The sequence below is a fragment of the Azoarcus sp. Soil_N_20 genome (assembly GCF_057656155.1).
The window spans coordinates 569,723-624,779 of the sequence record NZ_JBDGKX010000002.1 but is presented as its reverse complement, the minus strand read 5'-3'; the positions used below and the strand labels follow the sequence as shown (position 1 = coordinate 624,779).

The following is a 55,057-nucleotide window of genomic DNA, read 5'->3' as shown; positions in this document are numbered from 1 at the left end:
TGCGACTGGCGACACAGGCAAAGTGCCTGCCGATCACTGCGACCACCTTCACCTGCAAATCCCGACCAAAGGCGCTCACCCATCCTGCGGCAGCGCATACGTCACCGCACTCCCACTCACCTTCACATATCCGCGCTTGACCAGCTCCGAGCACACCACGTCGATGGTCGATGCCGGCAGTTCCTTGCCCAGCTTCGCATGTATCGTGCTGTGCAAGGTACTGGTCTTTGTCGGCTTCGTTGCCTTGGTCGTCACCAGATGCGCGAGGGCGAGACGCCACAGCTCTTCGAAGCTGGGCGCCCCGGCCGGCGGTGCCGATGGCACGACATCCGCCGGCTTGATCAGGGCCGGAATCGGCTTCGCAGCGGCGAAACAGGGCATCTCCTCGATGCTGGCCGATCGTGCGGAGAACACCTTGCGCGATTTCAAGTGCTGGATCAACGGATCGAATCCGGTGTCCTTCGAGATGATGTGAAAGAACCCGTCCGGGTTCTCGGTTGCCAGCCGTCCGAGATGAAACGCCAGGTGAAAATCCAGCGCGTTGGTCCCGGTTGCCTCGAGAACGACATACTCCGCCCGTTCGCCAAAGTCCTGCATCGCCAGCACGAGATCGACCGGCAGTTTGGTGTTCTTCGGCCCGAGAAACACGATCACGCGGAAGTGCTCGCCCGTGAGCAGGTCGAGCGATTTCACATGGACGTTCTCGAAGTCGATCAGCACATGGTTCGTTCGCAAGTTTCACTCCGGTTCTGCGACCATCGGACCGCAGACGCCTATATTGACATCGTTCCGCAGCGTCCTTTGTCATTGAGCAGGGCAATCTGGATTGCCGGGATCAACAGTAACGGCTCTTGATGCCATTATCCTCGGGGCGGCCCGACGAGGTGCAGTCCAACTGCATGGCGATGAGGACCTATTTCTCATATCAGCTTTGAAAACCACATGAAAACCCACGGCACCCCCACCAAATGGAATGACGATCGCGGCTTCGGCTTCATCACGCCGGCGGAGGGCGGAACGGAGGTCTTCGTGCATGTATCGGCCTTCCCGCGCGACGGCCAGCGACCGTGCGTGGGTGAGACGCAGGGCTTCGAGATAGAGACCGGCCCGGACGGGCGCAAGCGGGCAAAGGCGCTGAGCCGGCCACAGCAGGCTTCGTCTCCGCGTCCAACACCCCGTGCGGTGCCCCGGATGGCGATGGAACGGCGCCCCAGACGCAGCCTGCTCGGACGCATCCTGCCGCTGGCGGTGGCAAAGAATCAAGAATCAATGGGGTCAGACACCATTGACTCCCTCGACATGCTTGCAAGCAACAGTGGAGAAATCGGGGCCATCCACTTTGGTGGCATCCGTCCGTACAGTGAGCAAAGCTCGCCGCCTGGCGACAAGCAGCCCGAGCCGTCCGACCACTCAGGGTTTGGGCTGCTTTAGAATGGGGCCCCAAGTTTCTTGTCCTGCGTTTGCATGCGTCCAAATTACGCCGCCATTCTCGAAACCATCCAAGCCGAAGTCCAGCCGCTGATCGGCCAGGGCGAGCTCGCCAGCTACATTCCGGAGCTGGCCAAGGTGCCGATCGAGCGCTTCGGCATGGCGGTCCACCTGCTCGACGGCACCATCTACAAGGTTGGCGATGCCGACACCCGGTTTTCGCTGCAGAGCGTCACCAAGCTGTTCGCGCTGGCGCTCGCCTTCTCCCGCGAGGGCGATGCGATCTGGAAGCGGGTTGGGCGCGAGCCGTCGGGTAATCCGTTCAATTCCCTGGTTCAGCTCGAGTATGAGCGCGGGATCCCGCGCAACCCCTTCATCAACGCCGGCGCGCTGGTGATCACCGACATCCTGACGTCGCGCTTCGTGCAGGCCGACATTGCGGTGTTGCAGTTCATGCGCATGCTCTCGAACGAGTCGGGCATCGATCTCGATCCGGCCGTTGCCCGCTCCGAGCGCGCCACTGGCCACCGTAACAGCGCGATGGCGCACTTCATGAAGGGCTTCGGTAACTTCGACAACGACGTCGACCACGTCATCGACAACTACTGCCGCCAGTGCTCGATCACGATGACCTGCGTGGAACTGGCCCGGGCCGGCGGTTTCCTGGCACAGCACGGTACGGTGCCGTGGAACGGCGTGAAGGTGCTCGAACGCAGCCCGGCCAAGCGCCTGAACGCGCTGATGCTCACCTGTGGCACCTATGATGCGGCAGGGGACTTCGCATATCGGGTCGGGTTGCCCGCCAAGAGCGGCGTCGGCGGCGGCATCCTCGCCGTGGTGCCTGGGGAGGCGACGGTCGTCGTCTGGTCGCCCGGGTTGGATCCGAATGGCAATTCGCTGGTGGGAACGTATGCGCTCGAGCGGTTCACCGATTTGACGGGGCAGTCGATATTCTGAGATCAACAGGATCAGACACCATTGATTCCCTGGCCATGCATGTGAGCAACAGCACGCGCTGCCCTGCCGCACTACCGATAGGCGGGAGGAGTTTCGCTTGATTCCGTCGGGCTTGGGAGGCTCACACCATGAAGGACGAGAACTGCGATCCCGCCCCCACCCTCGGGGTAACGGACGAGTCACCCGAGGTCGAGGTGGTGATCGAGGTGCCGCGAGGCTGTTTCCTGAAACGCGGCTCCACCGGGCACATCGATTTCATTTCGCCCCTCCCGTGTCCGTTCAACTACGGCTCGGTGCCGAATTACTTGGGGCTTGAAGGCGATTTGCTGGATGCGCTGGTGCTCGGGCCGCGTTTGCCCCTCGGTACTCGCCTTCGGATCAGGGCGCGGGGCGCGGTGACCATGACCGACCGCGGCATGAGCGACGACAAACTGATCTGCAGCGCCGCCCCGCTGACCGAGGCGGAGCGCGAAAAGGTGCTCCGTTTCTTCCGCCTCTACGCGCGCTGCAAGGCACTACTCAACCGCTGGCGCCGCAGCCCGGGCCGCAACGCCTGCGAGGGTTGGCGTACGGCCAGCGATGCGATCGCTCGTGCCGCACCCGTTGACGGCACCTGGAAAGGGCCTCCGGTCACGTTCTGAGATGTTCTGGCACGCCAGTTCAGCGAAACAAAAAATATGCATGCCCTGCGCATTTTTCAGTTCCCCCGAGGCTGCTCACTGCGCCGCGTCCTCTGTGCCGCCGGCCTCCGCGTCGCGCTCCCGGGCCATCTTTCGGGTCCACGCCTCGTAGCACTCGCGGGCGCAGAAGTTTTCCTCATAGTCCATGTCGTCAGGGTCGTAGGCCGCCGAGAGCGGCATCTTCTTCATGCACTCGGCGCAATTGACCTCCGGGTCGGACGAGATCTTGTCGGGATGTATGTCTGGCATCACGATTCTCCATTCTCCGTTTGCGGCTCACAGCCCGCGCTTCGCATCGCCGTCTGTACCCGTTCGAGCCCGACCAGGTTGGCCGCGTCGCGCGGGCTCAACCCTTCGTCGTCGGCCCGCACGCAGACCGTCTTCCAGACGCGCCCGAGCACCGCTTCGAGCCCGTCGAACACGCGCTCGCGCGGCCTGCGTTCCGGCAAACCGGACCCGCGTCCGCCTGCAGATGACGTGTGTAAGGGAAGACAGGCCCGGCGGAGCGGAGTTTCAGCACAAGCCTGCACCGGCGAAGATGAAAGTGGTGGAAAGTCTCGCTACGCGATCACTCAACTTGAAAAATGCCCGAGGGTGCGCCCTGCCCTACTCGAGCAGGAAGTCGCGGATGAGCCCGAGGCGGGCGCGGCGCGTCTCGTCGTCCCGGTCCATGAAGGGGTGGTCGTATTCGGGCCGTACTTCGGTGCGCGCGCCGAGGGTCTTTGCCTGGCCGAGCAGTTCCGCCGAATCGCGCACCGGCACCACGGTATCGCGCTCCCCTGCGATGAGCAGCAAGTCGGATGCATCGGCGGGGAGCTTGCCCACGGGGTCGTATCGGGCCGGGCAGCCGAGGCCGGAGATGCGGCTCGGGGTGGAATCGATCACGGCGCGGTCGTATTCGGCGCCCGCGCCGATGACGTTGAGCATCACCACGCCGCCGAAGGAGATGCCGTACAACAGGCGCCGGCCGTTCGCCGGGATGAGCAGCGCGTCGGCCATCTCGCGGTAATCGCCGACGATCGCCTGCAGGCGCCGCCGGCCCTCCGAGGCGCCGTAGCCGCGGTAGTCGAAGATGTAGACCTCGAGCCCAGCCTCGGCGAAGCCGCTCAGGCTCGTGAGGATCTGATCGGAAAGCATGGCATTGCCCTGGGCAACCAGCAGCGTGCCGGCCACCGCGCCGCCGGGGGCGGTGCTGCCGAGCTTGTAGCCGCGCAGCAGGCGGCCGTCACGGGTGCGGTAGGTGGTCGCCTCGGCGTTGGGGACGGCCTCAGCCCGGCCGGGGTCGGGCTTGCCGGCGAGCCGGCTCCACATCATGAAGACGAAGGGCTCCTTGAGCCAGCCGCAAACGCTCGTCTCGGGATTCGGCGGGTTTCCCGCCGAAGCACACCCGCCCAGCGTCAGCGCGAGGTACGTGGAAAAGAAACGGCAGATGGGTCTCAACTACGGGGCTCCCGGTCGCGAGGGCGGCGCTGTCGTGTTCCGATCTTCAGGATAGCCAGCCTTGATGGATACTCAAGCGAACTGGGGCCCATGGCCGATACCGCATTGGTCCATCCCTTCATGTTTGCGCAAACAGTGCTTGATCCACGCAGCAAACCAGGCTCCACTGTTACCCCCGAACGCCCAAGCGTAAGATGTACAGAATTCTGCACATCTTGTGCGATTCAGGAGGCCATCATGGGCATTTCCGCACGCGACATCATTCCCCTCTCGCACGCGAGAGCGAACTTCTCCGAGCTGGCCGAAGAGGTCAAAGGCGGTGCCGAGAAGATCATTACCAAGAACGGCGAGAGCTATGTCGCCCTGATCGACGCCAGCCGTCTGGATTACTACCATCAGCTGGAGCGCGAGCGCATTCATCTGCTGCTGATCGACGACGCCTCCAAGGGACTCGACGACCTTGCCGCTGGCAAGGTGAAGGACGCCCGCAGCGTGATCCAGTCCATCAAGCGCCGCCGTAGCGCCTGAGTTCGGGCGGGGTTACTTGTGGCGAGAAAACCGGTCGTCAAACTCAGCGCGAATTTCGAGCGCAACCTCGAAGACATCGAACGTTTCCTGACCGAAGCAGAAGTGCCGCAGGCCTTCGACGGCTTGCTCGATGAACTGCTCGACACGGTGATTCCCAACCTCGAGCGCTTCCCGGAAATGGGGCGGCCGTTCATGGCCCGCCAGCCGCGCTCCGTCGAAACAACGAATGCGCTGGCAGTACTGCGCGCAAAGTTGTCGGCACTGACACCGGATACGGACGCTTTGCGTGAATACTTCCTCAAGGATTACCTGCTGCTCTACGCGTTGATTGGTGGGGCGATTTATCTCCTCGCCATCCGACACCAGCGCCAGCTATCGCTTGATTTCGAGGGGCATTGGGGACACTAGGCTCATGCCATAGTGCGAGCGCGGTCGCCGCTGCAACAGGCGGTCGCGCACGCCGAACCGGCCACTCACCCTCGACAATAATTGGCCAAAAAGGGAAATTTGGGTATATTTCCCTCATTCCCTCGCGGAGCATCGAACATGGTTCAATCCCTCAAGCTGGATGCGCTCGGCAGCCTTTCCCATACCCCGGCCTCCGACGTCAAGCGGCTCGGCTGGCGTGGGGTGATGAAGGCGGTGGGCAGCAAGGGCAAGATCGTCGTCACCAACCATAACGAGCCCGAAGCGGTGATCCTGTCGATCGCCGAGTACACCGCGCTCTTCGACGCACTGGCCGCACCGGACGACAACCAGGCGCTGGAGGCACTGCGGCGCCGCTTCGACGAGCGCCTGGCCACCTTGCAGGCCGACGATGCCAGTGATCGGCTGCGCGCGCTGATTCGCTCTCCCGCCAAGTTGAACGGCAAGCTCAAGGCCGGTAGCCGTAGCTGATGCCGCGCCCGGTCGTCTTTGTGCTGGCGGGCGTCAATGGTGCCGGCAAGAGTTCGGTCGGCGGTTACCTGCTGGAACAGGCCGGGCTGTCCTGGTTCAACCCTGATCACTACGCCCGCGAGCTGCACGCCGCCACGGGCTGTTCGCAAACCGAGGCCAATGCCGACGCCTGGCAGGAAGGCATGCGCCGCCTGGACGCGGCTCTGACCAAGAGGCAGGCGTACGCCTTCGAAACCACCCTGGGGGGCAAGGCCGTACCCGCACGGCTGAAGGCAGCGGCTGCGACCCATGACCTGATCGTCTGGTTCTGCGGCCTGAACTCGCCCGAGCTGCACCTCGCCCGGGTCCGGGCCCGCGTTGCGGCCGGCGGTCACGACATTGCGGAAGCCAAAATCCGCGAACGCTGGGTGAACTCGCGCGCGAACCTGATCGCACTGATGCCCCACCTCGCCTGCCTGCGCGTGTTCGACAACAGCGCCGCAGCCGCACCCGACGGCACGATCCCCGACCCCTTGCCGGTGCTGGAGATGGTTGAAGGCCGCACCCTGTGGCCCACCGCGCCGGAAGACTTGCGCCATACGCCGGACTGGGCGAAGCCGCTGGTCGAGGCGGCCCTGTCGCTCGCGCCACCGTCCTGAGGGGGCAAGCCATCCGCGATCGCAAAAAGTGGCCCCGGATCGGCATGAACCCGTCTTGAACATGTCGGACGCATTGGCTATACCTCAACTACTGCAAATGCCAGGCGCGTGGATCCGTACCGGATCGACGCGAACGCGGCAGGTGCCACCGGCAATCCATCGCCGGCTGTCCGTAAGACCGCACTCGCCTGAAGAGGAGGTCGATATGGCGATTCGCGTCTTGATGGTGACGGATGGCGAGGGCAGTTACCACGAAGCCGGCGAGCGCTTCGGCCTGACCGAACTGGTCGGCGCCCTGGAGGCGGCGGGTACTTGCGTGGTGACCAAGGCCCACCGCTGGCCCGATACGGTGTCCCATACGGCGGGCGCCGACATCACCGGATTCCGCTTCAATGGCTCGTACTTCAATCCGGACGACTACGACGAGGTCTGGCTGATGGGCTTCGCCAGCAGCAATCCGGACGGCCCCTACGGCGATCCCGACGAACACGTGCTGAGCAACGCCGAGGCGGAGGTGCTGGGCGCATTCATGAACGGCGGCGGCGGCGTGTTCGCGACCGGCGACCATGACGACCTGGGGCGTGATCTGTGCGGCAAGGTGCCGCGGGTGCGCAATATGCGCTACTGGGAAGCCGACTATTCGGTGTGGGATGCCTATGTCGGCGGCCAGGATTTCAAAAGCATCGTGCCCGACCCAAGCCGGTCGCCGGTTCCGATCGGCCCCTACCGCCTCGATACGCTGCAGACCGGGCACAACGCGCACTTCGAGTTCCAGGACCAGTCCGACGACGTCCCACAGCAGATCCGGCCGGTCATGCACGTGGTGAGCGAGCACGTCAGCGGCGTGGCCGGCGGCGTGTTCGGCGTTCGCGAACTGGCGCCGCACCCGCTGTTGTGCGGCGCAAACGGCATCATCCGGGTGCTTCCGGATCACATGCACGAGGGCCGCTGTCGCATACCGGACGATCTGGCGAGCACTTTCACCATTTCCGGCACCGACCACGACGAGTTCCCGGAGGTGCCCGGCGGAGGCGCCCGCGTGTCACCGGAGGTCGTGGCCTGGGCGCGTGTGAAGGCGCGGACCAAGGACCCGTATTTCGACGACCCCACCGAGTCGGTGCGTGATCCGAACACCGATGTGCATGCCGACGAGTATCCGGTCATTGCGGCCTACAACGGCCGCCCGGCGAGCGTGGGACGCGTGGTGGTGGACGCGACCTTCCACCATTTCGTCAATATCAACGTCAGCGGGGTGAAGCCGGAGTTTGCCTACGAACCGGACCCGCAGACAGCGATCAAGTCGCAGGGATTCAACGCATCGGCGGCCGGCCAGGCGCACTACGCACAGATTCGCGAATACTGGCGCAACATCGCGCGCTGGATCGCGCGCCCCTCGGCCACGCGTGCCGCCGGCTGGGCAAGCATTGCCAGCGTGGCGAGCGATCCGCGGCTCAAGCAGACCACGCCACGCGGTCGTGCCGACACCGTGCCGGCCGGGGCGCTGGTGCGATATGGTGCATCCGCGTGGAAGTTGTTCGGCGAGCAGATGTCGGACTGCCACGTGATGGATTTTTTCATCGACATCGCGATACCGCACCCGATGTCCTATCTGATACCGAGCCTGTTCATCAAGCTGACCCTGCCCGACCCGCCGCCATACGAACGGATCCGTCGCGATCTCAAGCTCGACCGCCGCGAGTTGCTTTATTACGCCATGGGAGCGGCCATGCTCGAGTTGCGCCAACCCGAATTGCGCCAGGCCCTGCTGAGCCGCCGGCTGACCGCCGAGAAGGGGCTGGCCGTGTTCAGCGCGGCGGCGCAGACCGGACTGCAGCGCGGGCTGGAAGACCAGATGCACAATGCGGAACGCGCGCTGTCGGCGCTGCAACAGGCGGTGGCTGGGCAGGGAACAGAGCGCAGGCCGCCAGCCCGGCTGACCCGCCCGCAACTCGCGGGCTCGCGACCGAGCCTGCATTTGTTACTTCGGGCGTCTGTGCCGCGATAACGATCGACATCCCGATCGTCCGGGCAGCGCCATTTCGCATTGGCACAAGAGGAGAAATCAATGAGAGCGTTTCGTTCCCTTGCGGCAATTGCCGTATTGGCGATCAGTTCGTTTGCCAGCGCCGCCGATGGATTGGTGGTTGTCAAAAGCCCTTATGGCGCCAAGGAAACCATGGACCGGTTAGGCCAGTGAATTCAGACGTTTAACCAATAGTGGAGCAATACCTTGAGCATCACGTCACCCAAGCAGGTTGCAGCGTCACTTACCGAACACTGGTCCCCTCGCGTTATTGCCGAGGTTGACGATTCATACATCAAGGTAGCCAAAGTCGAGGGCTCGCTGGCGTGGCACAGCCATGAAAACGAAGACGAGCTTTTTCTCGTCCTCAAAGGCCGCTTGCGCATTGAAATGGAAGATCGTTCAGTTGAACTGTCTGAAGGCGAGATGTTCGTTGTTCCCAAGGGCGTCCGACACAACCCTGTAGCCGAGCACGAGTGCCATATCATGTTGATTGAGCGTAAATCGACGCTCCATACGGGAAATGTTGCTACCGAAAAGACCCGGTCGCTTGCCGAGCAATTACGCCCGATATGACACGCCCGTTCGCGCAGCTGCTTGACTCATCGCCCCACGCTGCCGGGTTGCGCCGGTCAGCTCAGCGCCGGGCGTCGGCAGTTCTCGGACCGGAGCGTTCATGAAGATCATTGGACTTATCGGCGGCATGAGCTGGGAGTCGACCATTCCCTATTACCGTCAAATCAACGAGACGATCAGAGAACGCCTGGGCGGCCTGCATTCGGCCAGGATCGTCCTCTTCAGCGTCGACTTCCACGAAATCGAGCGACTTCAGCATGCCGATGACTGGGAAGCCGCCGGAGCCATCCTGGCCGATGCCGCTCGCGCACTGGAAGCGGCGGGCGCATCCTTCCTGGTTCTGTGCACCAATACAATGCACAGGGTGGCCTCCAGCATTGAGGCGGCCGTTGCCATTCCCCTGTTTCACATTGCCGATCCAACGGCCACCGAAATCAAGCGCGCGGGTCATTCAACTGTTGGCCTGCTCGGTACGCGGTTCACCATGGAACAGGCCTTCTACCGCGACCGATTGAGTGCGCGTCACGGCCTTCAGGTCATCGTTCCGGATTCGAAAGACCGCGAGACTGTTCACCGCATCATCTACGGCGAGCTGTGCCTTGGTGTGGTCAAGCCGGAGTCGCGCGGTGAGTATCGACGAATCATGGAAAGCCTTGCGTCCCAAGGCGCAGAGGCCATCATTCTCGGGTGTACGGAGATATCCCTGCTGGTTGGCCAGCACGACGCTGCAGTCCCGCTGTTCGACACCACCACCATTCACGCGCGCATGGCCGCCGAGAAGGCGCTTTTCCCATGACGTCCGACTCGAATGGTGGGGGCCCCGGAGTGTCGAGTTGCCGCATCGACCACCTTACCGTCACCGCACCAACGCTTGAAGTCGGCGCTGAGTTTGTACGTCAGTCGCTCGGGATCGCGCCTCAGCCTGGCGGGGAACATCCCCGCATGGGAACGCACAATCTTCTTCTGCGGCTGGGCGATTCCTTGTTCCTGGAAGTCATCTCCCCTAACCCCGAGGCTCCCGCGCCAACGAGGCCCCGCTGGTTTGCGCTCGACACCCTGCGCCCGCATTCGGCGCCTGCGCTCTCCACCTGGGTAGCGCGAACCCCCGACATACACGCAACCGCTTCCGCTTGCTCGGAAGCACTTGGAAATATCGAGCCTATGAGCCGTGGCGCGCTCAATTGGCTCATCACCATTCCCACTGATGGCGCCCTTCCGTTGGACGGCATCGCCCCTTCACTCATCGAGTGGCAAACGGAAGCACACCCGGCGACCAAGCTCCAGGATCATGGGCTGTCTCTCGTCGAGCTCGAACTTTTTCATCCGGAGCCAGAGCGTATCTCTCGCTTGCTGCGGTCGATCGGCATCGAGGGGGCGCTTTCTGTTTCGCCATCGAGCGGTGAGCGCGGTGCATACCTGGTCGCGCACATCGATACTCCGCAGGGGCTTCGTTTGCTATGAACGCGGCGGCCGCTCCCCTGCTCCGCCAGTGTGCTGCAGCCTGATCGGCGAAATACTTCCGGTCGAGCAGCACCGTGATCTGCTTCTGATCATCAGGCTCGCATGTGGCGGCCAAGCGCCGACTGCCTGGCTTCGAGGAACTTCGTCAGAAGCTGGGGATAGTCGTCGCGTACGGCATCTCTTACCGAGGGACGCATCGCGAGCGCGTCGCGCCATGCGCCGACTTTTGGCTGCCCGGCAAAGAAACCAAAGTCCTTGATTTGGTCAAAGACGTCGAAATAGCGAAACACCGGACCAAATACGGCATCGACAATGCTGAAGGGCTCGCCGGTGAAATACGGGCCGTCGCCCAGAATGGCCTCGATCTGGTCGAATTTCCGGCGGATATCCAGCGCTGCGCGCTGGAGCGCATCCTCGTCTTTCGCCGAGTAGAACGCGCCGATCGCATTGAGGATGGACGACCCGAACTCCATCCAGCCACGGTGCCGGGCACGATCGACCGGGTTCGCGGGGTGCAGACGGGGCTCGATGGCATCCTCGAGATATTCACAGATCGCAGCGGATTCGAAGATCGGGGTGTCCTCGACCAGCAGCACGGGCGTTTTCCCGAGCGGCGAAATCGCCAGAAACCACGCTGGCTTGTTGGCCAGATCGATCTCCTTGCGAACACAAGCGATGCCCTTTTCGGTCAGCACGATGACGATGCGTTGCACGTAAGGGCACAGCGGATGACTGATCAGGGTCAGGTTCGACATGCTTCTCTCCAATTGAGCTGAGCTGAAGCGCAGTCTAGAATTGCACAGTCGCAACATCAATAGCGAGCCATGCAAACTGTGAATGCAGAAGCGCAATACCGCCTCACTCCTGCCGATCTGGAGATTCTTCTGGCGGTGGTGCGTGGCGGCTCGCTGGCCGCTGCCGGGGAGCGACTCCGTATCGACGGTTCGACGGTGTTTCGCGCTATTCAGCGCATCGAGCGTGGATTGGCGCAATCGTTGTTCGAACGCACGCGATCGGGCTACCTGCCGACGGAAACGATGCAGTCGCTTGCGGTACACGCGGAACGGCTCGAAGCAGAGCTCGAGGCTGCGCGATCAGTCGTTCAGACCGAGCCAGACAAGGTTTCCGGTTCGGTCCGGATCAGCACGACCGATACCATCCTGCACGGACTGGTTGCGCCTGCGCTTGCGGCATTGCACGAGACTCATTCGCTGCTGACATTCGACCTGCATACCGGCAACGAAGCGGCAAACCTGAGCAGACGGGATGCGGATATTGCAGTCCGGGCCACAAGGCGTCCTCCCGAGCATCTGGTGGGAAAGCACCTGGGGCCGATTCGTGTTGCGCTGTACGCGCCGGAGAGGAGCCCGCTCGGTTCGTTGGAGGATGCATTGGCTCCAGCGGTATCGTGGATTGCCCCCGATGACGACTTGCCGGAACATCCCTCGGTACTCTGGAGAAAACGCCATTTCCCCAAGGTTTCCCCGGTCTATCTGGTGTCGAGCATCCTCACCGCGGCCGAGTTGGTCGGCATGGGCCTGGGCGTAGCGGTCCTTCCTTTGTTCCTGGCCGAAGGTCGAAGTGAATTGAGGAAGGTCTCGGAGGTCATTGACGAATGCCAGACCGAGCTTTGGCTTCTGGCACACCCCGAGTCGCGACACCTGCGCCGCGTTTCAACGGTTTTCGGACACCTGGCGCAGACGGTTGTACTGAATTGACCGGGCATTGTTCGCAGACGGCTGTCTTACATCAGCCGTAGGGTCAGGACGCCAGGCACGGGGCGATACCCGACTTACAGCACGCGTTCGATCTGCGCGTAGTCGCCACTCGTCTGCAGCGTAACGGTGACCGCGGCGCCCGAACGGTTGCGCCAGAACCAGCCATGCTTGCCATCGAAGGCGGCCTGCAGTGTGCCGGCATCGGCGGTTTCATTCTTGCCCTTGCCATAGCCGTGGTAGAAACCCTTCGGTGCCTTGTGCGGATCTCCATGGGTGTCGTAATTGACCGGGCCGCCGACCGTGGACCACTTGTACTGGACGCTGGCGTCCTTTTGCATGGTCAGCTTGATCTCCGCGGCCTCGCCGGGCTTCAGCCTGATCGTCACCGTATGTTCGCGCGCCGGCGCCACCGCTGCGGCGGACTCCTCGGCGGGTGTCGTCGCTGCGGGCGGCGCCGCGGCCGATGCCGCTTGCTCGTGACCGGCTTGCTGCCCTTGCTCGAGACCCTGAGCTTGCGGCACGGCCGTGGTCGCGACTGCCGCGGGTAGCGCTGCGGCGGCCGGAGCAAGGTCTGCCGCGGCGCGCGCCTGTTCGGCGTTCGCCTCGGTCGCGAGCGAAACCTTGATCTCGCCCATCCGGGCAAGACCGAGGGCACGGCCGACACCGGTGGGATCGATGCCGTACTCGGCCGGCAGCACGGTGGTGACGAGCAGGCCGGCTGCGATCAACGCCGCGATGGCGGTGGAGCGCAGCAATTGACGGGTGCTCGGCAATTCGGCCCGGGTCGGAAGATCGGTGTTGTACATGAGTCAGGACTCCGCAGGAATCAGGAAATGAAGAGGCCGGTCAGCTGGTACCCGATCAGCATGAACCCGGCGCACATCATGGCGACGTTGGCGGTGTAGGCATGCTTCAGGAATGCGGCGGTACGCCGCCAGTAGCCCATCGCGATCAGGATCGCGCCCAGTGCGAGCAGCTGGCCGATTTCGACGCCGACGTTGAAAGCCAGCAAATTCGGCAGCAGGCCGTCCGGGGCGATCTCGAATTCCTGGATCTTCGCCGCCAGGCCGAAGCCATGGAACAGGCCGAAAACCAGGGTTGCGATCCTGGTGTCGGGCTGCACGCCGAACCAGCGTTGATAGGCGCCGAGGTTGTCCAGCGCCTTGTACACCACGGACAGACCGATGATCGCGTCGATCAGATACGGGTTCACATTCACCCCGGCATAAACGCCGTAAAGCATCGTCACCGAGTGGCCGATCGCAAACAGGCTGACGTAGAGCGCGATGTCCTTCAGTTTGTAGAGGAAGAAAATCACCCCGGCGAGAAACAGCAGATGGTCGTAGCCCGTGACCATGTGCTTCGCGCCGAGATAGGTGAAGGGCAACAACTGCGTGCCGCTTATCTCCTGGATATAGCCCTTGTCGCCGTCGGCCACGCCATGGGCGTGAGCGGCAGCGCTCACCAGCAAGTAGAGCAGCGCGGCAGTGGCGAGGTGCAGGAACGGGCCGGATGCCGACCGCCCCCGGACCGAGAACAGTAGAGTCATGGATCGCTTCCGATGAGTTTGAGTCACGGCCCCACCGTCGATGAAGACGCGGACCGTCAGTGTCCGGGTATGGTAACGGACATCAGTCTCGCCGGCAGCGTCCACGGCCCCACGGATCGCAGGGCATCGAGCTCTCAGGCTTGCGGAACGCCGGCCAGGCGCAAGCCCTCGAGGTAGCGCTCCACCTGGTCCTGCTCGCGCAGATAGAAGAGCTTCTCGCGGGCGAAGCGGCAGGAGAAGCGCGGCATTTCGCGCAGCAGCCGCTCGCCGGTGCGGCGTGCATCGTCGAGCCGGTCGAGATGGGCCAGCGCGACCGCGCGGTGGGCGCACGTCCAGTATTGGCAGTTGGGGATGCTCGCGGCGCGGTCGGTCCATTGCAGCGCGGTGGCGTACTCGCCCATGAAGATCATCGCCAGCGCACCGTAGGAGTAGAAGGCCCACAGTTGCGGATCGTTCGGGCTCAGCGCAATCGCCCGGTCGAAGCAGTGCATCGCTTCCTCATAGCGCTTCTCGTAGGTGAACGAATCGCCGAGGCCGCAGTGCGCAGCGGCGAACGAGGGGTTGAGCGCGATCGCCGCCTGGTTCTCGGCGATCGCCTGGTCGTACTCGCGCCGGGCCAGCAGCACGCGGGCGCGCAGCGCGTGGAAGGTGGCGTTCTGGCCGTCGATCTCCAGTGCCCGGTCGCAGGCGGCCAGGGCGTCGTCGAGCAGCTCGGCGGTGGGCGGCGTTTCCCAGTAGATCATGCCGAGGATCAGCGCGTAGGCCCACCAGGCGAAGGCTTCGCCCAGCAGCGGGTCGAGCTCCTGGCTGCGACGCAGCAAGCGCTGGGCCTCGACGTTGTCGGGCCCGGTGAACTTGTAGAAGTGATGGATGCCGAGGTGGTAGCAGTCCCAGGCCTGCAGGTCCGGGGGCCGCGACTGGACCAGCTTGTTGCGTTCGGCGAAGCCGATCTCGGGCTCGAGCCGCGCGGCGATCATCTCGGTGATCTCGTCCTGCACCACGAAGATGTCCGCCAGTTCGCGATCGTAGTGCTCCGCCCATTTGCTGTGTCCGCTGTGCGTATCGACCAGTTGCACGCCGACACGAACCCGGTTGCCGGCCCGCCGCACGCTGCCCTCGACCACGTAATCGACCCGCAGCGTGGCGCCGATCTCGCGCACGTCCACCGCCCTGCCCTTGTAGCCGAAACTGGTGTTGCGGGCGATGACGTCGATCCAGCGATGCTTGGACAGCCGCGCCATCAGGTCGGCGGTGACGCCGTCCGAGAAATACTCCTGATCGGGATCCGCCGACAGATTGCTGAACGGCAACACGGCGACCGCCGGCCGTGCCGCGTGGCCGGCGCCGGTTGACCCTGCGGCGACGGCCGATGCCGCCGGCGGCGTCCCGAACCCCCGCTCGACCGCTGCCGGTGGCGCCTCGCCGGGCCGCTCGGGAGCCGCGTCCTCGGCGGCGCTGCTGCTGGCGTCCGCGGCGCTGCTGCTGACCTCGGCGACAAAGCGGAACCCCTTCCGGTGGACCGTGCGGATGCAGCGCTGGGCCTGGCCGTCATCGTCGAGGGCCTGGCGGGCGGCCTTGATGCGACTGCTGACCGCGGCCTCGGAAACGACCCGGCCGTGCCAGATCTTGTCGATGATCTCGTCCTTGCTCACCATCCGGCCGCAGTTCTCGACCAGCAGCACCAGCAATTCGAGAACCTGCGGCTCGAGATGGATCGGTGTGCCCTCGCGACTCAACTCGAAGCGGTCCGTATCGAGGGAGAACGCGTCGAAGCTGTAGCGCATGACCGCACCTCACGGTGAGACCCCGCGGGCGCCACCGGACCGATCCACGTCCGAACGGGACGCGATTCCGGAGGTGGACCATGGCGACTGGGTCGATGTTATCGATGGTAGGCCAAGCTCCATGAATTCTCCACAACAAGACCACTTGCCCTGCAAGTGTCGCGGCAGCGTCGTCCATAAGATGGAATCGCTGCCGGCACCCAGCCCAAGCAACCCCAACGGAGGATTCAACCATGAGCACGAACCAGCAAACCGAACAGAAGTACCTCGTCAATTGCAACCACGGCGCCGACGACGTCGAGCGCGCCACAATCGCCTTCGTCCTGGCGGTGACGGCCTCGAAAACCTGCGAGACCGCCGTCTTCGCCTCTGCCGCTGCGGCCGGAATCTGCGTCCGCGGCGGTGCCGATGATCTGGTGGCCGAAGGCTACGAGCCGCTGGCCGATCTGATGGCCGCGTACCGCACCAACGGCGGCAAGATCTGGCTGTGCCCGGCCTGCGCCAAGGCCAAGGGTCTCACCCAGGCCGATCTCAACGACGGGGTCGAGATCGCCGGTGCGCCGCGCACCATGGCTTTCCTGGCCAGCGGCGCACAGGTGCTCGCGTAGGAGCGGCACCGGGCCGGCCGCCGCCGTGCGTGCCGGCCCCTCCCCTCCCGGCGGCCCGCCCCAGGGCGGGCCGCCGATCGGAAGCGAAGGAGTCGGACCATGAACAGTGAGCAAGCGGAATGCGGCAATCTCGGCCGGTGGCTGGCGCAGCTCGGCGGGGATCTCGACCGCTACCTGAAGTTCGAGCATCCGGACGCAATGCAGGCGCCGGACCGGTGGCGTACGGCCCTCGAGCAGCCGCTGCCGGCGCGCGGCGTCGGCATCGCCGCGGTGATGGACGAAATCGGCCATTACCTGATTCCCAACGGCTCGCAGATCCCGAACCCGGGCTCGACCGCCTTCATCACCACCGGGGCCACCTCGGTCGGCGCGCTGGCAACCGTGGCCGGCGCAGTCGCCTCCCCACAGCGACTCGGCCTGACTGCTTTCAGCTTCCTCGAGGAGCTGTCGCTGCAGTGGATGGCCGAAATGTTCGAGTTGCCGCCCGCCATGAAAGGTCTGTACAGTAGCGGCGGTTCGGTGGCCAACCTGGTGGCGTTGGGCGCGGCGCGCCAGGCCGCCTTCGAGGGCATCGGCGTCGACCCGGCCCGCGACGGCCTGTGTCGGCCGAGCCGCATCTATGCCACCGCGGCCAGCCACCATACGATCCGGCGCGCCGCGGCGGTGCTCGGCATGGGGCGCGAAGCGGTGGTGATGGTCGCCGGCGACCGGATGGGGCGCATGATTCCGGACCAACTGCGGCGCCATCTCGAACGCGACGCCGACGCCGCGCTGCTGCCGGTGGCGGTGGTCGCCAACGCGGGCACCACCAACGCCGGTGCGATCGACGATCTGCGCGCGCTCGGCGAGATCGCCCATGAGCACGGCGTGTGGTTCCACGTGGACGGTGCCTACGGCTTGCCGGGCATCCTCGATCCCAGGCTTCGGCCGCTGTACGACGGCCTCGCGCTGGCCGACTCGGTGGTGGTGGATCCCCACAAGTGGCTGGGGGCGCCGGTCGGCATCGGGGCGACCTTCGTGCGCGACCGTGCGCTGCTCAACCGCGCCTTCACCCAGACCGCGGCCGACTACCTGGAAGGGGCCTGCAGCGAAGACGCGGCGACCCACTCGATGGACGGCCTCGGCATTCCGTATGCCGACTTCGGCGTCGAGCTGTCGGCGCCGTCGCGCGGCGCGGTGGTGTGGGCGCTGCTGCGCGAGATCGGCCGCGACGGCCTCTCCGAGCGGGTGTGCCGGCACAACGCGATGGCCCGCCACGTGGCCGAGCGTGCCGCGGGCCACCCGGAGCTGGAGGTGGTGCAGGCGCCGACGCTGTCGATCTGCTGCTTCCGCTACGTCGGCGGCAACGCGGACGACCTCAACGCGCTGAACCAGCGCATCCACCGCGAACTCGTGCATCGCGGGCGCAGCATGCCCAGCACCACGGTGATCAACGGTGCGCTGGCGATCCGCCCGTGCTTCGTCGGCGCGCGCACCACCATGGCCCATGCCGATGCACTGGTGGATGAGGTCATCGAGATCGGCAGGGTGTTGACGACGGGCCGCGCGTCCCTTGCATCTGCGGCAAAACTGATCCAATAAACCAATAGAAGGCAGCACCGCGCCGTTCGTGCGGCGCCGGGCACCTCGACAGGAGAGACAAAATGGGCAAGCGATACGACAGCATCCTGGGCACGATCGGCAACACCCCGGTGGTGCGCATCAACAATCTCGCGCCGGCGCACGTGAACCTGTACGTGAAGATCGAGGCCTTCAACCCGATGGGCTCGGTCAAGGACCGGATGGCGCTGGGCGTGATCGAGGATGCCGAGCGCCGCGGCGAGCTGAAGCCGGGCCAGACCATCGTCGAGGGCACCAGCGGCAACACCGGCATCGGCCTGGCCATGGTGTGCGCGCAAAAGGGCTATCCGCTGGTGGTCACCATGGCCGAGAACTTCAGCGTCGAGCGGCGCAAGCTGATGCGCTTCCTGGGCGCCCGGGTGGTGCTGACGCCGGCCTCGCAGAAGGGCTCGGGCATGGTCGCGAAGGCCGAGGAGCTTGCCCGCGAGCACGGCTGGTGGCAGCCGCGCCAGTTCGAGAATCCGGCCAATGCAGAGGTGCATGTGCGCACCACCGCGGTCGAGATCCTCGAGGCGTTCGACGACGTCCAGCTCGACTACTGGGTCACCGGCTTCGGCACCGGCGGCACGCTGAACGGCGTGTCCCGCGTGTTGCGCCAGAAGAGCCCGGACACCCGCATCGTGGTGTGCGAGCCCGACAACTCGGCGATCCTCGCCAGCGGCGTCCCGCAGGCGCGCACCCGGGACGGCGCCCACAGCCACAGCCACCCCGCGTTTCGCCCGCACCTGATGCAAGGCTGGTCGCCGGACTTCGTGCCCCGCCTGGCCGAGGAAGTGACCGACGGCCGGCGCATCGACACCTTTCTGGCGATCGCCGGCACGGACGCGCTGCGGTGCGCCCGCGACCTCGCGCGGCGCGAGGGGATCTTCGTCGGCATCTCGGCCGGCGCCACCTTCGCCGGCGCCTTGCAGGTCGCCGCCGAGGCGCCGGAGGGGGCCAACATCCTGTGCATGCTGCCCGATACCGGCGAGCGCTACCTGTCGACGCCGCTGTTCGAGGGCGTGGCCGCCGACATGACCGAGGAGGAGCAGGAAATCTCCCGTTCCACCGCGGGCTACCGCTTCGACGTCGCCGCCCCGGCCGCCGCGCCGCCCGGCGAGGCCGCGCCGGTGCTCGACCCGGCGGCGGTGGCCGAAGTCGACGCGCTGGTGGCCGACGCCGAGAATCCGGTGGTGATGTTCGCGCTGGAGTGGTGCGAGTTCTGCTGGTCGGTGCGCAAGGTGCTGGCCCGGTACGGCATCCGCTACCGCTCGGTGGATCTCGACTCGGTCGCCTATCAGGACGGCAACCGCGGCGGCAAGGTGCGCGAGGCGCTCGCCGCACGCACCGGCTGGAACACCTTCCCGCAGATCTTCATCGCCGGGGAGTTCGTCGGCGGCTGCACCGATCTGTTCGACGCCTGCAAGGCCGGCGCGCTGGCCCAACGGCTGCAGCGCCATCGGATCCCGTACGACGCCACCGTCAACGCCGACCCGTACAGTTTCCTGCCGGGCTGGCTGCACCCGCGCTGACGGCCGGTCGCCCCGCCAACGGCCGCCCTCGTCCGCCCCCAAAGGGGTGGACCAGGGCGGCCTTCTTCGTTGACCCGCCATCCGCCCGACCCTGCCTCCGGGCGCTGCATTGGCACCGGCGCAAACCTCCGCAACGGAAAGTTCAGCCTTTCTCCAGCGCAAAACCAGCCGACCTTCAAGCGCCGGCAGGCCACCCCCTGCACACTGGACTCATGCCTGACGGATCGAAAAACCTCGGAAAAGGCCCGCTCCGGCGGCATGGACTCGGTGCTACCCCAACCAGGAGATGAAGATGAAGCAAGTTCCCCCTGCAAGGACCCGCGAGCGCCTCGGCGGCGCCGCGGCCATCGCCGGCATCGCCGCGGCGGTGACCACCGGCGCGGCCTGCATCGGCCCGATGCTCGGCATCGCGTTCGGCATCGGCGGCCTCGGATGGCTCGCCCGGTACGCTCATCTGCAGTTGCCCGCCAGCGTGCTGACGATCGTGCTGCTGGCCGCCGGCTTTTACCTGCTGTACGTCCGCCGCGATTGCGCCTGTACCACCGCGCGACGCAGCGCGCGAACGCTGCTGTGGGTCGCCACCGCACTCGCGGTCGCGATCAACGTCTTCGAATACCTGATCCTGCCCACGCTCGGCTGACCCTGGAGAACATCATGAAATCCGCACTGAAACTGCTCATCGCGCACCTGATCGTGCTCGCCCAACTGTTCGCCGCCCCCGGGGCCGTGCTCGCCCAGGGCAGCGGCGCCCCCCAACCCGACACCACCACCCGCGCCACCCTCCAGGTCAGCGGAATGATCGGCGAGCCCTGCCCGGTGCTGATCGAGTCCGCCCTGAAGCGGGTCGACGGCGTACGCCATGTGGAAGCGAGCTACGCCGAGCACAAGGCGACGATCGAGTACGATGCCCAGCGCGTCAGCCTCGACCAGATCCGCCGGACGATCCGCCGGAACGCGGGCTTCGAAACCGAGCTCGCGAACTAGCCGGCAAGGCGAGCCAGGTACTGCATCTTTCGGCCGTATGTTCACTTGCGTCGTTTGGCCTGGCGCTCATGCTTGCGCCAGTACGGGAACTCTTCCTCGTGAACCTCGATATCGAGTTCGGAGATGCGCAAGTGCAGGCGTTCCTGGACATCGGCGACCGCCTTGTTGTAGATGCTCGGACCAACCTCCTCGAGAACGAAGCCGAGCAGACCGCCAGCGGCAACGTTGCCGATGTCCTCTTCCATGTTCTCGCGAAAGTAGCGCTGGATGGAGGCCACGGCCTCGTTGCGCACGTCCTTGGGAAGTTCAATCGACATGGGTATCTCTCCGGGAGTCGTATTGCAGAACGGGCACGGCAGCATCGGGCCATGTGCGCGACAGCATACGAACGGAGCCGGCCCATGTCCATGGGATGCGAGGTACCCGGAAGGCTGAGGGTCTTTCCGATCGCGCGTCGGTCGACTACCTTGTCACAAACCCGCCGCCCGCCACGTCTACGCCGGTATGCCGACAAGACGGCGCACGGAGCCGACACCCATGGACACACCGCACACCGTTTTCCAGACCCACCGCCCCCGCCTGATGGCCATCGCCTATCGCATGCTCGGCAGTCGCGCCGATGCCGAGGATGCCGTGCAGGATGCATGGCTACGCTGGCAGGGCGCCGATTTCGCCGGCATCCAGTCGAGCGAAGCCTGGCTGGTCAGCGTCACCACGCGGCTGTGCATCGACCAGCTGCGCAGCGCCCGTGCCGCGCGCGAGCAGTACAAGGGGCCGTGGTTGCCCGAGCCGCTGATCGAGCCGGTGTCGCCGGAGCGCACACCCGAGCAGGTGGTGGAACTCGCGGGCGATGTGTCGGTTGCATTTCTGGCGGTACTGGAACGCCTGTCGCCCGAGGAGCGGGCGGCCTTTCTGCTGCATGAGGTCTTCGACGCCGACTACGACGAGATCGCCGATCTGCTCGGCCGCAACCAGGCCGCCTGCCGTCAGCTGGTGCATCGGGCGCGCAGCCGGGTGCGCAGCGACCGGCCCCGCGTGACGGTGACGCGCGAGGCCCACCACACGCTGCTGCAACGCTTCACCGAGGCCACCCGCAGCGGCGACCGCGCGGCGCTGACCGCCCTCTTTGCCGCCGACGCCCAGTTTGTGGCCGATGGCGGCGGAAAAGTGTTGTCGGTGCTGCGCGCCTTGCACGGGGTGGCGCGCATCGTTCGATTCTTCGAAGCGGTCGCACGACAGGTCGGCCCGCGCCTGAGCTACCGCCACGCCACGATAAACGGCGAGCCCGGCCTGCTGCGCTACCTCGATGGTCGCTTCGACGCAGCAATCAGCCTGATCACCGACGGCGAGCACATCCACGCCTGCTATATCGTGCGCAACCCGGACAAGCTGGGGCACCTGCCGGAAGAACTGCGAGCGCCGCCCGACCCGGTGTCCACCTAGCGCCGTTCTCGTCACCCGACGGTCCGCTCCGGGTTCGAACATCCGCCACAAAATCCGCGGCGCGCGGCCCGTGTGCCGAGCCTTGCACGACCTGTCGTGCCGGGCCACAGCGCCGGCCGCGGCATGGTCGCCGCGTTATTTTCTTCGACCCGGTCACAAATCCGCCGCGCGATTCGTCTTGTAAGCATGCAGGCCATCCGGCCGGCATCACCAACCCGCATCACTGACCTTTGATCGACGAGGACCACATGAACACGAATACCCGGCACCAGCCCCGCCTGCCCTACTACAAGCTTGGTGGCAAGTCCGTCCAGGCCCTGATCGCATTCACTGGCGCCGTCAAGGAAAGCAGCATCGGCCCCGATCTGGTCGAGCTCGTTTTCCTGCGCGTGTCGCAACTCAATGGCTGCACCTTCTGCCTCGACATGCACTGGAGCGCGCTGATCAAGTCCGGCGCAGACCCGCGCAAGCTGAACATGGTGGCCGCCTGGCAGGAGGCTCCGTTCTTCTCGGAGCGGGAGCGCACCGCCCTGGCCTGGGCCGAACGGCTCACGCTGCCGCCGTATCCGCAGCGCGAAGCCGACCAGGATGCCGCATTCGCCGCCCTGTGCGAACACTTCGGCGATCAGGAAATCACCGAACTCACCCTGGCAATCGCAAACATGAATGCGTGGAACCGCGTCAGCGTCGGGATGCGGAATCCGGTGCCGCTGCAGGGATGAAAGCGCAGAGGTGATCCGGAGCCGAAGCGGCCTGGCCCTTTCACGGGCTATTCCCCCGTGGTAAAACAGGGGCCGATGCCTGCGTCCGCGACCGGACGCAGGCGACAACCCGGACCGGAGGTGCCCCATGAGCAATCTGACTCGGCAAGTGGAACAGGACTGCACGGCGGAGCAAGCCTGTGGTGCGATCGAGCTTGTCATCCAGCCCCGCGACAAGGATCTGGGCGGCTTCACCGTGCGGCGGACGCTGCCGACCGCGCAGCGCAAGATGGTGGGCCCGTGGATCTTCTTCGATCACATGGGGCCGGCGGAATTTCCCGCCGGCGAAGGCATCAACGTGCGTCCGCATCCGCACATCAATCTTGCAACCGTCACCTATCTGTTCGAAGGCGAGATCCTGCATCGCGATTCGCTCGGTAGCCTGCAGCCGATCCGGCCCGGCGACATCAACCTGATGGTGGCCGGCAGCGGCATTGTGCATTCGGAGCGCGAACGCCCGGAATGGGCCGCCACGCCGCACCGCCTGCACGGCCTGCAGCTATGGCTGGCGCTGCCGGAGAAGGATGAGGAAGTCGATGCGGCCTTCCTGCACTACCCCGCGGCGGACATTCCCGCGGTGACGGTCGACGGCGTGCCGGTGCGGGTGATGATGGGTACGGCCTACGGGGTCACCTCGCCGGTGAAGGTCTTCGCCGAAACGCTCTATGTCGAAGCCCATCTGCACGCCGGCCAGACCCTCGCCCTGCCCGCTGCCCCGGAGCGCGCGGTCTATGTCGCCCAGGGCGGCCTGAAGGCACGGGACACCGTGATTCCGGAGCATGCGATGGCGGTGTTTTCCGACGTCGCGGGCGTGGTGCTGGAGGCGACCGCGGAGTCGCGCATCGCGATCATCGGCGGCGAGCCCCTCGGCAAGCGCTTCATCGACTGGAACTTCGTGTCCAGCCGCAAGGAGCGCATCGAACAGGCCCGGCGCGACTGGAAGGAGGGGCGCTTTCCCAAGGTGCCCGGCGACGCGATCGAGTTCATTCCCTTGCCGGAGTAGCTTCGGGGAGGCAGGTCGCGGGCGATCGCCCCGAAGCTACCGCCCGCTATCATTCGTGCTCGACCACACTGTTTCGGACAGCACCATGAACACCCGCGCCTACTGGATTCTGCGCTTCGAGCACCGCCTGCTGACGACAACGGTCGATCACGCCGGGGCGATCTTTCCGTCGGGCCTGGCCGCCGAATTCGGCAATCCCGAGAACGTGCTGCCAGTCGGCCGCTTGCTCGGGCTCCCGTGCTACGCCGCCGACGTCGACCGGCTTCCCGACATTCCGTCGGGCGAAGCCACGCCCCTGCGCGCCATCTTCCAGCTCGCCGGTGCCGACACCTTTGCCCTGGCCGGGCGCGCGACCCAGTTGCTCGACTGGCAGCAGCATCACCGCTTCTGTGGCAAGTGCGGAACGAGGACCGCGATGAGATCCGGCGAGCTCGCGATGCATTGCCCGAACTGCGGGCTCGTTGCCTATCCGCGGATCTCGCCGGCGGTCATGGTGCTGGTGCGCGACGGCGACAAGCTGCTGCTCGCCCGCGGCCCCCACTTCAAGCCGGGCGTGTTCAGCGCCCTCGCGGGCTTCGTCGAACCCGGAGAAACCCTGGAGGAATGCGCCCGCCGCGAGGTGCGCGAGGAGGTCGGCATCGAAATCGCCAACCTCCGCTATTTCCACAGCCAGCCGTGGCCCTTCCCCAACTCGCTGATGGTCGCCTTCTTTGCCGACTATGCGGGCGGGACGCTCACCCCCGACCACAACGAGATCGAGGCCGCCGACTGGTTTGCGCTCGACGCGCTGCCGCCGCTGCCGGATCCGGTCAGCATCTCGCGGCGGCTGATCGATGCGGCGCGCCACGGGGATCCGGATCGCGAACGCCCTTGATGCAAGACGAGTCTTCGCCTGAGCGGGTCACCGCCAGCATTGGGTGCCGACATGCGCACGGTTCGAATGAGATTTGCCACTGCGGGAAATGCCGTGACGCGCCGCGAGGTCTTTGCCCGCGGCCGCCCGGCTGCTACATTGCGTACCTGTATCGGGTAGGGGCTGGCGCTGCGTCGAAGAGACGTGGCGAGTGTGGTTTGCGACTGCCGGCCCTTCTCCGCCGGCCCCCTCAACTTCGACGTCGACCGTCCTCACCATCCGCATGCACGCTCTGCAACTGAAGATCCCGCCGCCCCTGGTCGCCACCCTCGTCGCCCTGGCGATGTGGCTTTCCGCTCATATTCTCGCCGGTGCGCCGTCCACGCCGTTCGGGCTGACCTTCGGTGGGCCTGTGGCCCTGTTCGGAGGCGCGGTCAGCGCCTCGGGTTTTTTCGCCTGCCGGCTGGCACGAACCACGATCAACCCGATGCACCCCGAAAGGTCCTCGTCCCTTGTGACCTCGGGCGTTTTCCGGGTCAGCCGGAACCCGATGTACGTGGGTCTGGTGATCACGCTGGCGGGCTGGGCCATTCATCTGCCCGCGTCGCCGGCGGTCGTCGGCCCGATGGCCTTCGCCCTGTATATCCACCGCTTTCAGATCCTGCCCGAGGAACGCATCCTGTCGGCGATCTTTGGCGCGGAGTACGAAACCTACAAGGCCCGCGTTCGCCGCTGGCTGTGAGGCCCCGCCTTGCCTGACAACAACGGGCCAGGCGCAAGCCCGACGCGACTTCTCACTTCAACTCGCAAGACGAGCACCGGCGCCGATTCCGCCGCCGACGGCAATCATTGCGTCGATGCGGCCATGCTCCTGCCATGTAGACGGTGGCGCATGCGGCGCACCCCGAGCCAGGTGGCGCCGAACACCAGCGGCAGCAGCATACCCACCGCGCCATCGACGTTCACGCCCGCCCCCCAGCCCTTGACCGCCTTGAGGCCATAGGCCGCGAGACTGATGCCGTAGTAGGAGATCGCCACCACCGACAGGCCCTCGACCGCCTGCTGCAGCCGCAGCTGCATCGCGGCGCTGTGGCTCAGGCGCTCGAGCACGCGCTGGCTCTGCTGCTCCTGCGCAATGCCGACACGTGTGCGCAGCAGGTCGTTGGAGCGGCTGATCTTGTCGGCCAGCGCCTCCTGGCGCGAACCGACCGAGACGCAGGTGTCCATCGCCGGGGCGAGGCGGCGGTCCATGAACTCGCCGACGGTCGGCACCCCCTCGATGCGTTTTTCGCGCAGTTCGCCGATGCGGGCGCGGACCAGCCGGTGGTAGGCCTGCGCGGCGCTGAACCGATAGCCGCTGTCGAAGGACATCGAGCGCACGCGCGCGGCAAGACTCGAGATCTGCAGCAACAGCGCCTCGTCGGCGCCGGCATCGAGTTCCTGCATGCGCAGCCCGAGCCGGGTGACATCGGCCTCGACCTTCTCCAGCAGGTTCGCGTTGTCGCGCGCGAGCGGCAGCGCCAGCAGCGCCATCATCGCGTAGGTCTCGATCTCGCAGATGCGCTGCACCAGGCGGCCGAGCTGCATCTCGCGCAGGCCGGTGTCGCGCAGCAGGAAGCGCGAGTAGCCGTCGGGGCCGATCAGGAAGTCGGTCCACAACTCGCCACCCGACAGCACCCGGCAGCCCACCAGCGGCACCGCCGGAAACAGGCGCCGCAGCCGCGGATTGCCGAGTTCGTAGGGCTCGCCGCGCTCGGTCGCGATGTGCGAGGCGACGATGACCTTGCCGGCGAGCGTCGCCAGCCAGTCGTGCGGCACATGGCGCATCGGGGTTTCGGCAAAGGCTTCGCCGGAGACGCCATGCTCGATGAAGGTGAAGGTCGAGAATTCGGTATGGCGTTCCCACTTGAGCCTGAAGTGGCCGAAGTCGTGGAAGAAATGCGGTGCGCCCGAACCCGGCGCGGCGACGCCGAAACGCAAGCAGAAGTCGGCCAGCACGCGCTCGTCCGACCCCCCGCCTTCATCGCAATGGATGGCCAGATGCGACACGCACGCAGGCGCGGCAAGGCTGATGAAGGGGCGCGAGTGCAGCTCGGCGGCGAGCCTGAGCCGTTGCGGGTGGTTCAGCCCGGACCCGAGCGGTTTCGGAATCTGGTTGCGGTTCATGTGGTTCGGGTCGTTCAGTTGTAGCCCAGCTCGACGATATGGTTCAGTTCCGAGTCGTCGGTGCGCTCGGGAAGCGCGGGGGAAACCGGTGCGGCCTGCCGGGCAAGCGCCTCGATTGCGCGCATGGCATTGCCCTGGGGGATCGGGTTCGACGGGGTGTAAATGGCTGCTTGCATAGTTATGCTCCTGACTATCAGATTGACGAAGATTTCGAGGACTGCGGCCGAACACCATTCAGAAGATAAATATTTATACAAATACTTCTACTAAACAATGACTTGTCACATGCCTCGGCGCCATTCTTGAGTCTGGCAAAATCTTTTTCAAACGAAATAGAATACGAAGGTACGTAGTTTAAGGAATGAACCATGCGCCGACGCGTCCCCAGTATCGAGTCCCTGACCGCCTTCGAGGCCTCTGCACGCCATCTCAGTTTTACCCGCGCAGCCGCCGCGCTGTCGCTGACCCAGAGCGCGGTGTGCAAACAGGTGGCGGTACTGGAGGACTATCTCGGTGTGCGCCTGTTCCATCGCATCAAGAAGCGCATCTCGCTGACCGAGGCTGGTCAGGTATATATGCGGCAGGTCATCGACGGGCTCGACCGTCTCGAGCGCGATACGGTGTCGATCATGACCTACCGCGGCACCGGCGAGGTGCTCGAGCTGGCGGTGATCCCGACCTTTGCCACGCGCTGGCTGATCCCGCGTCTGCCCGACTTCGAGCAATGCAATCCGGGCATCACCCTCAATCTCACCACCTGCTCCGAGCCCTTCCTGTTCACCGACACCGTGTTCGATGCGGCGATCCACTTCGGCACCGCCGTGTGGCCCGGGGCGGCGAGCACCTGGCTGTTCGGCGAGGAAATGATTCCGGTGATGGCGCCGGCCATGCTGCGGCAACAGGACTGCAGCGCGCCGGCGGCACTGGCGGGCTTCCCCCTCCTGCACCAGTCGAATCGGCACGATGCGTGGCGGCGATGGTTCGAGGCCGCCGGCGTGGCCGCCGTCGAGGCCATTGGCGGACCGCGCTTCGAACTGTTCTCGATGCTCGCCGAAGCCGCCCGGGCCGGTCTGGGTGTTGCGCTGCTGCCACGCTTTCTGGTGCAGAGCGAGCTCGCCGCGGGCGATCTGGTAGCGCCCTTCGACATCGCCCTGACCGATGAGCAGGCCTATTATCTGGCCTGCCCCGAACAGCGCCAGGACCGACCCGCCCTGCAGCGATTTTCTGGCTGGCTGCTTGCCCAGGCAGAGGCCTACAGGATCGCCCATCAGCTCGTCTGACGCGCCGCGCGTAAAACACGGATGAAAACATCAGCCTGATCATTTTCCCTACATGCTCGCACCAGGCTGCGGCCACGACTTCGCCGGCGGACACCTTTCCGCTTGCGCGCCACAAGCCCGCTCCTCCCGGCCGGCGATCGCGCGGCGGACGAGCGCAGGGGCAATAATGGAGCATCACGCCCAAACCCGAAGGCCGCTGCGATGACCGTCCGTGCCTATCATGAGAATAGCAAGCATTGGCCCGATCGCTATGCGCCGGGGCCGGGCCGGCTCGACTGGGCGAATCAGCCCGATCCGTGGCGAACTTATGCGGGCGCACCGCGCATTGCGCTGCCGCTGACGGCCGATGCGCTGGCGACGCGCCATGACGACCTGCGCCGGGGACGCCTGCCAATCGCGGCACCATTCGATCGCGCCCACGTCGGCCTGCTGTTCGAATTGTCGCTGGCGCTGTCCGCGTGGAAGGAATCCGGTGGCGTGCGCTGGGCGCTGCGCTGCAATCCCTCGAGCGGCAACCTGCATCCGACCGAGGGCTACCTGATTGCACCGACGCTGCCCGACCTCGCCGCGGGCGTGTATCACTACTCGAGCCGCAGCCACGTGCTGGAACGGCGTGCGGCGACGACGGACGCCTGGGACGCCGCCTTCCGTGGCCCGGCCGCGCTGGTCGCGCTCACTTCGATCCCCTGGCGCGAGGCGTGGAAGTACGGCATGCGCGCCTACCGTTACTGCCAGCACGACTGCGGCCATGCGATCGCTGCCGTTGCGCTGGCCGCCGCGGCGCTCGGCTGGGCGACGCGGGTGCTCGATGAAGTGGGCGACGACGACATCGCGCGCCTCGCCGGACTCGACCGCGACGCCGACTTCGACACCGCCGAACGCGAACTGCCCGACGTGCTGCTGCTGATCGGCGACGCGCACGCGACCGTCGATGTCGATGCGCTCGCCCTCCTCGGCACGCGCTGCGAATGGCAGGGCCGGGCCAACCGGCTCAGCACCGGTCATGTGCCCTGGCCCGACATCGACCTCGTCCACGCCGCCGCGCACAAGCCGCGAACCGCGGCGCAGGCGTCGCCCGCCCTGCCGGCATTGCCGCCGCCTTCGGCGCCAGCCCGCGACCTGCGCATGGCAGACTTGGTTCGTCAGCGCCGCAGCGCGGTCGCCTTCGACGGCGTCACCGACATGAGCGCGGATGCCTTCTTCACGCTGCTCGATGCGCAGTTGCCGCGCCCCGGCATACCGCCATGGAGCGCATGGGGGGCACTGCCGCAGGTGCATCTGGCGCTGCTCGTCCACCGGGTCAGCGGCCTCGACCCGGGACTGTATGTCCTGCTGCGCGATGCCACGGCGCTCGACGAACTGCGTGCGGCGTTGCGTCCCGACTGGTTATGGCACAAGGTCGGACCACCGCATCTGCCGCTGTACCTGCTGATCCCCTACGACCTGCGCGCGTCGGCGCAATTCGTCTGCTGTCATCAGCAGATCGCCGCCGATTCGTGCTTTGCGCTCGGCATGCTGGCGCGCTTCGGACTCACCCGGCGCGAGCCCTGGCGCTACCCAGCGCTGTTCCGCGAATGCGGCATGATCGGTCAGGTGCTGTATCTCGAAGCGGAAGCGGCCGGCCTGCGCGGGACCGGGATCGGCTGCTATTTCGACGATTCGATGCACGAACTGCTCGGTCTGGCCGGGACCGAGTGGCAGAGCCTGTATCACTTCACCGTCGGCGGGCCGATCGACGACACGCGACTGACAACGCTGGCGCCGTATTCCGCGGGCGAACGATGAATTGCGGACCGGTCGCGCCACCTTGCCGGGCGGCCCCCGGTTCACTGGAGCTGGATCTGACCGTCGAAGGCGACCTTCAACTGCAATCCCCCGATCTCCAGGGTCATTGTGGCAGGAAGCGTTTCCGTTCCCGCGATCGCGCCATCGGCAATGGCCTTCGCCACCGCCTGCTCGATCTGGCGTTGCGAATTTACCCCGACCATTTTCAGGAACTGGCGAATGCTGAGGTTGAAGGTTTCTTCGTTCATCGAGTCCTCCGTTTGCAGTCCTCTTTCTAGGATAGGGGAGAGACCACCGTTTCTCCATGTCATCCCTCATTCGAGCGCACGCCACCACTCCGGTCTGGCGCACCTTGTCAGGCGGCACGGCGGACGATCGGGTTCCGACCCGCAGCCGTTCAGCGCGCGCTGCGCGCCGGCCACAGCCTGACCGCAAGCGCGCCGACTGCGCTGACGGTCGCCAGGGCCGCCAGCGCGACCCAGCCCCATCGAGCCAGCAGAAGGCTGCCAAGTGCGGCGCCGGCCGCCATGCCGATGAACATGCCGACGAAGAGCACGGCGTTGAGCCGACTGCGAGCGCCGGGATCGATGCCATAGACGATGGTCTGGTGGGCGATCAATACCGCCTGGATGCCGAGATCGAAGCCGATGGCGCAGCCCACGAGCAGCCACAGGCTGGCCTGGGGCGTCAGCAGCGGCGCGAGGGTCATGGTCAGGAAGGAAAAAGCGACCAATCCCGAACCCAGACGCGTGACCTGCTCGGGGCCGCGTCGATCGGCAAGGTGACCGGCGATCGGCGCGGCCAGCGCGCCCGCCGCACCCGCCAGGCCAAACGCACCGGCCGCGGCGCTTCCCAGATGAAACGGCGCACCGTGCAGCATCAGTGCGAGCGTCGACCAGAAGGCACTGAAGCCGACCGAGAGCAGCCCCTGCGCCACCGTGGCACGACGCAGGGCCGGATGTTTGCGCCACAGCGTAAGGAGCGAGCCGAGCAGTGCCGAATACGCCAGATCGGTGGTCGGCCGGAAACGCGGAAGCCCCCGCCACGCCGCCATGCCGATCAGGGCCACGCTACCGGCCGCCGCAAAGAACATCGCGCGCCAGCCCAGATGTTCGGCAACGAAGCCGCTCACCACCCGCGACAACAGGATGCCGAGCAAGAGCCCGGTCATCACCGTGCCCACGACCTTGCCGCGCTGCGCATCGGGTGCGAGGGTGGCGGCCGCCGGCACGATGTCCTGGGCCATGGTGGCGGCAAGACCGATCGCGAGACTGGCAGACAGGAGCAGGCCGATGGAGGGCGCCGCACCCCCGAGCAGCAGCGCGAGCACCAGCACGGCCGCCTTGCCCAGGATGATGTTTCTTCGATCGTAGCGATCGCCCAGCGGCGCCAGGAAGAGAATCCCCAGCGCATAGCCCAGCTGCGTGAGTGTCGGCACCAGGCCGACGACACCGTCGGACACGCCGATATCGGCACCCAGCACCCCCAGCATGGGCTGGCTGTAATAGAGAGATGCAACCGCCAGCCCGGCACCGGCCGCAAGGAGCAGGACCAGGGATCGGGAAATGGCGCCGGAGGCACTCGGGGCGGGGGCAGAGTGCACGTCTCCGGCAAGTGCTGCCTCATCCACCGTATGCGAATTCTGAATGCAGGACATGATATCCATCTCGTTTGTTCCGATGCCCCGAGTCTGAATAGCCTGTCAGTAGATGGGTAGTACCATACGCCGCACAGTTGTTATACATTGAACGCATGGAACACCCACGGCAGCCACCCGCTCCTGCAGATCGGATCGAACTCATGCAGACCTTCGTCCGCATCGTCGAGGCCGGCAGTCTTTCGGCTGCGGCGGCGCAGATGCGTACCTCGCAACCCACGATCAGTCGCCGCCTGCAGACGCTCGAGCGATCGCTGGGGCTGCGCCTGCTGCAGCGTTCGACCCATGTCATGAGGCTGACCGCGGACGGAGAGCGCTGCTTCGAGCGCGCCAAGGTATTACTGGCAAACTGGGCGAGCTTCGAAGCCGAGCTGCGCGGCGCAGGCGACGAGCCCGAAGGCATCCTGCGGATCGTGGCCCCCCATGCCTTCGGCCAGGAACGCTTCGTCGGGCCGCTGGCCGGTTTTCTGCGCCGGTATCCGCGCGTGACGATCGAATGGCTGCTGCATGACGATATTCGCGATTTCATCGCGGCCGGCATCGACTGTGCGATCCAGGTCGGCGAAGTGCTCGACCCCGGCCTGGTGGCGATCAAGCTGTCCGAGGTTCCGCGCATCGTGGTGGCGGCGCCATCGGTGCTCGACCGCATGCCGCCCCCGGCGCACGCGGCCGATCTCGCCCACCTCCCCTGGCTCGCACTGCGCACCTACTATCGCGACGAGGTGTCGCTGACCCATGCCGCCAGCGGCAGGACGCAGCGCATCGCCATCCATCCCCGCCTGAGCACCGACAGCCTCTACGCCATGCGCAGTGCGGCCTTGATGGGGCTGGGCGTGTGTGTCGGCTCCGCCTGGCTGCTGGCGGACGATATCGCCCACGGTCGCCTGCTTCACCTCGTCCCCGAATGGCAGGCATGGCCCCTGCCGGTGCACCTGGTCTATCCCTACGCGCGCTTCTATCCGGCCAGGCTGCGCCGTTTCGTGGACACGATGCGGGAGGCCGTACCCGTGGTGATGGGTGGCGCCTCCGACATCTCCGCGGCGGCGGACGGGACTCGTCCTTACTCAGGACTCGCGCCGGGGTGACTGCAAGGCGCATTCGATGCACCGGATCATGTCCGTATCCCGCACCGGCTTGCTGAGGAAGCAGGCCGCGCCCATGGCCTGCGCGCGCTGCTCGTGGCCCGCCCGGGCAAACGCCGTCATGAAGATGACCGGTACGTCGAGACCGCGCTCGCGCAAGGCCTCGCACAGCGCAAAGCCATTCATGCCGGGCATCTGCACGTCTGCAATCACGCACGAAAGGCGATCCAGCGCTGCCGCCCGCAGCAGTTCCTGCCCGCTCCCGAACAGTTCCACGGCAAAGTCGAGGGAACGCAAGAGCTGTCCCATGGCCTGCCTGACTGAAGCGTCGTCGTCGACGATCGCGATCACGGGGGGAGCGGTCACACGAATTCCTTTAACGGTAATCAGCAATGGCAGTCGTCAACGCGGCCCTGTGTCACCTCCAGGTTCGGGGCGTTGCGCCGGGTCACCCCGCCGGATTCCCGGAGCCGCGATCGGAGACGACGACAGACGGGCTGGGAGGCGGTCGGACTTGAGGCTGATCTACTGCGCCGGTGATCTTCGGCAGACATTCGGCATGGAACCAGCTGACGGTGACCGGCTCGCCGGACAGCAGACGCTTGACCGGTGGCACGACCTGTTCGCCGATCAGCATGCCCAGCAGCCCGATCAGGGCGACCACGGGCGGTGCGGGCGAGCGGACCTGCATCAGGGCGTAGATGACGCCGACCAGGATGCCGGCGCCGAGGGAGACGAGATAGAGCTTCATGGGAGCCTCACGATGACAGGGGATTGGGAGCCGACCCGGTGCCGGCCGGAGGCAGGCCGACGCCGAGGAGGTGACGTACGCGTGGCGGTTCGGCTCCGGTATGGAAGCGTGCGAGCTCGCGCTGCAGGTCGGCGTCGGCGTTGGGCACCCGCTGGTGCTGGCGCAGGTGCTCGGCCCAGGATTCGACCAGAAACCATTCGGTCAGCAGCACCGGATCCGCGGCGTCCTCCATCACGCCCCAGTTGAAGGCGCCATCGCGCAGGCGCTCTTCGGACAGCTGGTGGACTGCGCGCAGGAAGGCATCGCGGTCGGCTGGCTGGACACGGTATTCGATCAGGATCATCACCGGGCCGCGGTCGTGCTCGACCGCGCTCGCCAGTTGCGGCTCCGGCCAGTGGCGTGCCGGCCCGAGGTCCTCTTCGCCGCGCGGCAGGCGCAGCCGGTGCAGCGCAAGCGCCGCCAGCACCAGGCCGCCGGCGGCGATCAGCAGGGCGTGCGGCGTGCCCAGCCCCTGCGCGACGAAACCCCAGATCAGGCTGCCGCCCGCCAGCGCGCCGTTGAAGACCATCTGGTAGACGGCCAGCGCACGGCCGCGCACCCAGTTCGGCAAGATCGCCTGCACCGTGCCGCTCAGCGTGGTCAGCGCCAGAATCCAGGCCGCGCCGAGCAGCAACAGCAGCGGCAGGGCGAGCCAAACCGGCGGCGCGGCGGACAGCGCCGCCATCACCAGCGCGGTCGCCAGTGCCGACGCCAGCACCAGCCCGTCGGCATCGAGCGAGCGCTGCAGCCGCGGCATCGCCAGTGCGCCGAGGATGGCGCCGACGCCGACCGCGCCGAGGAGCACGCCATAGAGGCCGGCGCCGCCCTGCAGCAGTTGCTTGGCGACCAGCGGCAACAAGGCCCAGATGCTGCTGCCGAAAGCGAAGTGCACCGCCGCCCGCAGCAGCACGATGTGCAACCTGCTGTGCGCGCGGGTGAAGCGCAACCCGGCACGGAGCGCGCCGAAGAAGTGCTCGCGCAGCGGGTTGTCCGGCTGCGCGGGGCGCCGCCACCACAGCAACGCGGCGATCACGAACAGGTAGCTGACGAGGTCGGCACCATAGGTGACGGCCGCACCGAACGCGGCCAGCAGCAGGCCGCCACCCGCAGGGCCAATGGCGCGGGCGATGTTCACGCCAAGCGAGTTGAGCGCCACCGCGCGCCGCAGCATGTCCGACGGCACCAGCTCCGGCACGATCGACTGCCACGTCGGCCCCATCATCGCCGCGCCGACGCCGCCGAGAAAGGTCATCGCGATCAGGATCTCGATGGTCAGGGCCTGGCGCCAGGCCAGCAGCATCAGCGTGGCGCTGACCACGGCCAGGCCGATCTGGACGCCGATCAGGAAACGGCGGCGGTCGAGGATGTCCGACAGCACGCCGGCCGGTATCGCGAGCAGGAAGACCGGCAGCGTCGCCGCGGCCTGGATCATGGCCACCGCGGCCGGGGAGGTCGTCAGGTCGGTCGCCAGCCAGGCGCTGGCGACGTCGCGCATGAAGCTGCCGACATTGCCGAGAACGGTCGCCACCCACAGCACGGTGAAAGTCGGCAGTGCGAGCGGGGCGAAGGCGCCGCCGGAGGGTGCGGCGACACCGGTCGCTGGTTTCTGCGACGAGATGGGTCGGGACAAGGTGGTTCTCCGGTGGCGGGTGAGTTGCAGATCCGTCGCAGATGAGCGCGCTTGCTCAGAACGCCCAGCAGGAGCAGCCGAGCACGCCCCAGAAGCTGCGCGCGTCCGCCGTCGGCACTTGCGAGCCCCACGCCCGCGCGTGTGCATGGCCATGCACGCCACAACTGGTGGCGCAGCCGCAAGCGGCGCTCGGCGGGCGCGCGCGAGCCTCTGCCCGGGGCCGCGGCTGGTAGCCGCCGGTGTACCGTACCGGCGACCAGTCCGGCATCGCTGGCGGCATCTCCGGCGCCAGTGGGCCGAACTCCCGGTCGCCGTATACAACCTCGCCGCCGAGCACGGTCAGTACCGAGGTGATGTCCTGGATCTCGTCGCCGGGCACGGTGAAGTAATCGGCCGACAGCACCGCGAGATCGGCGAGCTGGCCGACTTTGATCCGGCCCTTCTTGTCGACTTCGGACGAGAACCAGGTGTTGGCTTCGGTCCACAGGCGCAACGCGGTGTCGCGGTCGAGCAGACTGGCCTGCGGATAGAGCCCGAGGCCGCCGACGGTCTTGCCGGTGGTGAGCCACGACAGCGACACCCAGGGATTGTACGACGCCACCCGGGTCGCATCGGTCCCGGCGCCGACCTTCACCCCGCGCTCCAGCATCTTCTTCACCGGCGGGGTGGCCTCGGCGGCCTTCGCGCCATAGCGCTCGACAAAGTACTCGCCCTGGTAGGCCATGCGGTGCTGCACCGCGATGCCGCCGCCGAGCGCGGCGATGCGGTCGATATTGCGCTCGGTGATGGTTTCGGCGTGGTCGAAGAACCAGTTCAGGCCGTCGAAGGGGATGTCGCGGGCGACCTTCTCGTAGACGTCGAGCGCACGCGAGATGGTCTGGTCGTAGGTCGCGTGCAGACGCCACGGCCAGCGCTTCTCGGCGAGCAGGCGGACCACCGGCTCGAGGTCTGCCTCCATCGCCGGCGCCACGTCGGGACGCTCGACACGGAAATCCTCGAAGTCGGCTGCGGTATAGACGAGCATCTCGCCGGCGCCGTTGTGGCGCAGGAGATCGTCGCCCTGCCCCGGTCGCAGCTGCGACGTCCACGTCTTGAAGTCGGCGAGCTCCTCCTTCGGCTTCTGGGTGAACAGGTTGTAGGCGAGGCGGACGGTGAGTTGCCCTTCCCGGTGCAACTCCTCGATGATCCGGTAATCGTCCGGGTAGTTCTGGTTGCCGCCGCCGGCATCGATGACGCCGGTCACGCCGAGCCGGTTCACTTCACGCATGAAGTGGCGGGTCGAGTTCTTCTGGTACTCCGGCGGCAGCTTCGGGCCCTTGGCCAGGGTGGCGTAGAGGATGGTCGCGTTGGGCCGGGCCAGCAGCAGCCCGGTCGGGTTGCCGCGCGCATCACGCACGATCTCGCCACCCGGCGGGTTCGGGGTGTCCCGGGTGTAGCCCACCGCGCGCAGCGCGGCGCCGTTGAGCAGTGCACGGTCGTACAGGTGCAGGATGAACACCGGCGTATCCGGCGCCACCGCGTTCAATTCCTCGAGGGTGGGCAGGCGCTTCTCCACGAACTGGTGCTCGGTGAAGCCGCCCACCACGCGCACCCATTGCGGCGCGGGCGTGCGCGCCACCTGGTCGCGGAGCATGCGCATGGCGTCGGCCAGCGAACGCACGCCGTCCCAGCGCAGCTCCATATTGTAGTTCAGGCCACCGCGGATGATATGCATGTGGCTGTCGATCAGCCCGGGGATGGCGCGTCGGCCGTTGAGGTCGACGACCTTCGTCTGCGGCCCGGCCAGCCTCATGACGTCCTGGCGCGTACCGACGGCGAGGAAGCGGCCGTCGTGGATGGCGACGGCATCGGCTTGCGGATTGCTCTGGTCCAGGGTGGCGAACCTGCCGTTGACGAGGACGAGGTCCGGGGTGGGGGTCGGTGACATGGCGAGGCTCACTGTTGGGTTCACCGCGCCGGGCGCGGGTCTCGGTTGTCTGTTGAAGCCGCCGCGCCGGACGCGGTTCTCCGTTGGAGCCGCCGCACCAGGTGCGGCGGGAGGCACCGGTTCAGCGCGCCGGCACGGCGGGAATCGCCTTATGCGGCGTGGTGGTGCGCTGGTCCGCCTTGTGCACCATGGTGTAGGCGTAGTCCACGCCCATGCCGTAGGCGCCGGAGTGTTCCTTGACGAGCTTCATCACGGCGTCGTAGCTGTCGCGGTGCGCCCAGTCGCGCTGCCATTCGAGCAGCACCTGCTGCCAGGTCATCGGCACCACGCCGGCCTGCACCATGCGCTGCATCGCGTAGTCGTGGGCGTCTTTGCTGGTGCCGCCGGAGGCGTCGGCCACCATGTAGATCTCGTAGCCGCCTTCCAGCATCGCGCACAGCGCGAAGGTGGTGTTGCAGACCTCGGTCCACAGGCCGGACACGATCACCTTCCTGCGTCCGTTCGCGGCCAGCGCGTCGCGTACCTTCTGGTCGTCCCACGAGTTCATCGATGTGCGCTCGAGCAGCGGCTGCTCCGGGAACACGTCGAGCAGCTCCGGATAGGTAAAGCCCGAGAACGATTCGGTTTCCACCGTGGTGATGGTGGTCGGGATGTTGAAGATCTTCGCCGCCTTGGCCAGGCCGACGGTGTTGTTCTTCAGCACCTGGCGGTCGATGGACTGCACGCCGAAGGCCATCTGCGGCTGGTGGTCGATGAAGATGAGCTGGCTGTTCTGCGGGGTCAGGACTTCGAGCTTGGGGTTGGACATCATGTGGCTCCTGAGAACAAGCGTCATGCGGTCGTGGCGGCTGTCCGCTGCGTCCGATCGGCTTTGATGGGGTTGAACAGGGCCGCGATCGATGCAGGGGTTCGAGGCGCGACCTGTGTTCAGCGTAGGCCTCGCCTGCGCTCGCGACCATCGTCCTTTGGTGTTACCTGGCCCCTGCTTCGGTGTAGGTGCGAGGACATGACGGCGATGTCATCGCGACATCGGCGCGGCCTGAGGAGGCTCGACCGCGGCTCGGTGCCAGCCCCGGCCTAAACCTGTCGTATGGGTTTTCAGGTTCACGGCATTGTGTTGAAATCCGGGACGCGCCGGCGGCGACATCCGGCGTGCGGCAGCGCCGCCCGCCGCAGACTCCCGGCGTACCCGATCCGAACCGGATTCACGCATGAGCGCGAGAATCCGGGCGACGCCGATGACACCGGCGCACTGAAGCCCCGACTGGAGAACTGAACGTGACATCCAAGGGTCTCGAGCCTGCCGACCCCGGTGCGGGCGATGATGCGATGGTCCTGATCGTCGATGACGATGCGATGCTGCGCAGTGCATTGGGGAGCCTGTTCCGCTCGGTGGGCATGAATGTCGCCCTGTTCGCGTCGGCTGCGGACTTGCTCGAGTTCCGGCTGCCGGATGCGCCGTGCTGCCTGGTGCTCGATGTCCGCCTGCGGGGCCCGAGTGGACTCGACCTGCAATCCCGGCTGGCGCAGATGGGGGTCCGGATCCCGATCATCTTCATGACCGGCTACGGTGACATCGCCATGACCGTGACGGCGATGAAGGCCGGTGCGGAAGACTTCATGGCCAAGCCCTTCCGCGACCAGGATCTGCTCGATGCGGTGGCGGCCGCGCTGGAGAAGGACCGCCAGCGCCGCGAGCGCATGCACAAGACCGAAGAACTCCGCGCCAGCTATCGGACCCTGACCCCGCGCGAGGCCGAGGTCATGAGCCTGGCGGTCGCCGGTCTGCTGAACAAGCAGATTGCCGGCGAGATCGGCATCAGCGAGGTGACGGTGAAGATCCACCGTGGCCAGGCGATGCGCAAGATGAAGGCGCGCACCTTCGCCGAGCTGGTGTTGATGGCGCAGGAGCTTGGCCTGTGCAAGGCGCTCCCGTGAGCTCGGCGACGATGCCATCATGAGCTCGCGCGGCAGCCCGTACCGGCCACCAGCGCTGGCCTTCGACAGCCTGTGGCTGGCCCGCTGCGAACGGGTGGAGCTCCACGCGGCCGACGGCGTGAGCTGCGAGCGCCTGTTCGATCCGGTCACGCGGACGGACTGGCTTGCCAGGAGTGCGTGCCTGGTCGCGACCGCGGGCTGCGAGCAACTGCAGCACGAAGCCAGGCTCGCGCCGCGGCTGCAGGCAGCCTGGGCGGCGGTGCCGATCGCGACGATCTGGACCCCGGACCGGATGGTACTGGTCTATCAGGCCGAGGCGGCGTCGAGGCCGGCGTCGGCCCTGCTCGGCGACGCCATGCCGATCGCCTCGTTCCTCGATCTCGCCATCGGCGCCGCCCATGCGATTGCCGAGGCGCACGCGCGGGGTATCGTTCACGGCGATATCCGACCGCACAATCTCCTGGTCGGCGCGGACCATGATCTGCGTCTCACCGGTTTCGGCTACGCGTTCATCCTCGATCCGCAGAAACCCGCGCTGCCGCAGCCCGGCCCGGCGGCCCTGCCCTATCTGGCGCCCGAACTCGGCCGCCTCGACCCGGCACCCCCCGACACCGGGATCGATCTCTACGCCCTGGGCATTGCGCTCTACGAGATCCTGACCGGCACCTTGCCGTACACGGCGGACTCGCCTGCGGCGTGGCAGCATGCCCACGTCGCGGTCGTGCCGGTGGCGCCGCAATTGCGCCGGGCCGATGTCCCGCCACTGCTCGGCCGACTGGTGCTCAAGCTGATCGCCAAGGATCCCGGGGACCGCTACGGCGCGGCCACCTCGGTGCGCACGGACCTGATGCGCTGTCGTGCGGAATGGGCGGAACATGGCAGGATCGGCCTCTTCGACCTGGACGCCACCGGCCCGGTTGCCGCGCTGAACGTGTCCGGGCAGCTCTTCGGTCGTAGCGCCGAAATGGCGGCGCTGGCGAACGCGCTGCTGCGCGTCACCGAGCGCGGGGCGTCGGAGCTGGTCCTGATCACCGGCGGCGCCGGCACCGGCAAGTCTGCGCTGGCGGCCTGGCTCGGAGGCGAGGCCGAGTTGGAGGGCGCGCGCGTCGCCGCCGGGAAAAGCGACCAGCTGCAGCTCGACATTCCCTATGCGCCGGTGGCGCAGCTGATCCGGTCGATGACGATAGGCCTGCTCGGCGAGGACGAGGCGGCACTGGTGGAGGTACGGCGGCGCTGGCTCAAGGGTCTTGCGGGCCAGGGGAAGGCCGTCGCCAAACTCGTCCCCGAAGTGGAACATGTGCTCGGTCATACCGCGCCCTTGTCCAACGTGCCCGCCGAGCAGGCGCAGGCACGCCTCGAGAATGCGATTCTGCAGACGTTTTCCGCGTTCGCGGCGACGGGCTTGCCGCTGGTGCTGTTCATCGACGACCTGCAGTGGGCGGATGCGTCCTCCATCGCCCTGCTGGAGGCCTTCATCACCCGGCCGCCCGCCAACGTGCTGTTGATCGGTGCCTGTCGCGACAACGAACCGGACGTGACCCAGCGCTTCTCCCGGCTGCTGCATGTCAGCCGGTCGCAGCCGATCTCCCTCACCCACATCCAGGCCGGGCCGCTTGGCGCGGAGGACCTGAGCGCGCTCGTGGCCGCCGCGCTGAACGAGCCGCCATTCCGCGTGGAGACGCTGGCACGCGCGATCCATCACAAGACCGCGGGCAATCCGTTCTTCTCGACCCAGTTGCTGCGCACCCTGGTCGACGATGGCGTGCTCCACTACGATGGTGAGGCCGCGGGCTGGCGCTGGGACGAAACCGACGTCGCGCAACGCGCCTACTCCGACAACGTCATCGACCTGATGATCCGGCGCATCGCGCGCCTCCCCGGTGAAGGTGCGGAGCTCCTGCAGCACCTGGCGTGCGTGGGCATACGCTGCGACGAGCGCCTGCTCGCCTGCGTGGCCGGGATCAGTCCGTTGCAGGTGCGGCAGCGGCTGGGTCCGTTCGTCGAGGCCGGCTTGCTGATCCGGGAGGCGGCGGGCTATGCGTTCCAGCACGACCGCGTACTGGAATCCGCCTATTCCCTGATCGACACGCCGGCGCGGCCGCGTGCGCACGCCCGCATCGCGGGCATCATGATCGAGCACTGGCGCGGGCAGCTGGCGGAGTACGCGTTCGAGATCTGCAACCAGATCGAACGCGCGGCCGATCATGCCTGGTCGCCGGACGAACGCGCCGCCTTCGTGCCTGCGCTGATCGTGGCCGCGAGGCGGGCCAAGGGCACCGCGGCCATGACTCAGGCGACCCGCTACATGGACGCTGCGGTCGGGCTGATGGATCCGTCGTGGTGGTCATCGCATTACCCGCTTGCCTACGACGTCGCCCTGCTGCGCTGCGAATGCCTGCTGGCGCGGGCCGAACTGGTCGATGCCGCACGCGAGATCGAGGCCTTGCTGACGCGGGACATGCCAGCGCTGGACAGGGCGGCGGTGCATCGCCTCAAGGCAATGCTGCAGACCGTCCGCTCCGACTATGAGGGGGCGATCGATGCCGCACTGTCCGGCCTGGCCCTGCTCGACGTTCACCTGCGGCGCGGACCGGACAAGGCGCAGCTGCGCCTGGCCTACGACGCGGTGAAGGCGGCACAGGGCGCACGACCGATCAGCACGCTCGGGGCCTTGCCAAGGACCGACGACCGCCGCATCCAGACCGTCATGGGCCTGCTGTCGACGCTGATCTCGTCGCTGTTCGTCACCGATGGCATCAGCTTCCTGCATGTCGCCAAGATGGTCGAGCTGACCCTGGAGCACGGCGCCACGCCGGAGTCTCCTTACGGGCTGTCATGGTTCGGCGTGTTCATTGCAAGTCTCTACGAGGAATACGAGGACGGTCTGGCCTACGGGCTGGCCGCCATGGATCTGATCGACCGCCATGGTTTCGAGGCCGAGCGCATCGCCACCCTGGTAGCCGTCGACCAGGTCAGCCCGTGGACCCGCCCGCTTGCCGACGCGCTCGACCACGCGCAGCGCGCGGTCACGCTGGGGCTGGCATCGGGCGACATCGGCATGGCGTGCTACGCGCGCAACCACATCGTGTCCGATCTGCTGGCGATGGGCGAGCACCTGCGTCTGGTCGAGGACGAGATCGAGCGCGGCCTGGAACTCACCCGGCGCATTCAATACCGCGACATCGAACTGATCCTCAACGCCCAGAAGCACTTCGTGCAGCGCCTGCGCACCGGGGACGAAGCCGCGTCCGGCGCGGATGCGCCAGGCGTGGCGGCGGAGCGGCTCGCCCGGAGCAATTCCCAGCCCACGCGGTTCTGGATCTGGCTCTACGACGGCATGGCCTGCGTATACCGGCGGGAGTGGCCGCAGGCGCTGCGCAGCCTGGAGCAGGCGCGGGCCCTGAGCTGGTCGGCCCCGGCCCATATCAACGTCGCGGACTGCCACCTGTTTCTCGCGCTCGCGCTGGCGCACGCGGCTTCCACATCGCCCGGCGACGTGCCAGGCACGCCTGCGTTCGCCGAACATCGCGACCGCTTTGCACGGTGGACGGCGCTCAACCCCGCGACCTTCCACAGCAAGCTGTTCCTGATCGACGCCGAGATCGCCCGCCTGCGCGGCGACACCCTGCAGGCGCTGGTGTGTTACGAACAGGCCGCACATGCGGCCGCCGCCGCCGGCTTCGTCCACGAACAGGCGCTGGCGCACGAACTGGCCGGCATGCTGTGCGAGGCGAACGGCCTGCATATGGCGGGCAAGCAGCACCTGCGCAATGCACACGGCAGCTACCGCCGCTGGGGCGCCGAGCACAAGGCGAACTTGCTCGCAACCGGACATCCGGACCTGGATCTGGCGGATGTCGGCGCGCCCTCGGCCGTGGACGCGTCCGGCGGAGCCAGCGCAATCGGCTGGGAGCCGGGAATCCGTGCCGCCCAGGCGATGTCCAGCGAGCTGGTGATGGACCGGCTGATCGAGACCCTGATGACGGACATCGTCATTCATGCCGGTGCGCAGTACGGCCTGCTGCTGCTCATGTGCGACGACAAACCGGTGATCGAAGCCTCGGGACGCGTGGTGGACGGCAAGGTGGCGGTCACGCTCGGCAGCGCGGTGCCCACCGAAGAGGAGCTGCCGCTGGCCGTGCTCAACAGCGTGCTGCGGACGCGCGAAGCGCTGGTGCTGGCAGACGCCGCGGTCGACGCGGCCTCGATCCGCAAGCGGACGGCCGGCAGTGCCCGCCTGCGCTCGGTGCTCTGCCTGCCGCTGCTCAGGGGCGGGACGCTGTTCGGCGTCGTCTACGTCGAGAACAACCTGGCGCCCGGCGTGTTCGACGCGAATCGCATCGCGCAACTCGAGATGCTGGCGCCGCAGGTCGCGATCGCGCTGGAAACCGCGCGCCTGTACGAGCGCTTCATCGACGAGAACGATCGCCGCCTGAGTGCCGAAATGAGCCTGCAGACCGCCCGCGCCGAGCTTGCCCGCAGCTCGCACCTCACGGTCATGGGCACCCTGGCCGCGTCGATCGCGCACGAAGTGAATCAACCGCTGACAGCGATCGTGGCGTCGGCCGATGCAAGCCTGCGCTGGCTGAACCGGGCGACACCCGACATCGCGGAAGCGGTCGACGGGCTGGCCCTCATCAAGCACAACGGTCTGCGCGCCGCCGACATCATCTGCGCACTGCGGGCGCTGGCCAGGCAGGCGCCCGCGGTGCTCGCCCCGCTGCACGCCGACGAGGTGCTGCGCGAAGTGCTCGGCATGGTGGCCATCGAGATCGAGCGGCGGAACGTGAAGGTGCTCACGCAGCTCGAAGCGGGCCCGGCCACGGTGGAGGCCGACCGGGTGCAGCTCCAGCAGGTGGTGCTGAACCTGATCACCAACGCCCTCGATGCGATGGCGGAGACCGCCGACGATGCGCGCGAGCTGATCGTCTCGTCGTCGCGTGCGCATGAGCATCTCGTGGTCAGCATCCAGGACACGGGCTCGGGCATCCCGATGGAGGCCGTCGCCCGGATCTTCGATCCCTTCTTCACGACCAAGGCGAGCGGCATGGGCATGGGGCTGGCCATCTGCCGCTCCATCATCGAGGCCCATGGCGGGTCACTGGACGCCCGCGCGCGCGACACCGGAGGAAGCGAGTTCATGTTCCGGCTACCCCTGTCCGGCGGGCATCACGGCCATCGGCGTGAATGACGGGGCCGATGGCCCGCCGTGACAGGCGTGGTCCGCTCCAGCCGCCTCGGCGGCCGGACGCGTTCACCCCGCCAGGGCGCGGATGTCGGCCAGCAGTGCATCGACGCTTTCCGGCTGCGTGTCCCACCCACACATGAAACGCGCACCGCCGGCGCCGATGAAGGTGTAAAAGCGCCAGCCGCGCGCGCGCAGGCCGTCCAGCACGGTGGCCGGCAGGTTCACGAACACGCCGTTGGCCTCGACCGGGAACAGCAGTTCGGCACCCGGAACGGACGCCAGCCCCGCCGCCAGGCGCTGCGCCATGGCATTCGCGTGACGGGCGTGGTGCAGCCAGGCATCGCCTTCGAGGATGCCCAGCCAGGGCGCGGCGAGAAAGCGCATCTTCGACGCGAGCTGGCCGGCCTGCTTGCAGCGCCAGGCAAAATCCTCGGACAGCCGGCGATCGAAGAACACCACTGCCTCGCCCATCGGCAGGCCCATCTTGGTGCCGCCGAAGCACAGCACGTCGACCCCGGCACGCCAGGTGATGTCGGCCGGCGCCACCCCGAGCGAAGCAACGGCGTTGGCAAAGCGGGCACCGTCCATATGCACGCGCAGCCCCTTCGCATGGGCAAGCTCGGCGATCGCCGCGACCTCGGCCGGACGATAGAGCGTGCCGCATTCGGTGGCCTGGGTCAGCGTCACCACGCGCGGCTTGGGGTAATGGATGTCGCTGCGCCGCGCGATCACCTCGAGCACGGCATCGGGCGTGAGCTTGCCGTCCTCGCCGCGCGCGGAGAGCAGCTTGGAGCCGTTGGAAAAGAACTCCGGCCCACCGCACTCGTCGGTCGCCACGTGCGCCAGTTCGTGGCAGATCACGCTGTGGTAGCTCTGGCACAGCGCGGCCAGCGCCAGCGAGTTGGCCGCGGTGCCGTTGAACACGAAATAGACGTCGCAGTCGGTGGCGAACAGCTCCCGCAGACGCTCGGACACTCGGCGCGTCCACTCGTCGTCGCCGTAGGCCGGCGCATGGCCTTCGTTGGCCGCCAGAAACGCCTGCAGTGCCTCCGGACAAATGCCGGCGTAGTTGTCGCTGGCGAAATGCTGCATGTCGATCTCCTTGTGTTTCCCGGTGTTTTCCCATGCCGCGAGCCGGGCATGACCCGGCTCGCGTTCACATCATGGCGCAAGGACAGCGGCGGCGCGATCCGCGATCGGCACCGCCCTGCATCGTCCGCGGTCGGGCGTTCAGGCCCTTGCCGCTGCCGGCTCGAATACGGCGTCCGCCTGCGGGCAGGCCGCCGCGGTGAACAATACGTCGGTGGAGGAGTTGAGCGCCGTTTCGGCAGAATCCTGCACCACGCTGATGATGAATCCGATCGCCACCACCTGCATCGCCACGTCGGTGGAGATGCCGAACAGATTGCACGCCATCGGGATCAGCAGCAGCGATCCGCCGGCCACGCCCGACACGCCGCAGGCGGCGAGCGAGGCCACCACGCACAGCAGCAGCGCGGTCGGGATGTCGACGCTGATGCCCAGGGTATTGGCCGCGGCCAGGGTCATCACCGTGATCGTGATCGCCGCACCCGCCATGTTGATGGTGGCGCCGAGCGGAATCGAGATCGAGTAGGTGTCCTCGTGCAGGTTCAGGCGCTTGCACAGCTCCATGTTGATCGGGATGTTGGCGGCCGAGCTGCGGGTGAAGAAGGCGGTGACGGCGCTCTCGCGCAGGCAGGTGAACACCAGCGGGTAGGGATTGCGGCGCGTCTTCCAGAACACGATCAGCGGGTTCATCACCAGCGCGACGAACACCATGCTGCCCACGATCAGCAGCAACACCCGGCCGTAGTCGAGCAGCGCATCCACCCCCGAGTCGGCCAGGGTGGCGGCCACCAGGCCGAAGATGCCGAGCGGCGCAAAGCGGATCACGACGCGCACGATCTGCGACACCGCATCCGACACGTCGGTCAGCATGGCGCGGGTGCTCTGGCTTGCGTGGCGCAGCGCGATGCCGAGCGCCACCCCCCAGGCGAGGATGCCGATGAAGTTGGCCTCCATCAGCGCCTTGACCGGATTCGAGACTGCGGACAGCAGCAGATTCTTGAGCACGCCGATGATGCCGCCAGGCGGCGCACCTGCGACCTGCGGCGCATCGAGCACCAGCGTGGTCGGGAAGGCGAAACTCGCGAGCACGGCAACCACTGCCGCGCTCAGGGTACCGAGCAGGTAAAGCATCAGCACCGGGCGGATGTGCGTGGGCTGGCCGCGCTTGTGGCTGGCGATCGAGGCCGCCACGAGCACGAAGACCAGCACCGGCGCCACCGACTTCAGCGCGGAAATGAAAACATCGCCGAGCAGCGCGACGGAACGCGCGGCCTCGGGCGCGAGCATCGCGAACACGATGCCGCAGACCATGCCGATGGCGATCTGTGCGATGAGGCTGGTGCGGCACACGAGCCGGAATATGGGGTTCATTGTTGCTGTGGTCATGCCTTGTCTCCTGATTATTTCTATATATGGCGCTGCAGCGGGCCGGCTGTCAGCATTCGGTGAAGCTCACGGCCAGCCCGCCGCGTGAGGTTTCCTTGTACTTGTCGAGCATGTCGCGTCCGGTGTCACGCATCGTCCGGATCGCCTGATCGAGCGAAATGGCATGGGCGCCATCGCCGCGCAGCGCCAGTTGAGCGGCGTTGATCGCCTTGATCGAGGCCATCGCATTGCGCTCGATGCAGGGCACCTGAACCAGACCGCCGACCGGATCGCAGGTCAGGCCGAGGTTGTGTTCGAGGCCGATCTCGGCGGCGTTCTCGACCTGCTCGGGGGTCCCGCCCATGACCTGGGTCAGGCCGGCCGCCGCCATCGCGCACGCCGAGCCGACCTCGCCCTGGCAGCCCACTTCGGCGCCGGAGATCGACGCGTTCTTCTTGCACAGAGTGCCGATCGCGGCCGCGGTCAGCAGGAAGTCGGTGACGTCGCGCTCGTTGCTGCCGGGCTGGAATTCCATGAAGTAGTGCAGCACCGCGGGGATGATGCCGGCCGCACCGTTGGTCGGTGCGGTGACCACGCGACCGCCGCCGGCGTTTTCTTCATTGACCGCGAGCGCATACAGGTTGACCCAGTCGAGCGCGGCCATGGTGTCGCTGATCAGGTTGCGTCCGGCCTCGCGCTCGCGCAGCTTGCGGTGCAGCGCGGGGGCCCGGCGGCGCACCTCGAGACCGCCGGGCAGCACGCCCTCCTGGCCGATGCCGCGGGCCACGCAGGCCCGCATGGCCTGCCAGATGCGGTGCAGCGCCGCCCGTGTTTCGGCCTCGCTGCGCCAGGCTCGTTCGTTGTGCAGCATCACGTCGCTGATGCGCAGCGAATGCGTACGGCAGATCGCGAGCAGCTCCGCAGCGCTGTCGAACTCGTGGCGGAGCGGCAGCTCGGCCACGCCGCCCGCGCCGGCGCCGGCCTGCGCCTCGTCGATCACGAAGCCGCCGCCGATCGAGTAATAGGTGTTCTCGTCGACGACACCATCGACGCCATGCGCGGTGAGGCGCAATGCGTTGGGGTGGTGGGGCAGGCTCACCGGCAACAGTCGCATGTCCTGCGCCCAATGAAAGGGCACCGCCACCTTGCCGGCCAGCAGCAGGCGCTCGCTGCGCTGCACTTCGGCGACGGCGGGGGCGATGAAGTCGGGATCGATCTCGTCCGGACGCTCACCCATCAGGCCGACCACCACCGCGCGATCGGTGCCGTGCCCGATCCCGGTGGCCGACAGCGAGCCGTACAGCCGGACCTCGACGCGGCGCACCGCGGCGAGCAGCGCACGCGCATCCAGATCGGCCACGAAGTCGTGCGCCGCCCGCATCGGGCCGACGGTGTGGGAGCTGGACGGACCGACGCCGATCTTGAACAGGTCGAGTACGCTGATGGACATGGAGACTTCCTCTGGGTGCGGCAGGATTGAAAATCGCTAATGCGAAAGACGGTTTGTTTGCGTGGTGCGGCATTCTGTCGGCGACACCGGCACAATTCAATCGATGCTTTTTCGTCCCGCGTTTACTAAAACTAAACCATGAACAGTACAGCCCCTTCCCAGGTCCACGCCCGGCTGAGAGTATTCCTGGCCACGGCCCGTCATCTGTCCTTCACCCGGGCGGGCGAAGAACTGCACATCACCACCGGTGCGGTCAGCCAGCAGATCAAGCTGCTCGAAGCGTGGCTGGGGTTCAGGCTGTTCCGCCGCCTTCCCCGCCGCATCGAACTCACCGACGAAGGGCGCCGCCTGCTGGCGGCGGTCGATCCCGCCTTCGCCGAGGTCGACCTGGCGATCGGGCGCCTGCGCGGTGGCGCCCTGAGCGGCGTGGTCCGCCTGCGCGCCCTGCCCTCCTTCCTCGCCACCTGGCTGGTGCCCCGGCTGCCCAAGCTGATGCAGCGCTATCCGGCGATCGAACTCCAGGTCGAAGCCGAAGACAGCAACCGCTCGCTGCGCGACGGCGATTTCGATCTGGCGATCGATCTCAACGACGGCACCTACCCCGGCATGCAGAGCACGGTGCTGCTGGAGGAGGAGATCTTTCCGGTGTGTTCGCCGGCGCTGATGCGCGACCGCCCGCCGCTGAGTTCGCCGGAGCAGCTCGAGCACTATCCCCTGCTGCACGACATGACGGCGTGGCGCGGCAGCCCGCCCTATGCCGAATGGGAGCGCTATCTGAAGGCGATCGGGGCGGCGCACGTGAATGTGCGCCGCGGCTACATGTTCAACCGCAACCACATCACCATTCAGTGCGCGATTGCCGGCATGGGCGTCACCATCGCTCGCCGTACGCTGACCACCAACGAGCTGGCCAGCGGCCTGCTGGTGGCGCCGTTCGCCCACACGGTGCGCACCGGCAAGCGCTACTGCCTGGTCTATTCCGCCGGTGCGCTCGACGACCGCCGGGTGGCAACGGTGCATGACTGGATCGTCGGCGAAGCGCACGGGACCAACCCCTGACCGGCATCCGCGACGTCGCCGACGCGGCCAAGGGGCAGGGAATCGCCAGCCACGATATCGCGCAGATGGTCGAAGAAACCACCCCGGCCATCCATTCGACCGCGACCACGGCCGTGGACATTGCGGGCGAACTGACCAAGGTGGTCGGCCGCTTGCGCTGCCGAGCCTGGCTGGGCTTGCGCCTTAGCCGCGGTCTTCGATGATGACCTCGTGCAGCGTCCATTCGCCACCCGCATTGATCAGCGAAAAGCCGGCGGCATCCGAGTCGAGCTTGTGGTCGACGACGTCGATCAGCACCCGGCCATTGCGGCTCACCGTCATCCGGCCATCGGGGTGACGCTGCCACACCAGTTTTTGCTGGCCACCGCGGTCGATTCTGAAGCGGCCACTGCCGATGGCCGTCGTCCCGTTCTGGTCGGTGAACACGAGTTGCAGCACGCCGGGTTGATCGGCGCGATAGATCAGCCGGTAGCCGTGGTTCAGCCGATCGCCCTGATAGGGGCCCAGATCGAGGTGGCTGTTTTCCGCCGCGGTACCCGACAAGGCCACGGTGATGCGGAACTGCGGGGTGATCCGGGTCGGCAGATGCGCCGCCGCGGCGCGCTCCTCGCCACCGCCGACATTGACCCCGAGCTGCTCCTTGAGCAGGTCGCTGAGCATCCTGCGGCCGACGTCCTCCGAGCGTTGTGAGGGCACGCTGATCACCGACCTCAGGCCCTGGTTGCGCACCTCGAAGTTGCCCGAGACCACGCGCCACGCCGGATTGCGGGTGTAATCGCCGTCCTTGAAGTTGTCGTGGACCCGCATCTGGTAACCATCCTTCGCTGCCTCCGGCTGCTCGGCGACCGCGGTGCCGATGCCGAGCAACTCCATGGTGCGGGCGTCGAGTTCGCCGGTGGGATCGATCTTGTTGCGCGCCTGGAAGTTGCGGATGGCAATCCGGCTGCGCGGCCCGAGTACCCCGTCGGGCGGCCCGGCATCGAAGCCGCGCTCGTTCAGGGTGCGCTGTGCCGCCGCGCGCTGGGCGCGGGTATATTCCGCAGCGGGCGCCAGCTCGGCGCTGGCAGCGCGCAGTTCGGCGAGCAGCGCCGCGCTGGGCTCGCCGGTCACCACAACGCCCTGGCCCTGCTGATATTCGCTGATCGCCTGGCGGGTCTGGGCATCCATCTGGCCGCTGACGGTCGGAATCGGGTAGCCGCGCACGCGCAATTCGGTCTGGATCCGGGCCACCGTGTCGGCGTCGGCCGCAGACGCCGCCGGGGCAGCGGACCCGGCTTCGGCGCGCTGGCGCATGTGGCGAAGCAGTTCGGCGCTCGGCTCCCCGGACATCAGCAGCCCATGGTCGGACTCGTAGCTGCGGATCGCGGCACGGGTCTCGTCGGTAAGCTGACCCGACGGACGTTCGATGCGGTAACCGAGGCTGCGCAAGGTATTCTGAATGTTGGCGATCTGCTGCGACCGCGGTTCGGCCACCGGCGCCGGCGCTGCCGGCGTCCCGCCGCGTGCCGTGCCGCGCAAATGGGACAGCAGGCTGGCGGTCGCCTGCCCATCCACGCGCAGGTTGCTGTCGCGCTGGTAGGCCTGGATTGCGCTGCGCGTGCGCGCCCCCATCAGGCCATCGGCGGTGCCGGCGTTATAGCCGAGCTGGTTGAGTTCGCGCTGAACCTCCATCACGGTGGAGGACGCCTGGGCGTACTGCACGCCGGACAGCGCGAGGACCGGCGCGACTTCCGATTGCGCCAGCGCCGGGCCGGAGAGACCGGCGAGGGCGGCGAAACCGAACAGTAGCGCGGCATGAAGCGAGCCATTGCGATGATCGAGCATGATGGGGCCATCCTTCAGGGAGGATTAGTCGGGTGCGCCCGCTCGATCTCCCCGCCCGTGACCACTCCGACGTTGCCGATCTCGCCAGCGCACGTGTGCTGTCGCCTGGCACACCACGCCGGCCGGTTGTTTCCCGGCGCCGCAACGAAGCCAGCGCCCTGTACGCCATGGGGCGGGGTGTGCTGCGAATGAGCATACGGGGGCGCAGGCGACAAATCTGTTCGATCGCGCACATAGGCCCATCGCCATAGGAGGCTGTCGGGCGCGGCAGATCAGCCTCAAGTCCGGCAGGGCAGCCTCCCGGCCCGCGCGCTCATCGACTCACTGGGCGCTGCGAAAGCCCGCGCTGCGATGGCTGCCATCGCAATAGGGCTTGTTCTTCGAATGCCCGCAGCGGCACAGCCAGCACTCGGTGACGCGGTTCACCGTCTTGCCGGTGCCGGTGATCACCTCCAGATTTCCGCTCACGTGCAGCGGGCCGTCCTTCACGGGCTCGATCAACAACGGGCCATTGCGTTGCGCCAGCGGTGCAGACTCGACCGCCGCCGGCTCGCCGGTGGCGACAAAGCCCGCATTGGTGTGGCTGTTGTCGCAATAGGGTTTGCGCTTCGAGGCGCCGCAGCGGCAAAGCGTGAGCCGATAGCCCTGGTCGCTGCCGTCGATCGCGATCGGAGCACGAAAGGCCAGCGGCCCGTTCTCGCGCACGCGGACCGTGTTGACCACCGGCGCCGATTCCATCGCGGTGCCGTCGGCCTGTGCACACTGGATCGCGCCCGAGGGGCAGTTGTGCGCCAGCTCGAGCACTTCTGCAGGCGTCGCACGGTCGGGGTGGATCCAGTCGCCCTTCGCGTTGGGCACGAATACGTCGGGTCGGTCGAGTACGCAGTGGCGTGAGTGGATGCAGCGTTGACTGTCGAAATGGATGACGACGGCGGTCCCTTGAACGGATTCCACACTCATGGCGTACTCCCAGCGGATTCGATTGGATCAGAAGAGTTTGCCGGGCGATGACGAGACCCACACCGGTGCCGTCACCGACCGGAAACAGCACGCGGATGCAATGGCCCGAACCCGGAGCGCACCGCGTACGCTGCCGTTTTCCGTCGATTTGTTGCAACAGCTTGCGCCGACGCCCTCACCGAAGCAAGCCGACTGCCGGCGCCAGTCCAACCGCAAGCGCTAGCGCCTGAACTCGCGGAACCCGGCGTCGCGCGCGAGATCGGCCTTCACCTGGTCGCGGGTGCGCTCGTAGGCGATCTCGCGCCCCATCGCACTGCCGACGTACATGGCCCCGTTGCGCGTCGGCGACAGGGCGCAGCGCACGCTGTGGACGCCTTCTCCGAGCACGACCTCGATCCGCTCCAGACCCTTGTTGAGCACGACGACCTGGAGTTCCTGGCCGCTGCTGATGACTCTTACCTTGATTTTCTCGTCGTTCATCGTTTGCCTGTCCGGTCCGTTGAGCGTTGCCGGTATGGCACCGCCGGGAAAATTGACCGGGCTGAGGGGCTGCCCCCGGTCCCGTCCATTATGTCTGCTTGCGGCCGCGCCTGCCGTTCCCGATCCGTCGCCGCCAGATCGGCGTATCGTGAAGGCCGGCAGCGCGCACCGTTCGACGGGTCTGGCCCCTTTCCTGCTTGTGACAGGCGTGGTGATCCATGAGTGGGGGCATGCCGGGACCCGTTGGCCGCCATCAGTCGGGACGATCCGATCACCGCCCGATGCCAAAGAAGCTGCGGCGACAACAAGACTGGAGACAGAGCCCATGATCAACCTTTTGTTTCAGAAACTGAACCTGAAATGGCAGATGCTGTTCGTTGCCAGCTGCGGGGTGGTATCGCTCGCCGTCGTGGTGGCAACGGTCGCGCTTTCCGCGGAAGGCGGCAATGGCAACTGGAGGCTTGCGGCGGGGGTCGCGACCGTGCTTGCGCTGACGCTGCTGGTCATTGCACACCTGCTTGGTACATTCTGCGCAAGGCGTGCGGAGCAGATTGTGCATGGTCTGGGCGCACTCGCCAAAGGCGACACCACCCACCGCGTGGCCATTCCCGGAAAGGACGAGTTCGCGTGGATGAGCTACGAGTACAGCAACGTCCGCAAGTCCTTTGCCGCGATGATCACCGAGATCGGCGGCAACGCCGAACAACTCGCGTCCGCGGCCGAGGAGCTGTCCGCGATCACCGGCCAGGCCCGCCAGGGCATGGAGACCCAGAGCCTGGAGACCGGCCACGTTGCGTCGGCAATGGGAGAAATGGCGAGCACCGTCCATGACGTGGCCGCGAATGCCTCGAATGCCGCGGTGGAAACGGACCAGGCCAACAAGGAAGCCATTGCGGGCCGCGCGGTGGCCTGTGCGACGGTCCAGGGCATCGAGGATCTCGCTCGCGATGTGGAGCAGACCGCCGAGGCCATCGCACGGCTGAAGGAAGACAGCGTGGCCATCGGCAAGGTGATGGACGTGATCAAGAACATCGCCGACCAGACCAACCTGCTGGCGCTCAACGCCGCGATCGAAGCAGCCCGGGCCGGCGAACACGGCCGCGGGTTCGCGGTCGTGGCCGACGAGGTCCGCACGCTCGCCGGACGGACCCAGCAATCGACCCAGGAGATCCAGGATGTCGTCCAGCGCCTGCAGGCCGGCGCCACCGCCGCCGTGGCCGCGATGGACAAGGGCCGCCAGTCCGCCCGCATCGGTGTCGAACAGGCCTCCCATGCCGGCCAATCGCTCGACCGGATCGCCACCGTGGTCGAACGCATCGCCCATCTGAACGCGCAGATCGCCAGGGCCGCGGAAAGCCAGAGCACGCGCACCGACGAGGTCAACCACAATGTATCCACGATCAGCGCGATCGCCGAGGAGACCCTGGAAGGCGCCCGTCAGACCGCCGGCGCGAGCGAAGACCTCGCCCAGCTCGCCGCCCAGCTGAAGACGCTGATCGGGCGCTTCAAGGTCGCGGGTTAACGCCGGCGCGGACAAGCGGCGCGCGCCACGGCCGGCCGCGCGCGATCAGGGCCGCGAGCAGCCCCGCCGCCAGCAGCGCAGGCAGCGAGGGCTCGGGCACGGTGGCGAGGAAGCGCTCGGCCAGCAGCAGATGGCCTGCGGTCGTCGGATGCACGCCGTCGAAGAACAAAAAACCCTCGCAACCGGTCGGCAACAGCGCGCACGGCGTGGTGACATCGACGAAGCCAAAACGCGCGGGGTCCGAGATCACCTCATCGAGGAAGGCTGCGGTGTCGAAACTGATCAGATTGAGGTCGGACGGCAGGCCGGAAATCAATCCGGCGCGAACAAGGTCGAGGGCGTCGAACAGGGCGTCGTTGAAGCCCCTGGAAAGAAGATCCAGCGCCGCACGGTCGGCGTCCGCTTGCGACAGCCCGAAGGGCGTCTGCGCCAGATTGGGCATGTTGGGAATCAGGAAATCGGTCGCGCCCACGCTGGCGAGCAGGCCGATCGAGGTAATCAGATTCGACACCGCCGCCTCCGCCGCGGCGAGCAGGTCCGTGCCCTGCGTCAGGGCGAGGAAGAAATCGTTGGGTGCGGCCCACAGCATGAACAGCGAGCTTGCCGGATCGAAGCTTGGCGCACTGCCAACGTAGCCTGCCACCTGAGCGAGCGTTCCGGTCTGTGCCAGGGTTTGCGGGAGCGCGAACGGCGACGAAACCTCGTAGTTGTAGTTCTGCAAGCCGGTGGTGGCGCCACCGACCGCGAAGTTGGTGCCACCGGCGGTCGACGCCAGCAGTTCGACGCCGAGCCTGTCGGCAAGGTATTGGGCAGCGGTCGGACCATTGGAGAATTGCTGCGCATAGGGCGGTGACGGCGGCCAGATTCCGCCGCTGAGGGTGTAGGCGTTGCCGCTGTCGGACAGACTGTCGCCGAACACCGACAGCGAGCTGTAGGCGGCATTCACGAGCGGCGCGACCAGCACGCCGATGCACAGAACCAGGATGCGAAGCATGTCCTTGTCTCCCTGAGTGCCTGACCGGGCCATGTCATCGCCGACCAAATGGCGGCGCGGATCATGGCTCCCGCCGGTAATGCATGATGACGCGCTGCCAGTCTAGAACCCACGGGGTCAGATTGCCACCTCATCGAGGGCGCGATTGCGGTAGGCTTCGGACTTTCTCAAAAAGGAGCAATCCTCATGGCCAAAGCCACTGCCCGTCACATCCTGGTTGACACCGAAGCCAAGTGCAACGAACTGAAAGCCGCCATCGAGGCTGGCGCCGACTTTGGCGAAGTCGCCAAGGCCAACTCGACCTGCCCGTCCGGCCGTGACGGTGGCAACCTCGGCTCGTTCGGCCCCGGCCAGATGGTCAAGGAGTTCGACACCGTGGTGTTCAGCGCCCCGATCAACGTCGTGCAAG

Annotated in this window: 57 protein-coding genes (1 of these 57 only partly in view); 32 read left to right on the top strand and 25 right to left on the bottom strand. The window is 66.7% G+C overall.

All coding sequences use genetic code 11. The annotated features are described in order from the left end of the window. Window positions 1-75 precede the first annotated feature (75 nt). Window positions 76-735, bottom strand: a complete 660-nt coding sequence (locus tag AC3A35_RS07410) for a PIN domain-containing protein (protein WP_487435359.1) — start codon at window positions 733-735, stop codon at window positions 76-78. Window positions 736-942: 207 nt separating this feature from the next. Here AC3A35_RS07410 and AC3A35_RS07405 point away from each other — a divergent pair, with 207 nt between their 5' ends. From AC3A35_RS07405 to AC3A35_RS07395, 3 genes are all read left to right on the top strand, one after another. Then, the gene (locus AC3A35_RS07405) at window positions 943-1,431 is read left to right on the top strand and encodes a cold-shock protein (RefSeq protein ID WP_487435358.1); all 489 of its coding nucleotides are present in this window, start codon (window positions 943-945) and stop codon (window positions 1,429-1,431) included. Between the two features lie 33 nt (window positions 1,432-1,464). Beyond that, complete coding sequence (locus tag AC3A35_RS07400; protein WP_487435357.1) at window positions 1,465-2,385, top strand: glutaminase; 921 nt, start codon at window positions 1,465-1,467, stop codon at window positions 2,383-2,385. Window positions 2,386-2,513: 128 nt separating this feature from the next. After that, on the top strand, window positions 2,514-3,026 hold the full coding sequence (locus AC3A35_RS07395; RefSeq protein ID WP_487435356.1) for an inorganic diphosphatase: 513 nt from the start codon (window positions 2,514-2,516) through the stop codon (window positions 3,024-3,026). A gap of 75 nt (window positions 3,027-3,101) precedes the next feature. On the opposite strand, the gene AC3A35_RS07390 is transcribed toward AC3A35_RS07395, so the two are convergent. From AC3A35_RS07390 to AC3A35_RS07380, 3 genes are all read right to left on the bottom strand, one after another. Further along, complete coding sequence (locus AC3A35_RS07390; protein WP_487435355.1) at window positions 3,102-3,314, bottom strand: DUF3330 domain-containing protein; 213 nt, start codon at window positions 3,312-3,314, stop codon at window positions 3,102-3,104. Continuing rightward, the gene (locus AC3A35_RS07385; protein ID WP_487435353.1) at window positions 3,314-3,514 is read right to left on the bottom strand and encodes a hypothetical protein; all 201 of its coding nucleotides are present in this window, start codon (window positions 3,512-3,514) and stop codon (window positions 3,314-3,316) included. The genes AC3A35_RS07390 and AC3A35_RS07385 overlap by 1 nt, the downstream gene beginning before the upstream one ends. Window positions 3,515-3,671: 157 nt before the next feature. Beyond that, on the bottom strand, window positions 3,672-4,505 hold the full coding sequence (locus AC3A35_RS07380; protein WP_487435352.1) for an alpha/beta hydrolase: 834 nt from the start codon (window positions 4,503-4,505) through the stop codon (window positions 3,672-3,674). A 237-nt stretch (window positions 4,506-4,742) separates the two neighbouring features. Here AC3A35_RS07380 and AC3A35_RS07375 point away from each other — a divergent pair, with 237 nt between their 5' ends. The 9 genes from AC3A35_RS07375 (at window position 4,743) to AC3A35_RS07335 (ending at window position 10,628) form a co-directional block, all read left to right on the top strand. Then, window positions 4,743-5,033: a type II toxin-antitoxin system Phd/YefM family antitoxin gene (locus AC3A35_RS07375; RefSeq protein ID WP_487435350.1), complete on the top strand. Its 291-nt coding sequence runs from the start codon at window positions 4,743-4,745 to the stop codon at window positions 5,031-5,033. An 18-nt stretch (window positions 5,034-5,051) separates the two neighbouring features. Continuing rightward, the gene (locus AC3A35_RS07370; RefSeq protein ID WP_487435349.1) at window positions 5,052-5,441 is read left to right on the top strand and encodes a type II toxin-antitoxin system RelE/ParE family toxin; all 390 of its coding nucleotides are present in this window, start codon (window positions 5,052-5,054) and stop codon (window positions 5,439-5,441) included. Between the two features lie 138 nt (window positions 5,442-5,579). Further along, entirely contained in the window at window positions 5,580-5,930 is a 351-nt protein-coding gene (locus tag AC3A35_RS07365) for a type II toxin-antitoxin system prevent-host-death family antitoxin (RefSeq protein ID WP_487435347.1), read from the top strand. Continuing rightward, complete coding sequence (locus AC3A35_RS07360; RefSeq protein WP_487435346.1) at window positions 5,930-6,568, top strand: ATPase; 639 nt, start codon at window positions 5,930-5,932, stop codon at window positions 6,566-6,568. The genes AC3A35_RS07365 and AC3A35_RS07360 overlap by 1 nt, the downstream gene beginning before the upstream one ends. 205 nt (window positions 6,569-6,773) lie before the next feature. Next, a complete protein-coding gene (locus AC3A35_RS07355; protein ID WP_487435345.1) occupies window positions 6,774-8,573 on the top strand; it encodes a hypothetical protein in 1,800 nt (599 codons plus the stop codon). 60 nt (window positions 8,574-8,633) lie between these two features. Further along, entirely contained in the window at window positions 8,634-8,765 is a 132-nt protein-coding gene (locus tag AC3A35_RS07350; protein WP_487435343.1) for a hypothetical protein, read from the top strand. A 33-nt stretch (window positions 8,766-8,798) separates the two neighbouring features. Continuing rightward, the gene (locus AC3A35_RS07345; protein WP_487435342.1) at window positions 8,799-9,167 is read left to right on the top strand and encodes a cupin domain-containing protein; all 369 of its coding nucleotides are present in this window, start codon (window positions 8,799-8,801) and stop codon (window positions 9,165-9,167) included. 100 nt (window positions 9,168-9,267) lie between these two features. Continuing rightward, complete coding sequence (locus AC3A35_RS07340) at window positions 9,268-9,963, top strand: aspartate/glutamate racemase family protein (RefSeq protein WP_487435341.1); 696 nt, start codon at window positions 9,268-9,270, stop codon at window positions 9,961-9,963. Further along, window positions 9,960-10,628 (top strand): VOC family protein, encoded by a 669-nt coding sequence (locus tag AC3A35_RS07335; protein ID WP_487435340.1) that lies wholly within the window; start codon window positions 9,960-9,962, stop codon window positions 10,626-10,628. Before AC3A35_RS07340 ends, AC3A35_RS07335 begins: the two co-directional genes overlap by 4 nt. A 92-nt stretch (window positions 10,629-10,720) precedes the next feature. On the opposite strand, the gene AC3A35_RS07330 is transcribed toward AC3A35_RS07335, so the two are convergent. Beyond that, a complete protein-coding gene (locus tag AC3A35_RS07330) occupies window positions 10,721-11,383 on the bottom strand; it encodes a glutathione S-transferase family protein (protein WP_487435338.1) in 663 nt (220 codons plus the stop codon). A gap of 69 nt (window positions 11,384-11,452) precedes the next feature. Between AC3A35_RS07330 and AC3A35_RS07325 the strand changes: the two genes are divergently transcribed. Next, complete coding sequence (locus AC3A35_RS07325) at window positions 11,453-12,346, top strand: LysR family transcriptional regulator (RefSeq protein ID WP_487435337.1); 894 nt, start codon at window positions 11,453-11,455, stop codon at window positions 12,344-12,346. A 74-nt stretch (window positions 12,347-12,420) separates the two neighbouring features. Here AC3A35_RS07325 and AC3A35_RS07320 read toward each other — a convergent pair whose 3' ends face one another. From AC3A35_RS07320 to AC3A35_RS07310, 3 genes are all read right to left on the bottom strand, one after another. Beyond that, on the bottom strand, window positions 12,421-13,152 hold the full coding sequence (locus tag AC3A35_RS07320) for a transmembrane anchor protein (protein WP_487435336.1): 732 nt from the start codon (window positions 13,150-13,152) through the stop codon (window positions 12,421-12,423). 20 nt (window positions 13,153-13,172) lie between these two features. Next, window positions 13,173-13,895, bottom strand: a complete 723-nt coding sequence (locus AC3A35_RS07315; RefSeq protein WP_487435334.1) for a HupE/UreJ family protein — start codon at window positions 13,893-13,895, stop codon at window positions 13,173-13,175. Between the two features lie 134 nt (window positions 13,896-14,029). After that, window positions 14,030-15,679, bottom strand: a complete 1,650-nt coding sequence (locus AC3A35_RS07310) for a winged helix-turn-helix domain-containing tetratricopeptide repeat protein (protein WP_487435333.1) — start codon at window positions 15,677-15,679, stop codon at window positions 14,030-14,032. A 233-nt stretch (window positions 15,680-15,912) separates the two neighbouring features. Here AC3A35_RS07310 and AC3A35_RS07305 point away from each other — a divergent pair, with 233 nt between their 5' ends. The 5 genes from AC3A35_RS07305 (at window position 15,913) to AC3A35_RS07285 (ending at window position 20,402) form a co-directional block, all read left to right on the top strand. Next, the gene (locus AC3A35_RS07305) at window positions 15,913-16,287 is read left to right on the top strand and encodes a DsrE family protein (RefSeq protein WP_487435331.1); all 375 of its coding nucleotides are present in this window, start codon (window positions 15,913-15,915) and stop codon (window positions 16,285-16,287) included. Window positions 16,288-16,386: 99 nt separating this feature from the next. Then, a complete protein-coding gene (locus tag AC3A35_RS07300; protein WP_487435330.1) occupies window positions 16,387-17,868 on the top strand; it encodes a pyridoxal phosphate-dependent decarboxylase family protein in 1,482 nt (493 codons plus the stop codon). Window positions 17,869-17,930: 62 nt separating this feature from the next. Beyond that, complete coding sequence (gene cysK, locus AC3A35_RS07295; protein WP_487435328.1) at window positions 17,931-19,418, top strand: cysteine synthase A; 1,488 nt, start codon at window positions 17,931-17,933, stop codon at window positions 19,416-19,418. Window positions 19,419-19,710: 292 nt separating this feature from the next. Continuing rightward, entirely contained in the window at window positions 19,711-20,058 is a 348-nt protein-coding gene (locus AC3A35_RS07290; protein WP_487435327.1) for a hypothetical protein, read from the top strand. A 14-nt stretch (window positions 20,059-20,072) separates the two neighbouring features. Then, window positions 20,073-20,402, top strand: coding sequence for a heavy-metal-associated domain-containing protein (locus tag AC3A35_RS07285; protein WP_487435326.1), 330 nt, complete (start codon window positions 20,073-20,075; stop codon window positions 20,400-20,402). Window positions 20,403-20,443: 41 nt separating this feature from the next. Here the strand turns inward: AC3A35_RS07285 and AC3A35_RS07280 are convergent, their stop codons facing one another. Then, window positions 20,444-20,719 carry a DUF2164 domain-containing protein gene (locus tag AC3A35_RS07280; RefSeq protein WP_487435324.1) on the bottom strand — a complete coding sequence of 92 codons (276 nt, stop codon included), beginning with the start codon at window positions 20,717-20,719 and terminating at the stop codon, window positions 20,444-20,446. A 220-nt stretch (window positions 20,720-20,939) separates the two neighbouring features. Between AC3A35_RS07280 and AC3A35_RS07275 the strand changes: the two genes are divergently transcribed. The 5 genes from AC3A35_RS07275 (at window position 20,940) to AC3A35_RS07255 (ending at window position 25,204) form a co-directional block, all read left to right on the top strand. Further along, window positions 20,940-21,845: an RNA polymerase sigma-70 factor gene (locus tag AC3A35_RS07275; RefSeq protein ID WP_487435323.1), complete on the top strand. Its 906-nt coding sequence runs from the start codon at window positions 20,940-20,942 to the stop codon at window positions 21,843-21,845. Between the two features lie 248 nt (window positions 21,846-22,093). Further along, on the top strand, window positions 22,094-22,567 hold the full coding sequence (locus AC3A35_RS07270; protein WP_487435322.1) for a carboxymuconolactone decarboxylase family protein: 474 nt from the start codon (window positions 22,094-22,096) through the stop codon (window positions 22,565-22,567). Window positions 22,568-22,694: 127 nt separating this feature from the next. Continuing rightward, window positions 22,695-23,609, top strand: coding sequence for a pirin family protein (locus AC3A35_RS07265; protein WP_487435321.1), 915 nt, complete (start codon window positions 22,695-22,697; stop codon window positions 23,607-23,609). A gap of 85 nt (window positions 23,610-23,694) precedes the next feature. After that, the gene (gene nudC, locus AC3A35_RS07260) at window positions 23,695-24,483 is read left to right on the top strand and encodes an NAD(+) diphosphatase (RefSeq protein WP_487435320.1); all 789 of its coding nucleotides are present in this window, start codon (window positions 23,695-23,697) and stop codon (window positions 24,481-24,483) included. 262 nt (window positions 24,484-24,745) lie between these two features. Further along, the gene (locus AC3A35_RS07255) at window positions 24,746-25,204 is read left to right on the top strand and encodes a methyltransferase family protein (protein ID WP_487435319.1); all 459 of its coding nucleotides are present in this window, start codon (window positions 24,746-24,748) and stop codon (window positions 25,202-25,204) included. A 104-nt stretch (window positions 25,205-25,308) separates the two neighbouring features. Here the strand turns inward: AC3A35_RS07255 and AC3A35_RS07250 are convergent, their stop codons facing one another. Continuing rightward, window positions 25,309-26,628, bottom strand: a complete 1,320-nt coding sequence (locus tag AC3A35_RS07250; RefSeq protein ID WP_487435318.1) for a DUF3422 family protein — start codon at window positions 26,626-26,628, stop codon at window positions 25,309-25,311. 14 nt (window positions 26,629-26,642) lie between these two features. Then, window positions 26,643-26,804, bottom strand: a complete 162-nt coding sequence (locus tag AC3A35_RS07245) for a hypothetical protein (RefSeq protein WP_487435317.1) — start codon at window positions 26,802-26,804, stop codon at window positions 26,643-26,645. Between the two features lie 192 nt (window positions 26,805-26,996). Between AC3A35_RS07245 and gcvA the strand changes: the two genes are divergently transcribed. Continuing rightward, window positions 26,997-27,908 carry a transcriptional regulator GcvA gene (gene gcvA, locus AC3A35_RS07240; RefSeq protein WP_487435316.1) on the top strand — a complete coding sequence of 304 codons (912 nt, stop codon included), beginning with the start codon at window positions 26,997-26,999 and terminating at the stop codon, window positions 27,906-27,908. Window positions 27,909-28,109: 201 nt separating this feature from the next. Beyond that, a complete protein-coding gene (locus AC3A35_RS07235) occupies window positions 28,110-29,693 on the top strand; it encodes a SagB/ThcOx family dehydrogenase (RefSeq protein WP_487435314.1) in 1,584 nt (527 codons plus the stop codon). A 41-nt stretch (window positions 29,694-29,734) separates the two neighbouring features. Here the strand turns inward: AC3A35_RS07235 and AC3A35_RS07230 are convergent, their stop codons facing one another. Next, window positions 29,735-29,941, bottom strand: a complete 207-nt coding sequence (locus AC3A35_RS07230) for a DUF6494 family protein (protein WP_487435313.1) — start codon at window positions 29,939-29,941, stop codon at window positions 29,735-29,737. A 149-nt stretch (window positions 29,942-30,090) separates the two neighbouring features. After that, the gene (locus AC3A35_RS07225; protein WP_487435311.1) at window positions 30,091-31,350 is read right to left on the bottom strand and encodes an MFS transporter; all 1,260 of its coding nucleotides are present in this window, start codon (window positions 31,348-31,350) and stop codon (window positions 30,091-30,093) included. A 143-nt stretch (window positions 31,351-31,493) separates the two neighbouring features. Between AC3A35_RS07225 and AC3A35_RS07220 the strand changes: the two genes are divergently transcribed. After that, a complete protein-coding gene (locus AC3A35_RS07220; protein ID WP_487435310.1) occupies window positions 31,494-32,435 on the top strand; it encodes a LysR family transcriptional regulator in 942 nt (313 codons plus the stop codon). On the opposite strand, the gene AC3A35_RS07215 is transcribed toward AC3A35_RS07220, so the two are convergent. The 5 genes from AC3A35_RS07215 to AC3A35_RS07195 form a co-directional block, all read right to left on the bottom strand. After that, the gene (locus AC3A35_RS07215) at window positions 32,415-32,783 is read right to left on the bottom strand and encodes a response regulator transcription factor (RefSeq protein ID WP_487435309.1); all 369 of its coding nucleotides are present in this window, start codon (window positions 32,781-32,783) and stop codon (window positions 32,415-32,417) included. The two genes, AC3A35_RS07220 and AC3A35_RS07215, sit on opposite strands and share 21 nt — an antisense overlap. 97 nt (window positions 32,784-32,880) lie before the next feature. Then, the gene (locus AC3A35_RS07210) at window positions 32,881-33,183 is read right to left on the bottom strand and encodes a XapX domain-containing protein (protein WP_487435308.1); all 303 of its coding nucleotides are present in this window, start codon (window positions 33,181-33,183) and stop codon (window positions 32,881-32,883) included. Window positions 33,184-33,190: 7 nt separating this feature from the next. After that, on the bottom strand, window positions 33,191-34,852 hold the full coding sequence (locus AC3A35_RS07205; RefSeq protein ID WP_487435306.1) for an MFS transporter: 1,662 nt from the start codon (window positions 34,850-34,852) through the stop codon (window positions 33,191-33,193). A 55-nt stretch (window positions 34,853-34,907) separates the two neighbouring features. Next, window positions 34,908-36,779 (bottom strand): amidohydrolase, encoded by a 1,872-nt coding sequence (locus tag AC3A35_RS07200; RefSeq protein ID WP_487435305.1) that lies wholly within the window; start codon window positions 36,777-36,779, stop codon window positions 34,908-34,910. A 121-nt stretch (window positions 36,780-36,900) separates the two neighbouring features. Continuing rightward, window positions 36,901-37,587, bottom strand: coding sequence for a hydrolase (locus AC3A35_RS07195; protein WP_487435304.1), 687 nt, complete (start codon window positions 37,585-37,587; stop codon window positions 36,901-36,903). 470 nt (window positions 37,588-38,057) lie between these two features. On the opposite strand from AC3A35_RS07195, the gene AC3A35_RS07190 reads away from it, so the two are divergent. Together AC3A35_RS07190 and AC3A35_RS07185 are read left to right on the top strand one after the other, a co-directional pair. Continuing rightward, complete coding sequence (locus AC3A35_RS07190) at window positions 38,058-38,717, top strand: response regulator transcription factor (RefSeq protein WP_487435303.1); 660 nt, start codon at window positions 38,058-38,060, stop codon at window positions 38,715-38,717. 19 nt (window positions 38,718-38,736) lie between these two features. Next, on the top strand, window positions 38,737-43,908 hold the full coding sequence (locus tag AC3A35_RS07185; protein ID WP_487435302.1) for a trifunctional serine/threonine-protein kinase/ATP-binding protein/sensor histidine kinase: 5,172 nt from the start codon (window positions 38,737-38,739) through the stop codon (window positions 43,906-43,908). Between the two features lie 63 nt (window positions 43,909-43,971). On the opposite strand, the gene AC3A35_RS07180 is transcribed toward AC3A35_RS07185, so the two are convergent. From AC3A35_RS07180 to AC3A35_RS07170, 3 genes are all read right to left on the bottom strand, one after another. After that, window positions 43,972-44,997, bottom strand: a complete 1,026-nt coding sequence (locus tag AC3A35_RS07180) for a threonine aldolase family protein (RefSeq protein WP_487435301.1) — start codon at window positions 44,995-44,997, stop codon at window positions 43,972-43,974. A gap of 138 nt (window positions 44,998-45,135) precedes the next feature. After that, on the bottom strand, window positions 45,136-46,380 hold the full coding sequence (sstT, locus tag AC3A35_RS07175) for a serine/threonine transporter SstT (protein ID WP_487435300.1): 1,245 nt from the start codon (window positions 46,378-46,380) through the stop codon (window positions 45,136-45,138). A gap of 49 nt (window positions 46,381-46,429) precedes the next feature. Next, window positions 46,430-47,809, bottom strand: coding sequence for an L-serine ammonia-lyase (locus tag AC3A35_RS07170; protein WP_487435299.1), 1,380 nt, complete (start codon window positions 47,807-47,809; stop codon window positions 46,430-46,432). A gap of 138 nt (window positions 47,810-47,947) precedes the next feature. Between AC3A35_RS07170 and AC3A35_RS07165 the strand changes: the two genes are divergently transcribed. Next, window positions 47,948-48,868: a LysR substrate-binding domain-containing protein gene (locus AC3A35_RS07165; protein WP_487435298.1), complete on the top strand. Its 921-nt coding sequence runs from the start codon at window positions 47,948-47,950 to the stop codon at window positions 48,866-48,868. A gap of 183 nt (window positions 48,869-49,051) precedes the next feature. On the opposite strand, the gene AC3A35_RS07160 is transcribed toward AC3A35_RS07165, so the two are convergent. After that, window positions 49,052-50,692: a peptidoglycan-binding domain-containing protein gene (locus tag AC3A35_RS07160; protein WP_487435297.1), complete on the bottom strand. Its 1,641-nt coding sequence runs from the start codon at window positions 50,690-50,692 to the stop codon at window positions 49,052-49,054. Between the two features lie 321 nt (window positions 50,693-51,013). After that, window positions 51,014-51,652, bottom strand: coding sequence for a CDGSH iron-sulfur domain-containing protein (locus AC3A35_RS07155; RefSeq protein WP_487435296.1), 639 nt, complete (start codon window positions 51,650-51,652; stop codon window positions 51,014-51,016). On the opposite strand from AC3A35_RS07155, the gene AC3A35_RS07150 reads away from it, so the two are divergent. Continuing rightward, the gene (locus AC3A35_RS07150) at window positions 51,651-51,875 is read left to right on the top strand and encodes a hypothetical protein (protein ID WP_487435295.1); all 225 of its coding nucleotides are present in this window, start codon (window positions 51,651-51,653) and stop codon (window positions 51,873-51,875) included. The two genes, AC3A35_RS07155 and AC3A35_RS07150, sit on opposite strands and share 2 nt — an antisense overlap. Here AC3A35_RS07150 and AC3A35_RS07145 read toward each other — a convergent pair. Next, entirely contained in the window at window positions 51,872-52,132 is a 261-nt protein-coding gene (locus AC3A35_RS07145; protein WP_487435294.1) for a hypothetical protein, read from the bottom strand. The two genes, AC3A35_RS07150 and AC3A35_RS07145, sit on opposite strands and share 4 nt — an antisense overlap. 325 nt (window positions 52,133-52,457) lie before the next feature. Here AC3A35_RS07145 and AC3A35_RS07140 point away from each other — a divergent pair, with 325 nt between their 5' ends. After that, window positions 52,458-53,654 carry a methyl-accepting chemotaxis protein gene (locus tag AC3A35_RS07140; RefSeq protein ID WP_487435293.1) on the top strand — a complete coding sequence of 399 codons (1,197 nt, stop codon included), beginning with the start codon at window positions 52,458-52,460 and terminating at the stop codon, window positions 53,652-53,654. Here the strand turns inward: AC3A35_RS07140 and AC3A35_RS07135 are convergent. Beyond that, window positions 53,638-54,648, bottom strand: a complete 1,011-nt coding sequence (locus AC3A35_RS07135) for an SGNH/GDSL hydrolase family protein (RefSeq protein WP_487435292.1) — start codon at window positions 54,646-54,648, stop codon at window positions 53,638-53,640. The two genes, AC3A35_RS07140 and AC3A35_RS07135, sit on opposite strands and share 17 nt — an antisense overlap. A 186-nt stretch (window positions 54,649-54,834) precedes the next feature. Here AC3A35_RS07135 and AC3A35_RS07130 point away from each other — a divergent pair, with 186 nt between their 5' ends. Beyond that, window positions 54,835-55,057 carry the 5' portion of a peptidylprolyl isomerase gene (locus AC3A35_RS07130; protein ID WP_487435291.1) on the top strand. The gene runs 59 nt beyond the window's last position, so only the first 223 of its 282 coding nucleotides appear in the window; it begins with the start codon at window positions 54,835-54,837; its stop codon lies beyond the right edge, outside the window.

Excerpts from the sequence above, each read along its gene's own strand:
- AC3A35_RS07375 (WP_487435350.1), top strand. The coding sequence starts at position 4,743 with ATGGGCATTTCCGCACGCGACATCATTCCCCTCTCGCACGCGAGAGCG.
- AC3A35_RS07250 (WP_487435318.1), bottom strand. The coding sequence starts at position 26,628 with ATGAACCGCAACCAGATTCCGAAACCGCTCGGGTCCGGGCTGAACCAC.
- AC3A35_RS07140 (WP_487435293.1), top strand. The coding sequence starts at position 52,458 with ATGATCAACCTTTTGTTTCAGAAACTGAACCTGAAATGGCAGATGCTG.
- AC3A35_RS07320 (WP_487435336.1), bottom strand. The coding sequence starts at position 13,152 with ATGTACAACACCGATCTTCCGACCCGGGCCGAATTGCCGAGCACCCGT.
- AC3A35_RS07265 (WP_487435321.1), top strand. The coding sequence starts at position 22,695 with ATGAGCAATCTGACTCGGCAAGTGGAACAGGACTGCACGGCGGAGCAA.
- nudC (WP_487435320.1), top strand. The coding sequence starts at position 23,695 with ATGAACACCCGCGCCTACTGGATTCTGCGCTTCGAGCACCGCCTGCTG.
- AC3A35_RS07220 (WP_487435310.1), top strand. The coding sequence starts at position 31,494 with ATGCAGACCTTCGTCCGCATCGTCGAGGCCGGCAGTCTTTCGGCTGCG.
- AC3A35_RS07185 (WP_487435302.1), top strand. The coding sequence starts at position 38,737 with ATGAGCTCGCGCGGCAGCCCGTACCGGCCACCAGCGCTGGCCTTCGAC.
- AC3A35_RS07135 (WP_487435292.1), bottom strand. The coding sequence starts at position 54,648 with ATGCTTCGCATCCTGGTTCTGTGCATCGGCGTGCTGGTCGCGCCGCTC.
- AC3A35_RS07305 (WP_487435331.1), top strand. The coding sequence starts at position 15,913 with ATGAGCACGAACCAGCAAACCGAACAGAAGTACCTCGTCAATTGCAAC.
- AC3A35_RS07170 (WP_487435299.1), bottom strand. The coding sequence starts at position 47,809 with ATGTCCATCAGCGTACTCGACCTGTTCAAGATCGGCGTCGGTCCGTCC.
- AC3A35_RS07300 (WP_487435330.1), top strand. The coding sequence starts at position 16,387 with ATGAACAGTGAGCAAGCGGAATGCGGCAATCTCGGCCGGTGGCTGGCG.
- gcvA (WP_487435316.1), top strand. The coding sequence starts at position 26,997 with ATGCGCCGACGCGTCCCCAGTATCGAGTCCCTGACCGCCTTCGAGGCC.
- AC3A35_RS07150 (WP_487435295.1), top strand. The coding sequence starts at position 51,651 with ATGGCGTACTCCCAGCGGATTCGATTGGATCAGAAGAGTTTGCCGGGC.
- AC3A35_RS07335 (WP_487435340.1), top strand. The coding sequence starts at position 9,960 with ATGACGTCCGACTCGAATGGTGGGGGCCCCGGAGTGTCGAGTTGCCGC.
- AC3A35_RS07200 (WP_487435305.1), bottom strand. The coding sequence starts at position 36,779 with ATGTCACCGACCCCCACCCCGGACCTCGTCCTCGTCAACGGCAGGTTC.
- AC3A35_RS07145 (WP_487435294.1), bottom strand. The coding sequence starts at position 52,132 with ATGAACGACGAGAAAATCAAGGTAAGAGTCATCAGCAGCGGCCAGGAA.
- AC3A35_RS07310 (WP_487435333.1), bottom strand. The coding sequence starts at position 15,679 with ATGCGCTACAGCTTCGACGCGTTCTCCCTCGATACGGACCGCTTCGAG.
- AC3A35_RS07400 (WP_487435357.1), top strand. The coding sequence starts at position 1,465 with ATGCGTCCAAATTACGCCGCCATTCTCGAAACCATCCAAGCCGAAGTC.
- AC3A35_RS07395 (WP_487435356.1), top strand. The coding sequence starts at position 2,514 with ATGAAGGACGAGAACTGCGATCCCGCCCCCACCCTCGGGGTAACGGAC.
- AC3A35_RS07360 (WP_487435346.1), top strand. The coding sequence starts at position 5,930 with ATGCCGCGCCCGGTCGTCTTTGTGCTGGCGGGCGTCAATGGTGCCGGC.
- AC3A35_RS07165 (WP_487435298.1), top strand. The coding sequence starts at position 47,948 with ATGAACAGTACAGCCCCTTCCCAGGTCCACGCCCGGCTGAGAGTATTC.
- AC3A35_RS07255 (WP_487435319.1), top strand. The coding sequence starts at position 24,746 with ATGCACGCTCTGCAACTGAAGATCCCGCCGCCCCTGGTCGCCACCCTC.
- AC3A35_RS07330 (WP_487435338.1), bottom strand. The coding sequence starts at position 11,383 with ATGTCGAACCTGACCCTGATCAGTCATCCGCTGTGCCCTTACGTGCAA.
- AC3A35_RS07405 (WP_487435358.1), top strand. The coding sequence starts at position 943 with ATGAAAACCCACGGCACCCCCACCAAATGGAATGACGATCGCGGCTTC.
- sstT (WP_487435300.1), bottom strand. The coding sequence starts at position 46,380 with ATGACCACAGCAACAATGAACCCCATATTCCGGCTCGTGTGCCGCACC.
- AC3A35_RS07270 (WP_487435322.1), top strand. The coding sequence starts at position 22,094 with ATGAACACGAATACCCGGCACCAGCCCCGCCTGCCCTACTACAAGCTT.
- AC3A35_RS07230 (WP_487435313.1), bottom strand. The coding sequence starts at position 29,941 with ATGAACGAAGAAACCTTCAACCTCAGCATTCGCCAGTTCCTGAAAATG.
- AC3A35_RS07290 (WP_487435327.1), top strand. The coding sequence starts at position 19,711 with ATGAAGCAAGTTCCCCCTGCAAGGACCCGCGAGCGCCTCGGCGGCGCC.
- AC3A35_RS07160 (WP_487435297.1), bottom strand. The coding sequence starts at position 50,692 with ATGCTCGATCATCGCAATGGCTCGCTTCATGCCGCGCTACTGTTCGGT.
- AC3A35_RS07235 (WP_487435314.1), top strand. The coding sequence starts at position 28,110 with ATGACCGTCCGTGCCTATCATGAGAATAGCAAGCATTGGCCCGATCGC.
- AC3A35_RS07350 (WP_487435343.1), top strand. The coding sequence starts at position 8,634 with ATGAGAGCGTTTCGTTCCCTTGCGGCAATTGCCGTATTGGCGATCAGT.
- AC3A35_RS07340 (WP_487435341.1), top strand. The coding sequence starts at position 9,268 with ATGAAGATCATTGGACTTATCGGCGGCATGAGCTGGGAGTCGACCATT.
- AC3A35_RS07225 (WP_487435311.1), bottom strand. The coding sequence starts at position 31,350 with ATGTCCTGCATTCAGAATTCGCATACGGTGGATGAGGCAGCACTTGCC.
- AC3A35_RS07285 (WP_487435326.1), top strand. The coding sequence starts at position 20,073 with ATGAAATCCGCACTGAAACTGCTCATCGCGCACCTGATCGTGCTCGCC.
- AC3A35_RS07210 (WP_487435308.1), bottom strand. The coding sequence starts at position 33,183 with ATGAAGCTCTATCTCGTCTCCCTCGGCGCCGGCATCCTGGTCGGCGTC.
- AC3A35_RS07325 (WP_487435337.1), top strand. The coding sequence starts at position 11,453 with ATGCAAACTGTGAATGCAGAAGCGCAATACCGCCTCACTCCTGCCGAT.
- cysK (WP_487435328.1), top strand. The coding sequence starts at position 17,931 with ATGGGCAAGCGATACGACAGCATCCTGGGCACGATCGGCAACACCCCG.
- AC3A35_RS07280 (WP_487435324.1), bottom strand. The coding sequence starts at position 20,719 with ATGTCGATTGAACTTCCCAAGGACGTGCGCAACGAGGCCGTGGCCTCC.
- AC3A35_RS07365 (WP_487435347.1), top strand. The coding sequence starts at position 5,580 with ATGGTTCAATCCCTCAAGCTGGATGCGCTCGGCAGCCTTTCCCATACC.
- AC3A35_RS07155 (WP_487435296.1), bottom strand. The coding sequence starts at position 51,652 with ATGAGTGTGGAATCCGTTCAAGGGACCGCCGTCGTCATCCATTTCGAC.
- AC3A35_RS07355 (WP_487435345.1), top strand. The coding sequence starts at position 6,774 with ATGGCGATTCGCGTCTTGATGGTGACGGATGGCGAGGGCAGTTACCAC.
- AC3A35_RS07315 (WP_487435334.1), bottom strand. The coding sequence starts at position 13,895 with ATGACTCTACTGTTCTCGGTCCGGGGGCGGTCGGCATCCGGCCCGTTC.
- AC3A35_RS07390 (WP_487435355.1), bottom strand. The coding sequence starts at position 3,314 with ATGCCAGACATACATCCCGACAAGATCTCGTCCGACCCGGAGGTCAAT.
- AC3A35_RS07245 (WP_487435317.1), bottom strand. The coding sequence starts at position 26,804 with ATGCAAGCAGCCATTTACACCCCGTCGAACCCGATCCCCCAGGGCAAT.
- AC3A35_RS07275 (WP_487435323.1), top strand. The coding sequence starts at position 20,940 with ATGGACACACCGCACACCGTTTTCCAGACCCACCGCCCCCGCCTGATG.
- AC3A35_RS07180 (WP_487435301.1), bottom strand. The coding sequence starts at position 44,997 with ATGCAGCATTTCGCCAGCGACAACTACGCCGGCATTTGTCCGGAGGCA.
- AC3A35_RS07195 (WP_487435304.1), bottom strand. The coding sequence starts at position 37,587 with ATGTCCAACCCCAAGCTCGAAGTCCTGACCCCGCAGAACAGCCAGCTC.